This is a genomic window from Enterobacter soli ATCC BAA-2102 (genome assembly GCF_001654845.1).
In the GTDB taxonomy this organism is placed as follows: Bacteria; Pseudomonadota; Gammaproteobacteria; order Enterobacterales; family Enterobacteriaceae; genus Enterobacter; species Enterobacter soli.
This window is the reverse complement of sequence record NZ_LXES01000018.1, coordinates 57672-102246: the sequence shown is the minus strand read 5'-3', so window position 1 is coordinate 102246 and position 44575 is coordinate 57672. Positions and strand designations below refer to the sequence as shown.

General features: G+C 53.7%; 45 protein-coding genes and 1 tRNA gene (1 of these 46 running past the window's edge). 25 read left to right on the top strand and 21 right to left on the bottom strand.

Features of this window, described 5'->3' with window-relative positions; genetic code table 11:
- Positions 1 to 86: 86 nt before the first annotated feature.
- Positions 87 to 2405, bottom strand: a complete 2319-nt coding sequence (yicI, locus tag M987_RS06340; RefSeq protein WP_014068331.1) for an alpha-xylosidase — start codon at positions 2403 to 2405, stop codon at positions 87 to 89.
- Positions 2406 to 2417: 12 nt separating this feature from the next.
- Complete coding sequence (locus tag M987_RS06335) at positions 2418 to 3809, bottom strand: glycoside-pentoside-hexuronide family transporter (RefSeq protein ID WP_014068330.1); 1392 nt, start codon at positions 3807 to 3809, stop codon at positions 2418 to 2420.
- Between the two features lie 290 nt (positions 3810 to 4099).
- Between M987_RS06335 and M987_RS06330 the strand changes: the two genes are divergently transcribed.
- The 4 genes from M987_RS06330 to drt3b all read left to right on the top strand — a co-directional run bounded on the left by M987_RS06330 (position 4100) and on the right by drt3b (position 8130).
- Positions 4100 to 4194 (top strand) — tRNA-Sec (locus M987_RS06330).
- Positions 4195 to 4302: 108 nt separating this feature from the next.
- Positions 4303 to 4917 (top strand): SLATT domain-containing protein, encoded by a 615-nt coding sequence (locus M987_RS24620; RefSeq protein ID WP_014068329.1) that lies wholly within the window; start codon positions 4303 to 4305, stop codon positions 4915 to 4917.
- Positions 4918 to 4939: 22 nt separating this feature from the next.
- Complete coding sequence (drt3a, locus tag M987_RS06320; RefSeq protein ID WP_014068328.1) at positions 4940 to 6172, top strand: antiviral reverse transcriptase Drt3a; 1233 nt, start codon at positions 4940 to 4942, stop codon at positions 6170 to 6172.
- A 2-nt stretch (positions 6173 to 6174) separates the two neighbouring features.
- Complete coding sequence (gene drt3b, locus M987_RS06315; RefSeq protein ID WP_014068327.1) at positions 6175 to 8130, top strand: antiviral reverse transcriptase Drt3b; 1956 nt, start codon at positions 6175 to 6177, stop codon at positions 8128 to 8130.
- Between the two features lie 111 nt (positions 8131 to 8241).
- Here the strand turns inward: drt3b and M987_RS06310 are convergent, their stop codons facing one another.
- Positions 8242 to 8433, bottom strand: coding sequence for a toxin-antitoxin system HicB family antitoxin (locus tag M987_RS06310; protein ID WP_014068326.1), 192 nt, complete (start codon positions 8431 to 8433; stop codon positions 8242 to 8244).
- Between the two features lie 125 nt (positions 8434 to 8558).
- Between M987_RS06310 and M987_RS06305 the strand changes: the two genes are divergently transcribed.
- Complete coding sequence (locus tag M987_RS06305) at positions 8559 to 8843, top strand: SymE family type I addiction module toxin (protein WP_014068325.1); 285 nt, start codon at positions 8559 to 8561, stop codon at positions 8841 to 8843.
- Positions 8844 to 9184: 341 nt separating this feature from the next.
- Here M987_RS06305 and M987_RS06300 read toward each other — a convergent pair whose 3' ends face one another.
- The 3 genes from M987_RS06300 to M987_RS06290 form a co-directional block, all read right to left on the bottom strand.
- Positions 9185 to 9622: an acetyltransferase gene (locus tag M987_RS06300; RefSeq protein ID WP_014068324.1), complete on the bottom strand. Its 438-nt coding sequence runs from the start codon at positions 9620 to 9622 to the stop codon at positions 9185 to 9187.
- 101 nt (positions 9623 to 9723) lie between these two features.
- Complete coding sequence (locus M987_RS06295; protein WP_014068323.1) at positions 9724 to 10722, bottom strand: class I SAM-dependent methyltransferase; 999 nt, start codon at positions 10720 to 10722, stop codon at positions 9724 to 9726.
- A gap of 77 nt (positions 10723 to 10799) precedes the next feature.
- Positions 10800 to 11324, bottom strand: a complete 525-nt coding sequence (locus M987_RS06290; protein WP_014068322.1) for a lipocalin family protein — start codon at positions 11322 to 11324, stop codon at positions 10800 to 10802.
- 117 nt (positions 11325 to 11441) lie between these two features.
- Here M987_RS06290 and M987_RS06285 point away from each other — a divergent pair, with 117 nt between their 5' ends.
- From M987_RS06285 to M987_RS06275, 3 genes are all read left to right on the top strand, one after another.
- Entirely contained in the window at positions 11442 to 12167 is a 726-nt protein-coding gene (locus M987_RS06285; protein ID WP_014068321.1) for a MerR family transcriptional regulator, read from the top strand.
- A 135-nt stretch (positions 12168 to 12302) separates the two neighbouring features.
- Positions 12303 to 12677, top strand: coding sequence for a hydroxyisourate hydrolase (gene uraH, locus M987_RS06280; protein ID WP_425359152.1), 375 nt, complete (start codon positions 12303 to 12305; stop codon positions 12675 to 12677).
- Between the two features lie 101 nt (positions 12678 to 12778).
- Positions 12779 to 13738 carry a YbgA family protein gene (locus tag M987_RS06275; protein WP_014068319.1) on the top strand — a complete coding sequence of 320 codons (960 nt, stop codon included), beginning with the start codon at positions 12779 to 12781 and terminating at the stop codon, positions 13736 to 13738.
- An 84-nt stretch (positions 13739 to 13822) separates the two neighbouring features.
- On the opposite strand, the gene M987_RS06270 is transcribed toward M987_RS06275, so the two are convergent.
- Both M987_RS06270 and M987_RS06265 read right to left on the bottom strand, forming a co-directional pair.
- Positions 13823 to 14350 carry an NAD(P)H-dependent oxidoreductase gene (locus M987_RS06270; protein WP_014068318.1) on the bottom strand — a complete coding sequence of 176 codons (528 nt, stop codon included), beginning with the start codon at positions 14348 to 14350 and terminating at the stop codon, positions 13823 to 13825.
- Positions 14351 to 14361: 11 nt separating this feature from the next.
- Positions 14362 to 14676 carry a DUF1330 domain-containing protein gene (locus M987_RS06265; RefSeq protein ID WP_014068317.1) on the bottom strand — a complete coding sequence of 105 codons (315 nt, stop codon included), beginning with the start codon at positions 14674 to 14676 and terminating at the stop codon, positions 14362 to 14364.
- Positions 14677 to 14790: 114 nt separating this feature from the next.
- Here M987_RS06265 and M987_RS06260 point away from each other — a divergent pair, with 114 nt between their 5' ends.
- Positions 14791 to 15747: a LysR family transcriptional regulator gene (locus M987_RS06260; RefSeq protein WP_014068316.1), complete on the top strand. Its 957-nt coding sequence runs from the start codon at positions 14791 to 14793 to the stop codon at positions 15745 to 15747.
- Positions 15748 to 15807: 60 nt separating this feature from the next.
- Positions 15808 to 16896, top strand: a complete 1089-nt coding sequence (locus M987_RS06255) for an AAA family ATPase (RefSeq protein WP_041161975.1) — start codon at positions 15808 to 15810, stop codon at positions 16894 to 16896.
- A gap of 28 nt (positions 16897 to 16924) precedes the next feature.
- On the opposite strand, the gene M987_RS06250 is transcribed toward M987_RS06255, so the two are convergent.
- The 6 genes from M987_RS06250 to M987_RS06225 form a co-directional block, all read right to left on the bottom strand.
- Positions 16925 to 17878 carry a GlxA family transcriptional regulator gene (locus tag M987_RS06250; RefSeq protein WP_014068314.1) on the bottom strand — a complete coding sequence of 318 codons (954 nt, stop codon included), beginning with the start codon at positions 17876 to 17878 and terminating at the stop codon, positions 16925 to 16927.
- A 26-nt stretch (positions 17879 to 17904) separates the two neighbouring features.
- Complete coding sequence (locus M987_RS06245; RefSeq protein ID WP_014068313.1) at positions 17905 to 18684, bottom strand: MBL fold metallo-hydrolase; 780 nt, start codon at positions 18682 to 18684, stop codon at positions 17905 to 17907.
- Between the two features lie 124 nt (positions 18685 to 18808).
- Complete coding sequence (gene nlpA, locus M987_RS06240; RefSeq protein ID WP_014068312.1) at positions 18809 to 19609, bottom strand: lipoprotein NlpA; 801 nt, start codon at positions 19607 to 19609, stop codon at positions 18809 to 18811.
- 186 nt (positions 19610 to 19795) lie between these two features.
- On the bottom strand, positions 19796 to 20194 hold the full coding sequence (locus M987_RS06235; protein ID WP_014068311.1) for a type II toxin-antitoxin system VapC family toxin: 399 nt from the start codon (positions 20192 to 20194) through the stop codon (positions 19796 to 19798).
- Complete coding sequence (locus M987_RS06230) at positions 20195 to 20458, bottom strand: antitoxin (protein ID WP_014068310.1); 264 nt, start codon at positions 20456 to 20458, stop codon at positions 20195 to 20197.
- 117 nt (positions 20459 to 20575) lie between these two features.
- A complete protein-coding gene (locus tag M987_RS06225; protein ID WP_014068309.1) occupies positions 20576 to 22063 on the bottom strand; it encodes an MDR family MFS transporter in 1488 nt (495 codons plus the stop codon).
- A 93-nt stretch (positions 22064 to 22156) separates the two neighbouring features.
- On the opposite strand from M987_RS06225, the gene M987_RS06220 reads away from it, so the two are divergent.
- A complete protein-coding gene (locus M987_RS06220; protein WP_014068308.1) occupies positions 22157 to 22804 on the top strand; it encodes a TetR/AcrR family transcriptional regulator in 648 nt (215 codons plus the stop codon).
- Here the strand turns inward: M987_RS06220 and M987_RS06215 are convergent.
- Positions 22801 to 23220: a GNAT family N-acetyltransferase gene (locus tag M987_RS06215; protein ID WP_014068307.1), complete on the bottom strand. Its 420-nt coding sequence runs from the start codon at positions 23218 to 23220 to the stop codon at positions 22801 to 22803. The genes M987_RS06220 and M987_RS06215 overlap by 4 nt on opposite strands.
- 186 nt (positions 23221 to 23406) lie before the next feature.
- Between M987_RS06215 and M987_RS06210 the strand changes: the two genes are divergently transcribed.
- The 6 genes from M987_RS06210 (at position 23407) to M987_RS06185 (ending at position 31299) form a co-directional block, all read left to right on the top strand.
- Positions 23407 to 23976 (top strand): TetR/AcrR family transcriptional regulator, encoded by a 570-nt coding sequence (locus M987_RS06210; RefSeq protein WP_014068306.1) that lies wholly within the window; start codon positions 23407 to 23409, stop codon positions 23974 to 23976.
- A 148-nt stretch (positions 23977 to 24124) separates the two neighbouring features.
- Complete coding sequence (locus tag M987_RS06205; protein WP_014068305.1) at positions 24125 to 25246, top strand: efflux RND transporter periplasmic adaptor subunit; 1122 nt, start codon at positions 24125 to 24127, stop codon at positions 25244 to 25246.
- Complete coding sequence (locus tag M987_RS06200; protein WP_014068304.1) at positions 25246 to 28356, top strand: efflux RND transporter permease subunit; 3111 nt, start codon at positions 25246 to 25248, stop codon at positions 28354 to 28356. Before M987_RS06205 ends, M987_RS06200 begins: the two co-directional genes overlap by 1 nt.
- Positions 28356 to 29717, top strand: coding sequence for an efflux transporter outer membrane subunit (locus M987_RS06195; protein WP_014068303.1), 1362 nt, complete (start codon positions 28356 to 28358; stop codon positions 29715 to 29717). Before M987_RS06200 ends, M987_RS06195 begins: the two co-directional genes overlap by 1 nt.
- 43 nt (positions 29718 to 29760) lie before the next feature.
- The gene (locus tag M987_RS06190) at positions 29761 to 30915 is read left to right on the top strand and encodes a multidrug effflux MFS transporter (RefSeq protein ID WP_014068302.1); all 1155 of its coding nucleotides are present in this window, start codon (positions 29761 to 29763) and stop codon (positions 30913 to 30915) included.
- Between the two features lie 87 nt (positions 30916 to 31002).
- Entirely contained in the window at positions 31003 to 31299 is a 297-nt protein-coding gene (locus tag M987_RS06185) for a YicS family protein (protein WP_014068301.1), read from the top strand.
- Positions 31300 to 31358: 59 nt separating this feature from the next.
- On the opposite strand, the gene M987_RS06180 is transcribed toward M987_RS06185, so the two are convergent.
- Complete coding sequence (locus M987_RS06180; RefSeq protein ID WP_014068300.1) at positions 31359 to 32309, bottom strand: LacI family DNA-binding transcriptional regulator; 951 nt, start codon at positions 32307 to 32309, stop codon at positions 31359 to 31361.
- A gap of 294 nt (positions 32310 to 32603) precedes the next feature.
- Between M987_RS06180 and M987_RS06175 the strand changes: the two genes are divergently transcribed.
- From M987_RS06175 to M987_RS06150, 6 genes are all read left to right on the top strand, one after another.
- Complete coding sequence (locus tag M987_RS06175; RefSeq protein WP_014068299.1) at positions 32604 to 32918, top strand: PTS sugar transporter subunit IIB; 315 nt, start codon at positions 32604 to 32606, stop codon at positions 32916 to 32918.
- A gap of 11 nt (positions 32919 to 32929) precedes the next feature.
- A complete protein-coding gene (locus M987_RS06170) occupies positions 32930 to 34255 on the top strand; it encodes a PTS cellobiose transporter subunit IIC (protein WP_014068298.1) in 1326 nt (441 codons plus the stop codon).
- Between the two features lie 17 nt (positions 34256 to 34272).
- Positions 34273 to 35646, top strand: coding sequence for a glycoside hydrolase family 1 protein (locus M987_RS06165; protein WP_014068297.1), 1374 nt, complete (start codon positions 34273 to 34275; stop codon positions 35644 to 35646).
- Positions 35647 to 35657: 11 nt separating this feature from the next.
- The gene (locus tag M987_RS06160; protein ID WP_014068296.1) at positions 35658 to 35960 is read left to right on the top strand and encodes a PTS lactose/cellobiose transporter subunit IIA; all 303 of its coding nucleotides are present in this window, start codon (positions 35658 to 35660) and stop codon (positions 35958 to 35960) included.
- Between the two features lie 140 nt (positions 35961 to 36100).
- A complete protein-coding gene (locus M987_RS06155; protein WP_014068295.1) occupies positions 36101 to 37480 on the top strand; it encodes a carbohydrate porin in 1380 nt (459 codons plus the stop codon).
- A 150-nt stretch (positions 37481 to 37630) separates the two neighbouring features.
- Positions 37631 to 38536, top strand: a complete 906-nt coding sequence (locus M987_RS06150; RefSeq protein ID WP_014068294.1) for a DMT family transporter — start codon at positions 37631 to 37633, stop codon at positions 38534 to 38536.
- 39 nt (positions 38537 to 38575) lie between these two features.
- On the opposite strand, the gene phnV is transcribed toward M987_RS06150, so the two are convergent.
- The 5 genes from phnV to phnR form a co-directional block, all read right to left on the bottom strand.
- On the bottom strand, positions 38576 to 39373 hold the full coding sequence (phnV, locus tag M987_RS06145; protein ID WP_014068293.1) for a 2-aminoethylphosphonate ABC transport system, membrane component PhnV: 798 nt from the start codon (positions 39371 to 39373) through the stop codon (positions 38576 to 38578).
- A 2-nt stretch (positions 39374 to 39375) separates the two neighbouring features.
- Positions 39376 to 40236 carry a 2-aminoethylphosphonate ABC transporter permease subunit gene (gene phnU, locus M987_RS06140; RefSeq protein WP_014068292.1) on the bottom strand — a complete coding sequence of 287 codons (861 nt, stop codon included), beginning with the start codon at positions 40234 to 40236 and terminating at the stop codon, positions 39376 to 39378.
- A 2-nt stretch (positions 40237 to 40238) separates the two neighbouring features.
- Positions 40239 to 41348, bottom strand: a complete 1110-nt coding sequence (gene phnT, locus M987_RS06135) for a 2-aminoethylphosphonate ABC transport system ATP-binding subunit PhnT (RefSeq protein ID WP_014068291.1) — start codon at positions 41346 to 41348, stop codon at positions 40239 to 40241.
- 5 nt (positions 41349 to 41353) lie between these two features.
- Positions 41354 to 42367 carry a 2-aminoethylphosphonate ABC transporter substrate-binding protein gene (phnS, locus tag M987_RS06130; protein ID WP_014068290.1) on the bottom strand — a complete coding sequence of 338 codons (1014 nt, stop codon included), beginning with the start codon at positions 42365 to 42367 and terminating at the stop codon, positions 41354 to 41356.
- 96 nt (positions 42368 to 42463) lie between these two features.
- Complete coding sequence (gene phnR / locus M987_RS06125; protein WP_014068289.1) at positions 42464 to 43183, bottom strand: phosphonate utilization transcriptional regulator PhnR; 720 nt, start codon at positions 43181 to 43183, stop codon at positions 42464 to 42466.
- 142 nt (positions 43184 to 43325) lie between these two features.
- Here phnR and phnW point away from each other — a divergent pair, with 142 nt between their 5' ends.
- Both phnW and phnX read left to right on the top strand, forming a co-directional pair.
- A complete protein-coding gene (gene phnW, locus M987_RS06120; protein ID WP_014068288.1) occupies positions 43326 to 44429 on the top strand; it encodes a 2-aminoethylphosphonate--pyruvate transaminase in 1104 nt (367 codons plus the stop codon).
- Between the two features lie 9 nt (positions 44430 to 44438).
- Positions 44439 to 44575, top strand: the 5' end (the start) of a protein-coding gene (gene phnX / locus M987_RS06115) for a phosphonoacetaldehyde hydrolase (protein WP_014068287.1). Its footprint extends 673 nt past the window's final position; only the first 137 of its 810 coding nucleotides appear in the window; its start codon is at positions 44439 to 44441; its stop codon lies off the right edge, out of view.

Here is a 44575-nt window from a genome sequence, read left to right as displayed (position 1 = left end):
CACCCTCACCCCAGCCCTCTCCCTGAAAGGGAGAGGGTGCAAACCCTTCCCTCGCCCCTTTGGGGAGAGGGTCAGGGTGAGGGGAATTAAAGGTTAACCACCACCTCATTCCCCTCGGCTTTTACCACCACGCCCCACTCGCTACCCGCATGTGAACCGCCCTTCACGCCGCTCACCTGCTGCACGTTACGCAGGCAGACGGACCAGTTTCGCGCCTCACCTTCACCTTTGATGGTCACCGTGCCGCCGCTGCGTGTGGCCTTCAGCGTAAACACCACCGAGCCATTTGCCGCAGGCACTTCGCTGACAGCCGTTGCGCCATCGCCCAGGTTAAACAGCTGGAAGGCAGTGCCCTCGTTCCACGCGTAGTCTGGCTTCTGGTTGTTGTTACCCAGCGCCAGCAGGGTGTTATCGCGCACATACACCGGCAGGCTGCGGAAGTCGTGCTGCTGTTTATGCCAGCGGCTGCCCTGGATTTCATCGTTGTGCCACAGGTGTGTCCAGCGTCCTTCCGGCAGATAAAACTGCACATCACCCGCTTCGGAGAACACCGGCGCAACCATCATGGAATCACCGAGCATGTACTGGCGGTCGAGATAATCACACGCCGGATCGTCCGGGAATTCCAGCATCATCGCCCGCAGCATCGGGGTGCCCAGCTCACGCGCCAGCGCAGCCTGACGATACAAATACGGCATCAACTGGCATTTCAGCTGGGTGAAGTGGCGCACCACGTCGCAGGACTCGTCATCGTACGCCCACGGCACACGGTAGGATTTGCTGCCATGCAGGCGGCTATGGCTGGAGAACAGCCCGAACGCGCACCAGCGTTTGTAGACATGCGCCGGGGCCGTATTTTCGAACCCGCCAATATCGTGGCTCCAGAAGCCAAAGCCAGACAGGCCAATCGACAACCCACCGCGCAGGCTTTCTGCCATCGATTCATAGTTGGCGTAGCAATCGCCGCCCCAGTGCACCGGGAACTGTTGCGCCCCTACAGAAGCGGAACGGGCAAACAGCACTGCCTCTTCTTCGCCAACGGTTTCTTTCAGTACGTTCCACACCAGTTCGTTATAGATATAGGCGTAATGGTTGTGCATTTTCTGCGGATCCGAGCCATCGAACCACTGCACATCGGTCGGGATACGTTCGCCGAAATCGGTTTTGAAGCAATCCACGCCAATATCCACCAGGCCTTTCAGCTTGTCGGCGTACCATTTGCAGGCTTCCGGGTTGGTGAAGTCATAAATCGCCAGGCCTGGCTGCCATTTGTCCCACTGCCATACAGAGCCATCCGGGCGCTTAAGCAGATAACCTTTCTCTTTCAGTTCGTTAAACACCGGCGATTTCTGGCCAATGTACGGGTTGATCCACACGCAGACTTTTAGCCCTTTTTCTTTCAGGCGGCGGATCATCCCTTTCGGGTCCGGGAAGGTTACCGGATCCCACTCGAAATCACACCACTGGAAGGCTTTCATCCAGAAGCAGTCGAAGTGGAAAACGTGCAGCGGCAGGTCGCGCTCAGCCATACCGTCGATAAAGCTGTTTACCGTGGCTTCGTCATAGTTGGTGGTGAACGAGGTGGTCAGCCACAGGCCGAAAGACCATGCCGGCGGCAGCGCCGGACGCCCGGTGAACTGCGTATAGCGGTTTAATACCGCTTTCGGCGTCGGGCCGTCGATCACGAAATATTCCAGATGCTCGCCTTCAACGCTGAACTGCACTTTGGAGACTTTCTCAGAGCCGATTTCAAACGAGACGTTCTCCGGGTGATTCACCAGCACGCCGTAGCCGCGGTTAGTGAGATAGAACGGGATATTTTTATACGATTGTTCAGTACTGGTGCCGCCGTCGCGGTTCCAGGTTTCGACCGTCTGGCCGTTGCGCACCAGCGCGGTAAAGCGCTCGCCCAGCCCGTAGACCGTTTCGCCCACGCCCAGATCCAGACGTTCGAAGAGATAGTTGCGATCGGTGTTGCTGTCCTGCACGTAGCCGTTGTTTTTCAGCTGGCTGCCGGTAATACGCTGGCCATTGCGCAGGAAATCCAGCGCCCAGAACTCCCCCTTAGTGACACGCACGCTGAGGTTACCGCTTTTCAGCTCGGCAAATTCCGCATTGTTTTCAATCTCTACCTTTACGTCTTTCAGTACGTTCAGCGGATAATGCGGGCCGTTATCCAGCGCCCCCTGGAAGTGCTCAATGCGCACCCCGACAATCCCTTCCTGCGGTGCGAACAGACGAACCGTAAACATCAGGGTATCGAGCTGCCAGGTGCGCTCGCGCACATCGCGCGGCGCAACGTAGACCACCAGGTCGTTGCCCTGCTGTTCCACATCGAATACCTGCACCGGGTAAGTGACATTCAGGCCCGGTTGAATGAGCCAGTTTCCATCACTGATTTTCATCTTATCGTCCTCTTAGTTCTGTAATTCTTTGCTGACCGGCAGGTTCTCAAACTCCTGCTGGTTGCGGCGCGCGCCCTGCGCCAGCTCGCCCATGATTTTGGTCAGGAATGGCGTTTTCAGCGTGTAATAGCGTTTGGCGATGATGGCGCTCAGCACATAGCACACCGCCGGTGCCAGCGTGAACAGGCCAACAATAATGCTGATGGTCGCGCTGTTTTGCGTTTTGGCTGCGGCATCGTAGCCACCGCCTGCCAGCATCCAGCCAATCATTGCCCCGCCCAGCGCCAGGCCGAGTTTCAGCACGAACAGCGTGCCCGCAAAGCTGATGCCGGTAAGGCGTTTGCCGTTAGTCCATTCGCCGTAGTCGACGGTGTCGGACATCATCACCCACTGGATTGGCGTGACCAGCTGGTGCAGCACGCCGATCACAAAGATGAAGGCGAACATCAAAATCGTGGCGTGGAACGGCACGAAGAACATCGCCACGCTGACCACCGCCAGGGCGGCGTTGGTCCACCAGAAGATGCTGACTTTGCATTTCCAGTCAGTGAGCGGTTTGGCAAGCGCGGAGCCAATCAGGTTGCCGACGCAATAGGTAGTGAGGAACGCGACGAAAATTTCCGGCGAGCCCATGATCCAGGTGCAGTAGTACATCATCGCCCCGCCGCGCACGCACACGGCAAGGATGTTGAGGATGGTGAGCACACCAACGATACGCCACTGGTCGTTGTTCCAGATATCGCGCAGGTCTTCACGCATGGAGGTGGTGCTTGGCGGCACCTGGATGCGCTCTTTGGTGGTGAAGAAGCAGAACGCCAGCATCAGGAACGCGACCACCGACAGCACGGCAATCCCGCCCTGGAATCCAAAAGCTTTGTCTTCGCCGCCAATCAGGTTCACCAGCGGCATCATCAGCACGGTGGAGAGCATTCCGCCCGCCGTTGCCAGGACAAAGCGCCAGGATTGCAGGGAGATACGTTGTGTTGGGTCGTTGGTGATAACCCCGCCCAGCGCGCAGTAAGGGATGTTGACCACGGTGTAGAGCAGGGTCAGCAAGGTGTACGTGACGGCAGCGTAAATCAGTTTCCCGTTATGGCTGAGATCCGGCGTGGTGTACGCCAGCACGCAGACGATGCCAAACGGGATAGCACCAAACAGTATCCACGGCCGGAACTTACCCCAGCGGCTGCAGGTGCGGTCGGCAATCAGGCCCATGCACGGATCGGAGATCGCATCTAGCGCACGCGCCAGCAGGAACATCGTCCCGACAAACCCGGCGGGGATGCCGAAGATATCGGTGTAGAAAAACATCATGTACAGCATCACGTTATCAAAAATGATGTGGCTGGCGGCGTCACCCATGCCGTACCCAATCTTCTCTTTTACTGACAGAACTTCACTCATTTTTTTTTATCCTTCACGCTGTAAGAGGCGCTGAGACCGGTTTCACATGTTGTAAACCATTGGTGAAGGGGCGGGTATTGTGATTTCTGGTTAGCAGGTTATGTTTCTTCTTTTTTGTGATCGCGATAAAAGTTGATGAGCACAAAGTGCTAACGTGAGGATTTTCTTAGGAATTAACTGAAATGGCTTAATGCAGGTCAAAAGAGACGTGAAAAAAGTGTGTCGGGGTATGTGGTAAATGCCTGAAAGTAGCTATAATGCGCCCCGCCTCCATGTAGCAATGCAGGCGCGGAAGATCGTCATCTCCGGTGAGGTGGCTGGACTTCAAATCCAGTTGGGGGCGCCAGCGTTCCCGGGCAGGTTCGACTCCTGTGATCTTCCGCCAAAAATGACTATATTTTCCCAAATTTTTATTAACTATCATTTTATCAATTTGATGAATTCATACTTCATTTGCTATAGTAAATAGCTTAGATAACAATGGATAATTCAAATGCACTCGAGTTTAATGTTACTTAGAAAAAGAATGAAATCCACTGCTTACGCACGTTTTTTTTCTGCTCGCCGCTACGATCGATTAAATAATTACTCCTTATTTTCATTATCGTTATCTTCCTTTATTTTAATTTTTATCACCCTAATACAAAAATATTCGGATGGAAAAACTTTTGATCCTAACGTTCTAGAATTGGTCCAACTATTATCATCTATTACAATTGCAACACTATCAATTGTTGTTGCATTTTCATCATATTCAATTAAGTCCGAAAAAATGAGAGTTAGCGGTGAAGAAATTAATGAACTAATATCTAAGATCGATCATATATCTGATCTCCCCTGGGATCTAGAGAACATCAAGAAGACAAAGAAAATCAGAATAAAATATGAAATTTTAAAATCAAAATCACTGAACCACAAAAATTTCGAATTTATATATGGCAAAACTGAGAGAAAAAGAGAAGAGTCACAAAGCAATACTCCCATTGAAAATGAAATAAAACTCAGCACGTGGCTTGATAATTACCTATCATTCATACCTTATATTATTATATCATTATTCTCGGCAATACTTTTCTTTTATGGTTTTTTGAAATATATTTCTCAGTAAAGTATTATAAGGATATATTAAAATGCTGAATCAATCGTTTGACGATAAAACACTTTTAAAATTAACCACAAAAAAAGAGATAATTGATTATAAACTAGGGAGAAATGTATCGGAATATATTACGTCACTTTCAACAATTGCTAGTAAGATCACAAATAAAACCTTCACATTTCATACCCTTAATACGTTCACTTATAATCATAAAACAGTATACAGAGTAAGTTCACCGGAAGAATATTATGCCCTGCGAAAAATATCGGATAACATAAAAAGATTATACAGAATAAAGTATTCACATAAAGAAGACATAATCTCTCAAGTAGCCAATATTCTTTCGGATACATCATCGTATAATTTAATAAGGCTGGATGTTAAGGATTTTTTTGAAACAATTAACTTTGAATACTTAATAAAGAAACTAGAATCAGATAATATATTATCTCATTTAAGTTTAAAAATATTAAAATCCCTTAATCTAAGTATAGCGCCTACTACACAGGGATTACCTCGCGGGCTTTCAATAAGCTCAGTTCTTTCAGAGATTTACATGGAAGAAATTGATGCGCATATTCGCTCGCAAGCTGGAGTTTACTTTTATGCTCGCTATGTAGATGATATTATCATAGTAACTCATGATGAAAAAATCGACATGAACTGTTTGATCAATATATTTTCCGAAAAAGATTTATCGCTGAACAGCAAGTCAAACACTTATAAAATAGCATCAGTAGATGCTATCGATAAAACCATTAAATTCAATTTCCTTGGTTATGACTATTGCATACATCGAATTAATAACGATGATAAACTGCGAAAGTTAACCATTGATATGTCTGAAAAAAAAATAAAGAAAATAAAAACAAGAATTATACATGCGATTCTTTCATATTATAAAGATTGTGATGAAAACTTACTTATTAAAAGAATACAATTCCTCACTGGCAATTACACTGTAAAAATAGACACGAATTATAAAAAAGAATATTCTGAAGAAGATACGCATGCATTGAAAGGTGGGATTTATTATAACAATAAATTTATAAATACATATGATAATTTATCAGTCCTAAATGATTATCTTAAGAAATTACTATTTTGTAAGAAAGCGAATTCTATTGGAAAAGCAGTTCAAAAAATCCCTTTATCAACTAGAAGAAAACTGATCGCCCATTGCTTTATAAAAGGTCATAGTCAAGCTATTTTTCATAGGTTCTCGCAAAATGACATTCAGAAAATCAAACAGTGTTGGAGTTGAACGTGTCTAGATATATTAAACTAACTAAAAGTGACTTTAATAGAGTTCTACTAACTGATGTCTTGCCTTATGAACTCCCATTTATTTTTACCAATGAAGGGTTTTATAAATCATTAAAAAACAAGACAATAAAAAATTCACCCTTCCTTTCTGAGATACTACTACATTATACAGATAAAAAACCATATGAATATTATATTAAAAAAGACAAAAATTCTGACAGAAAATTATATCTCATACACCCATCAAGCCAAATCAAGTTCACTGAGTTATATAAAAAATACTCAACACTGATGACACACTTGTGCTCAAGAAGCTCTTATAGCTTAAGAGCAGCTAATAGTGTAGCTAGCTTATATTACGAAAAATCTAATTTTAGAGCTCATGAGAAATATAAAGATGAAGGCGTAGAAGGTGATATCGAAAATGTCCCACCTAAATATGCCAGCTCTTTTTTCAAATATAAAAGATATGATTTTTTATATAAATTTTATGATAGTTATGAATTTCATAAGATAGAAAAAAAATTCCATTCACTATTGAAATTAGACATTTCAAAATGCTTTGATTCAATTACAACCTCAATGCTAATGACTAGTTTAAGAAGTGAAGAGATAGCAAAAGAAGCAAGGAAACACAATAATTTTGAAAATGCTTTCTCTTCTGCTTTAGAGCAAGCGAATTATGGAAGAACTCATGGTATTGTTATTGGCCCTGAATTTTCTAGAATTTTTGCAGAGATTATACTTCAATCAATTGACATACAGATTAAAAAATCATTATCCATAGATGAATTACATGAAGGAAATGATTATGTAATAAAAAGATATGTTGATGACTATTTTTTATTTTTTAACAAAGAAAGCATACGAGATAGCGTTTTAAAAACCATTAAGAAAGAACTAGAAAAATATAAACTTTATTGCAATGAATCCAAATACTTAGAATATAAAACCCCCATAATAACATCAGTAACATCTGCTAAAATTAAAATTCAGGAAAGACTAGAAGCACTTTTCGATATCCAAGAATCAGAAACAACAGCTAATTTTAATGATGAAGAATCAACTCCTCATCATAACATTTCGATAATTAAAAATCTAAATCGCTATGACCTTCTAGCCAATAGAACAATTAGAGATATCAAGTGCTTAATTAAAGATTCAAATGTTGAGTTCAACAGCATTACTGGATATTTATTTACATTAATAAAAATCAAAGTATCTGCTTTAGATCGTGACTTGAAAAATATAGAAAATGAAATACAAGAAGAAAGATTGTGTCGCTTTATTTTAATTTTACTTGAACTAACATTTTTCATTTACTCGATGGATTTACGCGTCCGAAGCACATATTTAGTTAGCCAAATAGTCATCATCTTAAAGAGGTTATCAGATAATATACGAGAAGAAAAAAAAGAGCGCATTTTAAAAAAAATAAGTGATGAATCAACATCAATACTTAATTTCTTCATCAAGAACAAACCAGTTTACAGTTTAGAGATTTTAAATTTAATAATCACACTAGGATCTTTTTCTGAAAACACAAAGATATCTAGTGATAAATTGCTTGATATACTCGGCATAAATGACAATACATGCCATTACTTCGAAATGATGGTCGGTCTTTTTTATATCAAGAGTGATAAGAAATACCGCACAATTAAAAACAAAATCGTTTCCAGGATTAAAGTAATGATGAGCGAAAACAGCTCACTAATTCACTCAGAGCAATCACACATTTTCTTTGACTCCATTTCATGCCCATACATAACAAAAAAAGATAAACTTAAAATCATATCTATCACTTTAGAAAAAAACAATTACCCACTTGATGAAACACTTCATATATACGAAACACTCTCATCTCGTTCTTGGTTTGTAGAATGGGATAATGAGGCATCTATTATTGAAAAACTGCTCCAAAAAAAGGAATTGAGAACCCCTTATGGAAACTGATATAATCAAAGAGGTCGCATGAATACTGAGTTTGTTAACTCTGTCTACACACACTAAATTGCTTGTGACCAATGGCATAACTTGCAAAAAGTTATGCCATTTTTTTCCGATTTAACCTTTTGGGTTAATTCCTCGAACAAGTAATGCTTCTCTGGCCAACCCCTTTAACCAACTAGCCAAACTCACCCCTTCCTCAGCAGCAACAGCATCCAATTGCTCCTTCAATGCCGGATCAATACGCATCTTAAACTGCGGAGACTGCCCGCCGCCTTTTGGTTTTTTTTCGCGCGAAATGATTGACATGAGGCCACCTATCCATCTACTCTGACACACATAGGAGGCCACCTAAACCTCCTGTACTAGCAACGCCCCGATGTGCGGGAACACAACCGGAGCGTCTAACCTCACCAACTATCAAGGAGTTGATTATGGCTGATTTGCATTCTACCCCAGACACCGACGAAACCGGAACCGAGCGTTCGTTAATTGTGGGATATCGCCCGAAGGTTCACGACAAATCTACACCCAATATTATTCTTTCCGGCAAATGGCTGCGCGCAGCGGGGTTTGAAACCGGACATCAGGTTACGGTGAAGGTCATGAAAGGCTGCATCGTGTTGATGGCGTATAACGAGAACGAACAGAAGTTGCTGGACGATTACAAACAAGCGCAAGCGAAGTTGACCGAAATACAGGGTGCATTGGCTCATTAGTTTTTCCGGAAACCTGGATAACAAAACAGACGGGTAAGCCTGGAGGCAACAAAATGAAAACGTTAAATGAAGCGATTGCATCCCGTCCACCGGAAAGCTAGCTGCGAGTTAAAGATATGGCAGAGGAAATGAGCCTCGCAATCGATCAGCAACTGGATCAGGAAGAGGAAAAGCTGTCGCAAGCAACTTGTAAGCCGGACTTACAAGTTCCACCAAGGGTTAAGAACTCATAATAAGCATCATTATTCATGTTCGGTGACGTTGTCCTCTCTCCCAAAGGGAGAGAGGACAACCGTGCAGACATTTTTGAGGGGAATTCCCGAGCCCCAGCGGGGTAAATACTATTCCCCCAACCGCATATGCAGCAGCGGAAACGGATTCCCTTGCCCGTCCAGCGCTGAGCGGCCAACCTGCTCAAACCCCATATGGCGATAAAACGCGACGCCCTGCGGGTTTTGCTCGTTAACATCCACTTCGTTCGCACCAAAATGCTCAATGGCGTATTTCAGCAGTAATTTGCCCACACCTTTCCCACGGCTTACGTCATCGACAAATAACATTTCAATACGGTTTTCATCGACGCCTAAAAAGCCGTGAATCGCTCCCGTTTCATCACGAGCAATCACGACCCGGAGGTTGGGTAAATACGCGTTAAGCAATAACGGGCGCAGCGCTGCAATATCGCTTTCCTGCAAAAAATGGTGAGTGGCACGAACAGAAGATTCCCAGATCGCGACAAGACGTTCGAATTGTGAGGGGATGGCGGTTTCTATTTTCATCGGGGGATCATGTTCGGACAAGCACCGTATTTCAAGTCAATCTGTGCGGCCTGTCCCCCCTCACCCTAACCCTCTCCCAAAGGGAGAGGGGATCCGCTGAACTACGCCCGCACCTCCATCACCGCATACACCCCATCCTTCGGCACAATCACGGTGACATTTTCCACCGGCACACCCGCCGCGAGGTGAATATCCTGCAACTGCTGCAACGAGCGCGGGAAGATGTGTTCCCAGCCAATGCAGCGCAGGGTAAAGTCGATTTGCGGGCTACTGGTCAGCATGTTCGACACAATCACCGCGCCGCCAGGCCTCACCAGCCGCAGCGCGCGTTGCAAAAAAATCGCCGCATCGGCGTCATTGAAATACTCGAAAATCCCCAGCGCGTCGACCAGTTCGGCCTGATGATCACCCAGCTCAAGCAGGAGATCCTCATTACGCACCAGGGTATGCACCAGATCGCGTCTGAGCAAAGTCAGCTGTTCACCCACGGTCAGCCCTTCCTGCGCGGCCATGGTTTCCGCCCAGCGCAGAGCAACCGGGTCTTTATCCACCAGCGTCAGATACACCTGCTGACCGTCGAGCTTCGCATTACGCAGCGCCTCCAGTACCGGGATGGCGGCACCGCTCGCCAGGCTCACCCAGTTGTTCTCACTCTCGTTGTGGATGTACTTATCTACCAGTGCGGACAGCACCTTTGCGCGGGAACGTACGCCGATGGCATCGTTGGCATGGATAAACCACTGGCGGCTGTCGCTGTCCATTTTTGTGCCTTCTGGGAGGCGGTCTTCCAGCGGATTTTGTACCACAAACAGCGCCAGCGCAGTGGGGACAAGCCGGGTGCGCCAGGCTTCCAGCGCCGGGCGATTGCGGTAAGCCTGCTCAGAATAACGGTTTTGAGGGACAAGCACCGCCTGCCCTCCTTCTTCGAATTCAATCAGCGGCGGTCGCAGTGCCGGATCGGCTTTCAGCGCCCGATCAAGCGCAGCGATCTCCCGCGCAGTGTCGTCTTTCATCGGCCACTGGTCGCTAACGTCGGGAAATGAGGCGCTAAAAATGGTCATATTCGCCGGCGCATTGCCGCGAAAAGGCTGCCAGTTCATCTCGTCGTCTCCCGTTGCGCTTTTAACGGAAGTCTATCCAGGCAGGCCAGTAATACCCTACGAAGAAAGCACGATCTTCACTGCTTAACCCACACGAGTTCATCCACCTGGAACCCCAAACTACGTGCAGTCTTCAGGTAATCCTGCTTCACCGCATCCGGGATGGTTGGCGTGCGCGACAGGATCCACAGGTAGTCGCGGTTCGGGCCGCTCACCAGCGCGTACTGGTACTTATCATCCAGCCTGATCACGTTATACCCGCCGTAGAACGGGCCGAAGAACGACACCTTCAGCGCGGCCGTAGTCGGCGCACCGGTAAAGTACGCTTTACCCTCACTCTCGTTCCACTCGTTCTTCTCCGGATCGTAACCCCGGTTAAGGACGCTAATGCCACCGTCGCTGCGCTCGCCATAGGTTGCCGTCACCTGCTCCAGCCCGCGCTCAAAGCGGTTTTCCAGGCGGGCGATTTCATACCATTTGCCGAGATAGCGGCTGGCATCAAAGCCGGTAATAGGCTGCACGCCTTTCGGCGGCGTGGGTGATTTACAGGCCACCAGAGTCAGGGCAATGGCGACACCGGTGACAACAGGCCATAGCTTCATGAGAATTCCTTTCATTTACGCGGTTGGATGTTAAGTGTAGTGCAGCGTTCTGCCGCTTCATCCCGTTGGGGAAAATTCGTAGTATATTGAGATTTTTCCACCTCTTCGGATACAGACATGGCCTACTCCATCGGCGAATTTGCCAGACTCAGCGGCATCACTGCTACCACGCTGCGCGCGTGGCAGCGCCGCTATGGTTTGCTCAAGCCGCAGCGCACCGAGGGGGGCCACCGGCTTTACAGCGAAGAAGATGTGCAGCAGGCGCTGAAAATCCTCGACTGGGTGAAAAAAGGCGTGCCGATTGGCCAGGTCAAACCGCTGCTGGAACGCCCGGTGCCGCGTCGCACCAACAACTGGCAGACGCTGCAACAGACCATGCTTGAACGTCTCAAAGAGGGCAAAATCGAGTCCCTGCGCCAGATGATCTACGACGCTGGCCGGGAATATCCGAGGGCAGAACTGGTGGCAAACGTCCTGCGTCCGCTACGCAGCCAGGTTTCAGCCAACGTTCCCGCCGCCATGACGCTGCGTGAAATCCTCGACGGCATCCTCATCGCCTATACCTCGTTTTGCCTGGAGGGCGATAAAAAAGCCCCGGGCGACAACCTCCTGCTCACCGGCTGGTACCTGAACGACCCGTGCGAAGTCTGGCTCGAAGCCTTAACGCGTACCGGCCAGGGTCACCGTATCGACATTTTGCCCACGCCTCCTGCCATGCTGGCACCGGAGATTTTTCCGGACAGGAAATGGCTGTTGGTGACCCGCGGCAAACTCACCGCGGTGCGGAAAAAACAGGTGGCGCAGTGGCAGCAGCAGGTATCGCTGGACGTCATTATCCTCTGATTATTTTCCTCTGCGGGAAACTTCACGAAAAGTTGAATATTTTCCCGCGCCACAGATGCTAACGTTTTCCTGTGACTGATAACTCCACAGGAAAAGACCGTGAAAAAGACAACTCCCCTGCTGATCCTGGCCGCCATGGCCTTTGCCCCCGCCGCGTTTAGCGCCCCTGTCGGTACGCTGAGCGTTCACGTTCTTGACCAGCAAACCGGGACACCACCTCCGGGCGTTACCGTCACGCTGGAAAAGCAGCAGCAGGATAAATGGACCCCGCTTGCCAGCGGCAAAACCGACCAGGACGGACGCATCAAATCCCTCTATCCGGAGGATCAGGATATGCAGCCAGGCATCTACAAAGTAACGTTCAAAACGGCTAATTACTTCCACGCGAAGAAGCTGGACACGTTCTTCCCGGAGATCCCGGTGCTGTTCACCGTGACCCGCACCAACGAAAAGCTGCACATCCCGGTTCTGCTTAGCCAGTACGGTTACTCGACTTACAAGGGTAGTTAATTCCCATTGATTTTAAACGGAAAGAAAAAATAACCCCGCTAATACTTGGACAAATTACGCATGTTGTGTAAGTTTTAAGTATGACTCTGGAGGTACATACCATGACAACGAAACCTGTGCTGGGTATTAGCGGATGCTTGACCGGTTCCGCCGTTCGCTTTGACGGCGGACACAAGCGTATGGGCTTTGTCATGGATGAACTGGCCCAGTGGGTCAGCTTCAGGCCGGTCTGCCCTGAAATGGCGATTGGCCTGCCTACGCCGCGCCCTGCCATTCGTTTAACGCTGACAGATAGCGGCGACACGCAACTGCGTTTCAGCAAGCCTCCTCACGAAAATCTCACGCAGAAAATGGCGGATTTTACGGCGGATTACCTGCCTAAAATCGACGATCTGGCGGGATTTATAGTCTGTGCGAAATCGCCAAGCTGCGGCATGGAGCGCGTACGTCTGTATGATGAAAACGGCAACCGGGGCCGCAAGGAGGGTGTCGGGCTGTTCACCGCCGCCCTCCTTGAAACCAGGCCGTGGCTGCCCGTGGAGGAAGATGGTCGTTTGCACGACCCGGTGCTACGGGAAAACTTCATCGAGCGCGTATTTGCCCTGCATGAGCTGAATACCCTGCGAGCCAACGGCCTGACGCGCCGCACGCTGCTGGATTTCCACAGCCGCTACAAACTACAGCTGCTGGCGCACCATCAGGCGGGCTACCGCGAGATCGGCCCGTTCGTCGCTTCGTTGCACGAGTGGGAAGATCTGGACGCTTTCTTTGTGGCGTACCGGGATAAACTGATGGCGATCCTGAAGCAACCTGCCTCGCGGAAAAATCACACCAACGTGCTGATGCATATTCAGGGCTACTTCCGAAATCAGCTCAACAGCCGCCAGCGTGGCGAACTGCGCGATGTGATCCTGCACTATCGCGACGGGCTGCTGCCAATTCTCGCGCCGCTGACTCTGCTCAAACACTACATGGCCGAATATCCTGACCGGTATCTGATGACGCAAAACTATTTTGATCCCTATCCGGACGATTTAGGTCTGCGCCTGGCTATCACCTGAAAGAAAGTATGCGAAGGGTCCATGGAACGAAAGAGGCCCCAGGCAGTACCCCGTTTAGACGACACCCTCACTGTCGTCTTTTTTTTACGCTGCGCTCAGCGCCTGAGCCAACGCCTGGCTGAACTGCGGTAACTTGTCGCGATTCGCCGCCGCCACTTCATAAAACGCCAGCGGTGGCAGCCAGTTCATGCCCACATACAGCGCGCTGGCTTTCATGGGGCTGAGTACCTCATCCATCGAACTTTGGATCAGCCCTTCGTGGGAGTACGTAAACGGACTGGCGCCTGCGGAAGTGACCACCATCAGGCTTTTCCCTTTCAGGGCATCGCCACCCGCACCAAACGCCCAGCCGTACTGCCACACTTCATTCAGATAGCCTTTCAGCATCGGCGTCAGATTGAACCAGTGAGTCGGGTAGATAAACACCACGCGGTCAACGCCGTCATAAGCCGCTTGCTCTGCCGCCACATCAATCGCGTTTACGTCGTTGCCGTACATCGCTTCCAGGTTGCGGACGATGACGTTATCTACACCTTCCGCTGTCTGCTGTAATGCCTTGATAATACGAGACTGAGATGCATAAGGGTGGGATACAATCGCTAAGGTTTTCATGGGTGTCTCCTTTATTGTTGTTCCGGCATTACGCCTTTTACCAGCCAGGCGTTCGTACTGGCGGCGGCCTGACGGTAGTGAATGATCTCCTGATAAGCAGGGGAATCGTGCCAGGCGTGCGCCTGTTCCGCGCTGTCGAACTGCAACATCACCAGCATCCCCTGCGGGCCGTTGCCTTCCACGGTGTCGCACTGGCCGCCCATCACCAGGCGTTTACCACCAAAGGCTTTATAGCTGGCCTCGACTTTTTCCCGGTACGACTGCATCGCCGCAGGGTCATGAATAACCACATCAAAAATGAAATAAGCAGGCTCGGACACGTTCATACAAGTTCCTCACTGTGGGTTGATGGCGAGAGTATGTGCCCGTTTACTCGTAACGAGAATTAGGGTTATGGTTGATAGATAATCAACTTCAGGTTGTGAATACGGGAGTGAAAGATGGAGTTATCACAGCGCGTTCGCGCAATTGTCTCGTTCGTAGAAGCCGCCAGCGCGGGCAGTTTTGCCGCCGCCGCACGCAGCCAGGGGATCAGCCCTGCCGCAGTCAGTAAAAACATTGCCGGGCTGGAGCAGGCGCTGGGCGTCAGGCTGATGAACCGCACCACGCGTACGCTGAGTCTGACCGAAGAAGGAACCGCCTTTTTGCAGCAGGCGCGGATTGCTATCGGCGCGCTGGACACGGCGATGGACGCCGTGGTGGCACGCAAAATGGAAACCCGCGGCCATGTGCGCATCTCCACCAGCGCCGCCTTCGGGCGCGAACAGTTGCTCCCGGTGCTGCCGGGGCTGCGGGTGCGTTATCCGGGTATCTCTGTGGAAGTGGATTTTGACGACCGGGTGACAGACCTGATTGCCGACGGCTACGACCTGACCATTCGCGGCGGGCGCATTGTCGATTCGTCGCTGATTTCACGGCCCGTCTGCCAGCTCAAAACCGCGCTGGTTGCTTCGCCTGAGTATCTGGCGCGTTGCGGCGTACCCAAAACACCTGCCGACCTGGCGAATCATCATCTTATCGCCCGGCGTTTTTTGGGGGGGCGTGTCTCGCCGTGGGGGTTCAGGGGAAGCGATGGTAGCCTGACCACGCTTGAGCCAGACGCCGCGGCAGTGACGCTCTCCGCACCGGAAGCCCAGACGCAGGCGGCACTGCTGGGGCTGGGTATTGCTCAGGTGGGCGTACATCACGCGCTGGCGCATTTGCAGGCCGGGGCGCTTAAAGCCGTGCTGGTCGGTCAGCACGACCCCGGTAATTACGAGATGGTTATCCAGTATCCCCACCGTGCGCTGGTCGCGCCGCGCGTGAAAGCCACGGTTGAGTATTTACTGGATGCCTTTCGCCAGGATGCATCGCTGCATTTCCCGCTCGAAAGGCTGGCAGATTACGCTGCTGGTTAACCCAATGTCCCTCAGGCTGGGGAAGCCAAAAAGACGACTATTTATCAAAGGCATAAAATGATGATAAACACCCTGCACATTCAGAATTACCGCTCAATCCGTGATATGTCGCTGGAGCTGGAACAGCTCAACATCGTCTTCGGTCCAAACGGCACCGGGAAATCGAATATCTATAAGGCGATTTACCTGATGCACAGCGCGGCGCAGGGGCAGTTTTCTCAGGCGCTGGCGAATGAGGGCGGGATTTTGAAAGTGTTCTGGGCAGGTAAAACGCGCAGCGACCAGCTGCGGCGCATGAACCTGGCGGTGGAAACCGAAACCTACGAATACGAATTACAGGTGGGCTTTGTCGAAAAGCTGCCCTATCCGTCGCAGTTTCAGCTCGACCCGGTGATTAAAGAGGAGTCGATCTGGCTGAGCGGCCAGCATCGCCGCCCCTCGTCACAGCTGATGAAGCGCAAGAACCAGGCCGTGTTTCTGAATAACGTGCATCACGAAAAAGTGACCCACAGCGGCACGCTGTACGAGAACGAATCGGTGTTCGGGCAGCTCGGCGAACCGCATCTCTACCCGGAAGTGTCGCAGATGCGCGAATCCCTGCGTAACTGGCGCTTTTATCACGAATTTTCAGTCTCATCCGGCTCGGCGATCCGTGCCCCACAGGTTGGCTTCCGCTCGCCAGTGCTGGCCAGCGACGGTTCCAACCTGGCCGCGGCGTTTCAGACGATTGTCGAGATTGGCGACGAGCTGCTGCTGATGCGCATCCTCGATCAGGCATTCCCCGGCTGCGTGTTTTACAGCGACAATTCGGGCGGACGTTTTCGCATGATGATGCAGCGCGAAGGATTAAGCAGACCGCTGGAGCCAGCTGAGTTCTCCGATGGCACGCTGCGTTTCCTGTGCCTGGCGGTGGCGTTGCTAAGCCCGCGCCCTCCGGCCTTTATCGCCCTCAACGAGCCGGAAAACAGCCTGCATCCGCAGATGCTGCCCGCGCTGGCGAGCCTGATTGCCGAGGCCAGCCGCTACTCGCAGATCTGGCTCACCAGCCACTCGCCGGAGCTGGCTAAGCTGATTGAAAAACACCGTTCGTTTTCACTGTATCAGCTGTCGATGGCGGAAGGAGAAACGAAGATGGAGCGGCTGGGATAAACGCCGGATGGTGCTGCGCTTACCCGGCCTACAAATGAGTCCGGAACGTCTTGCGCCATTCCGCCGGGCTGACCCCAAAACGCGCCTTAAACTGCTGGCGATAGGTCACCGCCGACACAAACCCCACCTGTTCGGCCACGTTTTCGATCGGCAGATTGCCGGCTTCAAGGAGGATCTGGCTGCGCCGCAGGCGCTCGGCGGTCAGCCAGTCGGCGACGCTCATGCCAGTGGCTTTCATAAAATGGCGGGTCAGGGTGCGACGGCTCATGGAAACAATCTCCGCCAGAGAGTCCAGATTATGCGGTTCGGTAATATGCTGCTGGAGATAATCGATCAGGCAGTTAATCTGCGCATCACGGGTGTCTTTTGGCACAGGCTGGGCAATAAACTGCGCCTGCCCGCCTTCACGGTGAGGCGGCACAATCATTCGCCGGGCAATCTGGTTCGCCACCACGCTGCCAAAGCGCTGGCGAATAATATACAAACAGCAATCCAGTGCGGCAGCGGTGCCCGCGGACGTGATGATGTTGTCGTCATCAACATAGAGCGCGTTGATATCCAGCTGCACATCGGGGAACTGTGACGCAAACTGGCGTTCGAACTCCCAATGCGTTGCCGCACGTTTGCCGTCGAGAATGCCCGCATAGCCCAGCACAAACGAGCCCAGGCACAACCCGACGATCTCCGCGCCGTTGTCCCTTGCCTGGTTCAGACCATCAAGCAGTCTCTGCGGCGGGCGTTCCAGAACGTGCTGCCAGTAAGGCACCACCACGATATCGGCCTGCACAATCGCGGAATAATCCTGCGTGGCATTGAGCGCAAAACCGTCTCTGGAGGTCAGTAATCCCGGCTTTTCGGCGCAGATCGTGACATTAAATCGCTTTTCACCCGATACCGTATCGCCAAACAGAATGCAGGGAACGGAGTAGTGGAACGGGCTAAACCCGTCCACCGCGACAATCGCAACGTTTACTGGCGGCATCGGTCTCTCCTTTCCCCTGGTGATGTTCAGAATATAACGCTTTCGCCGTCCTTTGGAATGCTCAGCACTTCACTGAACTGATTGGCTTCGGCGTACTCACGCAGTGCGTGGCGCGTTAACAGGCAATGATTGATCGCCTCCATATGGGCCGCCACAATCTGCGCCTGCGGCAACAGGAAATGGACGTTCAGCACATCCTGCTCGCCCATGATAATCGGCCCGAAACCCAGCACATGCGCGTAACCGGCATTCAGTACGACTACATCCGGCTGGTGTTTTTGCAGATCTGCCGCCACCTCTTCACGCCAGATGGTATCGCCTGCGATGTACAGCGTCTTTTCGTCAGGATGGCGGAAGACCACGCCGCAGGCTTCACCCAGGCGTTCTGCCAGCTCCGGCACGGCGTAAGCGCGATCGGTACCGTGCTGGCCGCCGTGGGTTTTCGTGATGCGGATATCGCCAAAGGTTGTCTCTTCAGTCATCACCGTCAGGTGAGTGAACCCCTGCCTGCGCAGCAGCGCGGCATCGCTGTCGTTTTGCACGTAGACAGGTTTGTCTTTGGCGATCAGCTCAATGGCCGCTTGATCCCAGTGATCGTCATGAGTGTGGGTGACGATCACCGCATCGGCATCCAGCAGCGTTTTTACGTCAACAGGCAGTTCGACCATCGGGTTGCGAATGTCTGCGCGCGCCGTGCCAGGAAAACCGGGATACGCGCCTTTTGGTGCAAGCATCGGGTCAATTAAAAAACGTTTTCCGGCGTAGGTCATCAGCTGGGTAGCATTACGAATGTGGGTGATGTTCATGGGTTATCCTCCGGTTGATGTGATAAGGAGAATAGCCAGAGGAGCCGTTTTGCGATGTGGGCTAAAGGGCGATGATCGATGGAATCGGGTCAATATGAAAAGGCGGGTTTCCCCGCCGGAATGCTTACCAGCCAGGCACCGCGCCGCCGTTAAAGATAGTCTCTGCCGCTTTCGCCACCTCAGGTGACTGATACGACTGAATAAACTCCTTCACGTTCTCGGCGTCTTTGTTGTCTTCACGCGTCACCACAATGTTCACGTACGGTGAATTTTTGTCTTCGATAAATACCCCGTCATGCACCGGTGACAGTCCGGTTTGCTGGAGATAGGTGGTGCTGATAATGGCGACATCGACTTTCGGGTCATCCAGCACGCGCGGCAGTTGCGCCCCTTCCAGCTCCATGATTTTCAGGTTTTTGGGATTTGCGGTGATATCCAGCGCCGTCGGCAACAGGCCCACGTCTGGTTTGAGGGTAATCAGCTTCTCTTTTTGCAGCAGCAACAGCGCACGGCCGAGGTTGGTCGGGTCGTTCGGAATGGCAATGGTCGCGCCATCCTTCAGGTCGGCCACGGATTTAATCTTGCGGGAATAACCGGCCATCGGGAAGACGAAGGTATTGGCTACCGCCACCAGCTTGTAGCCGTGCGCCTTGTTATCTTCTGCCAGGAACGGGCGGTGCTGGAAGACGTTGGCATCCAGTTCACCGTGGTTGGTGGCATCGTTTGGCAGCAGCGAGCCGCTAAAGCCCACCAGCTCGACATCCAGGCCATATTTCTCTCTTGCGACCTTTTTGGCGACTTCCGCCACATCCTGCTCCGCGCCGTTAATCACGCCGACTTTAATGTGTTTGGCATCGCTGCCACCTTGATCACAGCCCACCAGCAGCAGGCCCGCGAGAACCAGAGCACCCAATCGAAATTTCACCAGACAGTTCCTTTTGATAAACGTTTTGATGACTATATCGACAACGCGGCGGCGGGCTAAAAACCGAAAAGGAATCAATAAGAAGGATAAGTTATATACGGTTTTTTGCCGGGTGGCGCTGCGCTTTCCCGGCCTACGTGAGTGGTCGTTGTAGGCCCGGTAAGCGTAGCGCCACCGGACGTGGGGTCAGGCAACGGTAGTCCAGTCCTCTACCGTAAGATCCTGCACCATCGCGAAAGCGTGATCGTTAGTGACCACCGTGGTTCCCCTGCTGATCGCGTGTGCGGCAATCAGCTGGTCGAGATCGCCCATCACTTTTCCACGCTTTTCCATGTCTGCACGCAGTTTGCCGTAAATGGCTGCGGCGTCACTGTCCCAGTGACAAATGGTGATGGTTTTAAGAAATTCCAGGATGGTTTCTTGTAATGTAATGCTCTGCTTTTTGGCAATGCCATAAAGCAACTCGGCCTCCGTTACGCTTGAAATACACATTTCTTCGGGCGCTATTCGGGAATATTGATTGACCACCGCAGGATGTTGCTTTACCAGGTGGCTCACCATGTTTGTATCCAGCATATGCCGCATTCACTCTAGCCCTGCAAAAGGATCTCTTGTCGTATAGCTTTGATTGCGTTCCTCTTTACTCAGAAACGAATCAGGCACATGCGTCTGTTTTAGTAAACGCAAAAAGATTTCCCTGTGCCGCGCTTTCTCTGACATTGCCGTCAGAACAACATTCCCCTGCTCATCCCGACGGATATAAACATTCTCTGTATCAAATGCGAATTCCGCAGGCAGAACAACGGCCTGATTTCGCCCCTTTTTAAATAGCTTTGCTTTGCGTTCCATTGCAACCTCTGCCGATTTATTGACCAGACCAAATCATGCGCCTGCGCCAGAGGAGAAGACAAGCGTGACCTTTCAAATTAGGAAAGCGACTCGCAACAAATAGACGAACCGCTAACCTCACGCCTCACGGCGTCGCAGCGGCGCTTCACGTAAAAACCACGACAGCACAAATGCCAGCACCATAATGCTTGCGGCCAGCAGGAACACGGCGTGGATAGCCGAGCCGAAGGCATCAAGATAATCCAGCCTCAGGGCCTCCGGCAGGTGATGAATGGCGGTCGGATCCAGTGAGCGCGGCAGGTTAGCCCCTTCCGGTAAACGGTCCGTCAGCCCGGATTGCAGCATGTGCGTGAACACCGCGCCAAACAGCGCGACGCCAATCGCCCCGCCGATGGAACGAAACAGCGTGACACCCGAGGTCGCCACACCGTACTGATCTGCCGACACGCTATTTTGCACCGCCAGCACCAGCACCTGCATCACCAGCCCAAGCCCCATCCCCAGAACGCCGGTGAACAGGTACAGCTGCCAGGTCGGAGAGTGAATCGAAATTCGCGTCAGCAACACCATCCCGACCACACCCAACAGCGTGCCGAGGATCGGAAACAGGCGGTACTTCCCGGTATGGCTGATGATCCGCCCGCTGATAATCGAGGTCAGCAGCAAGCCGCCCATTAGCGGGATCAGCTGCAAACCGGCCTGCGTTGGGGTGGCGTCTTTCACCACCTGCAAATAGAGCGGCAGGAAAGTCACCGAACCAAACAGCGACATCCCGATAATAAAACCAATCAGACTACAGAGCAGGAAGCTACGGTCGCGGAACAGCGACAGCGGGATAATCGGCTCCCAGGCCAGGCGTTCCTCGTAGATAAACCCGATGATCCCCGTCAGGCCAAAAGCCAGAATGCACCACAGCTGCGGGTCGTTCCACGGGCGAATAGTCCCGCCTTCCGTGGTGAACAGAATGATGCACAGCAGCGCCATACTGAGGTAAATCGCCCCCAGGTAGTCAATCTCGTGCTTGCTGCGCCGGGCACTGCCATGAAAGACCGCACCAATCACCAGCAGAGCAAACAGTCCCAGCGGCAGGTTGATGTAGAAAATCCAGCGCCAGGAGGCGTGCTGCACGATGAAACCGCCAATCAGCGGCCCGATGACGGTCGCCAGGCCGAACACGCCGCCAAACAGCCCCTGATAACGTCCACGCTCGGCAGGCGGAATAACGTCCGCCACGGCGGCCATACTGATGACCATCAGCCCGCCGCCACCCAGCCCTTGCAGGGCGCGCATCAGCACCAGCTGGGTCATGTTTTGCGCCAGCCCGCACAGCACGGAGCCTGCCAGGAACAGCACAATCGCAATTTGCAGGACGATTTTCCGGCCAAACAGATCGCCAAATTTGCCGTACAGCGGCACCACGATGGTAGAGCTGAGAATGTAGGCCGTGACCACCCAGGAGAGCTTATCCAGCCCGCCCAGTTCACCCACAATGGTTGGCAGCGCCGTGGAGACAATCGTCTGATCCAGCGCGGAAAGCAGCATCACCAGCAGCAGCGCGCTGAACAGCAGCTTTATCGACGGCGCTTTTTGCGCAGTTTGAGCCATTACGTCGGACTCCATAAGACATCACTTGAAATTAATTAATTGGATAATTAATATTTGTGTAAGTGATGAATAAGATCAAGAGATACTGTGACCATGTCAGCACAAAAGGACAATTCTGAACCCCGCCGCCCTGGCCGTCCGCGCGGTGGCAAACGTGTTACCGCCAGCCGCGAGCAGTTGCTGGATATCGCGCTGCATCTCTTTTCCCGGCAGGGAATTGCCAATACGTCGCTGAACGCGATTGCGAAAGAAGCGGGCGTGACGCCTGCGATGCTGCACTACTACTTTAACTCCCGGGAACAGCTGCTTGATGCGATGATTGAGGAACGTTTCCTGCCATTACGCAGCAAAATCAGTGCTATTTTCGCCGAAAACCCGGACACCCCGGTAAATGCCCTGACACAGATGGTGCAGGCTCTGGCTGATTTGGCCGGGCAACACCACTGGTTTGCGCCGCTGTGGATGCAGGAAGTGATCGGCGAGATGCCGGTTCTGCGCACGCATCTGCACGCGCGATTTGGCGATGAAAAATATCAGACAACGCTGACCGCTATCACACGCTGGCAGCAGGAAGGAAAACTGAATCGTGAGCTTGCACCGGAGCTGCTATTCACCACGCTACTGAGCCTGGTACTGGTGCCCTTCTCGCGGATGCGCAATGACGAGAGGCTACAAGCCCTCTCGCCGGACATCATTGTGCGTCATGCCTTAGCAGTGATCGGCCACGGGATAGGTGGCTAGAGGGATTTGGTCAGGTAGTGCCGCTGCATTCCCGGATACGGGTAGTCTGGCAGGGACATCTGTAGCTGGTATCCCTGCTTTTCATAGAACGGGCGCGCCTGGAAACTGGCTGTATCCACCAGCGCGTGCTTGCAGCCTTTGCGTCGGGCTTCATTTTCTGCCGTTTTGATAATCTGGCTACCCACGCCGGAACCCCGCACGCTATCGCTGACCCACAGAAAATCGATGTTTAACCAGTCGCCTTTACGTACACCGATTAACCCGCCCAACATTGCGCCTTTATCATCTCGCACGTAAACGCCAATATCGCCGCTAAAGGTCGTCAGATCCAAAAATTGCCCGTTGTAGGCTCTTAATCCCGTTAATAACTCGTCTTTCTCTTGCTGCGTGACATTATCGGTCGTGCTCAGGTGCATATTGTTCTCCTTATTTTCTGTGCATTCTTAATATCGCACAGCCTCTCCTTCACAGAAACTCCTTAATTCCTTCATTCTTTTTAGCTGGAAATATTCATTCAATATGTAAATAAAAAAACTCTTTCCAATACGCTCTTAAAACGTATAATGAGAACGATCATTCTCACTTTTTCACGGTAACCGACGATGAGCCCAACGCTTGCAGAACGCCAAAAAATACGCCAGGACGAGATCATCACTGCGGCACGACGCTGCTTTCGCGCCAGCGGATTCCACGCGGCCAGCATGTCGCAAATCGCCAGCGAGGCGAAGCTCAGCGTCGGGCAAATCTATCGTTATTTCAGTAACAAAGACGCGATTATCGAAGAGATGATCCGCCGCATCATCGACTCGCGCATTGAAGAGATGCAGGGTAAAACGCTGGTTGAAGGGATGCCGGAAGCCCTCGCCTCACGCATGACGCTTAACGAAGATGACGATGCGCTGATGCTCGAAATGTCCGCCGAAGCAACACGCAACCCACAGGTGGCGACCATGCTTATCGAGGCAGAAGCCCGCATGTTTGCCAACGCCTGTACGCACCTGAAAAAGCAATTTCCCCACCTCAGTGACGAACATATCCGCTGCTGCGTGGAGATCACCGCCGTGATGATCGAGGGCACCATATACCGTCGATTAACACCTTTAAAAGTACCATCAGAACAGTTACAGCCCATTTATCAGGATATTTTAAATATGCTTTTCACTGCGAAGTAGTCGTATGTGAATAATTAAAAGAGATAAGTAATTTCTCGCTTTTACATTTCCGGTGCTACCGGAGATGCGGTATCGCTGTGCCTTTAAATAGCCCTCCTCCTTGTTAAGCCATTAACAGGGCAGGCATCGTTCACCCTGGAAAAACATTATGAAAGCCATAACAACCTCCATCGCGGCATTATTCCTCCTGACGGGGTGCGATAATGCGCAAACATCTGCTCCCCAGCGCCCCCTCCCGGAAGTGGGCATTGTCACCCTGATGAGCCAGCCGGTGTCGGTGGTCAGCGAGCTGACCGGCCGCACCACCGCCGCCATGAGCGCCGAAGTGCGCCCGCAGGTCGGCGGCATTATCCAGAAGCGGCTATTTACCGAGGGCGATACCGTTAAAGCCGGGCAAGCCCTGTATCAGATTGATCCCTCAAGCTATCGCGCCGCTTACGATGAAGCCGCCGCAGCACTGAAACAGGCGCAGGCGCTGGTAACGGCCGACTGCCAGAAAGCCCAGCGCTATGCGCAGCTGGTGAAAGACGACGGCGTATCGCGCCAGGATGCAGAAGACGCAAAATCCACCTGTGCGCAGGACAAAGCCAGCGTGGAGTCGAAAAAAGCCGCCCAGGAGAGTGCACGCATTAACCTCAACTGGACGACCGTCACCGCGCCGATTGCCGGGCGTATCGGCATCTCTTCCGTCACGCCAGGCGCGCTGGTCACCGCTCAGCAGGATACTGCACTGGCCACCGTTCGGGGTCTGGACAGCATGTACGTTGATTTAACGCGCTCCAGCGCCGACCTGCTGCGCTTACGCAAACAGACTCTCGCCAGCAACAGCGACACCCTGAGCGTATCCCTGTTGCTGGAAGACGGTAGCACCTACAGCGAAAAAGGCCGCCTGGCGCTGACCGAAGTCGCGGTGGATGAATCCACCGGCTCGGTGACGCTGCGCGCCGTCTTCCCGAACCCGCAGCATCAACTGCTGCCGGGGATGTTTGTACGCGCCAGAGTAGATGAAGGCATCATGAACGATGCGATCCTCGCGCCGCAGCAGGGCATTACCCGCGATGCCAAAGGCAACGCCACCGCGCTGGTAGTGGATGCCAGCAACAAAGTGGAACAGCGTCAGCTGGAAACGGGCGACACCTACGGTGACAAATGGCTGGTACTGAGCGGCCTGAAAGCCGGCGATAAGCTGATTGTTGAAGGTACTGACAAAGTCACTGCCGGTCAGGAAGTGAAAGCCGAAGAGATGAAAGACAACGGAGGAAACGCCTGATGTTTTCCCGTTTCTTTGTGCGCCGCCCAGTGTTTGCGTGGGTGATCGCCATTCTGATTATGCTCGCGGGGATGCTGGCGATCCGCACGCTGCCCGTCGCGCAGTACCCGGACGTTGCGCCGCCGTCGGTCAAAATCTCTGCCACCTATACCGGTGCATCGGCGCAGACGCTGGAAAACAGCGTCACCCAGGTCATTGAACAACAGCTGACCGGGCTGGATAACCTGCTCTATTTCACCTCCACCAGCAGCTCAGACGGTTCGGTCAGCATTAACGTGACTTTCGAACAGGGGACCGACCCGGATACCGCGCAGGTTCAGGTGCAAAACAAAGTCCAGCAGGCAGAGTCACGCCTGCCGACCGAAGTGCAGCAGTCCGGGATCACGGTCGAAAAATCGCAGAGTAACTTCCTGCTGATCATGGGCGTCTACGATAAGACCGACAAATCCAGCAGCTCCGATATCGCCGACTGGATGGTCAGTAACGTGCAGGACCCGCTGGCGCGCGTTGAAGGTGTGGGGAGCCTGCAGGTGTTTGGTGCTGAATACGCCATGCGCATCTGGCTCGACCCGGCGAAACTGGCCTCTTACTCGCTGATGCCGTCCGACGTGCAAAGCGCGATTGAAGCGCAGAACGTGCAGGTCTCTGCCGGTAAAATTGGTGCGCTGCCGTCTTCAAACGCCCAACAGCTGACCGCCACCGTGCGCGCCCAGTCGCGTCTGCAAACGGTCGATCAGTTTAAAAACATCATCGTGAAGAGCCAGTCCAACGGCGCGGTCGTGCACATGAGCGACGTTGCCCGCGTGGAGATGGGCAGTGAAGATTACACCGCAACCGCGAAACTGAACGGCCACCCGGCAGCGGGTATGGCGGTGATGCTCTCCCCGGGTGCCAACGCGCTGGATACCGCCACGGCGGTGAAGAACAAAATCGCTGAATTTAAACGCGCGATGCCGGAAGGCTACGATGTTGCCTACCCGAAAGACAGCACCGAGTTCATCAAAATCTCGGTTGAGGACGTGATCCAGACGCTGTTCGAAGCCATCATCCTTGTGGTGGTGGTGATGTACCTGTTCCTGCAAAACATCCGCGCCACGCTTATCCCAGCGCTGGCCGTGCCGGTAGTGCTGCTGGGTACATTTGGCGTCCTGGCGCTGTTCGGTTATTCCATCAATACCCTGACGCTGTTTGCGATGGTGCTGGCGATAGGGCTTCTGGTGGATGACGCCATCGTGGTGGTGGAAAACGTCGAGCGTATTATGCGCGACGAAGGGCTGCCCGCCCGTGAAGCGACCGAAAAATCGATGGGTGAAATCTCCGGCGCACTGGTCGCCATTGCCCTGGTGCTGTCCGCCGTGTTCCTGCCGATGGCGTTTTTCGGCGGCTCTACCGGGGTTATCTATCGTCAGTTCTCGGTCACCATTATTTCGGCGATGATCCTCTCGGTCGTGGTGGCGCTGACCCTGACGCCAGCGCTCTGCGGCTCGGTACTGAGCCACACCCCACCGCACAAAAAAGGGTTCTTCGGCGCGTTTAACCGATTCTACAGCAAAACCGAACACGGCTATCAGAACAAGGTGCTGCGCGCACTGCGCCGCTCCGGCGGGATGCTGGCCATCTACGCCCTGCTCTGCGGCGCGATGGGGCTGGCGATGCTGAAACTGCCGGGCAGCTTCCTGCCAACGGAAGACCAGGGTGAAATCATGGTGCAGTATACCCTGCCAGCAGGCGCCACGGCAGTACGCACCGCAGAGGTGAGCCGCCAGGTCCGCGAATGGTTCCTCAACAAAGAGAAAGCCAATACCGACGTTATCTTTACCGTTGAGGGCTTTAGCTTTAGCGGCAGCGGCCAGAATGCCGGGATGGCGTTTGTCTCGCTGAAAAACTGGTCTGAGCGTAAAGGCGCAGAGAACACCGCCCAGGCGATTGCCCTGCGTGCCACGCAGGATCTGAGCACCATTCGTGACGCCACCATCTTTGCCATGACGCCGCCTGCGGTCGACGGCCTGGGGCAGAGTAACGGCTTTACCTTCGAGCTGATGGCGGCCGGCAATACTGACCGTGAAACCCTGCTCAAAATGCGTAACCAGCTGATTGGTGAGGCCAATCAGGATAGCGACCTGCACGCCGTGCGTGCCAACGATCTGCCGCAGATGCCGCAGTTGCAGGTGGATATTGATAACAACAAAGCCGTGTCTCTGGGGCTTTCCCTCAGTGATGTGACCGACACACTCTCAAGCGCCTGGGGTGGGACCTACGTGAACGACTTTATCGACCGGGGTCGCGTGAAAAAGGTCTATATCCAGGGCGATAGCGATTACCGCGCCGTGCCGTCCGATCTTAACAAATGGTATGTCCGCGGCAGCGACAGCACCATGACGCCGTTCTCTGCGTTCGCCTCCACCCGCTGGGAATACGGCCCGGAAAGTCTGGTGCGCTACAACGGCTCGGCCGCCTATGAGATCCAGGGCGAAAACGCCAGCGGCTCCAGTTCCGGTACGGCGATGAGCAAAATGGAACAGCTGGCCAACAACCTGCCATCCGGCACGACATGGGCGTGGAGCGGGCTGTCGCTGCAAGAGAAACTGGCGAGCGGTCAGGCGATGAGCCTGTATGCCCTCTCCATTCTGGTGGTGTTCCTGTGCCTGGCCGCGCTGTATGAAAGCTGGTCGGTGCCGATTTCCGTCATCCTGGTGATCCCGCTTGGTGTACTGGGGGCAGCCGTGGCCGCCACCCTGCGCGGCCTGAACAACGACGTTTACTTCCAGGTGGCGCTGTTGACCACCATCGGTTTGTCGTCGAAAAACGCCATTCTGATTGTTGAATTTGCCGAGGCGAAAGTGGCTGAAGGGTATTCCCTGACCCGCGCCGCCATACGCGCCGCCCAGACACGTCTGCGCCCTATCATCATGACCTCGCTGGCGTTTATTGCAGGCGTGACGCCGCTGGCGGTGGCTACCGGTGCCGGAGCCAACAGCCGCGTGGCAATCGGTACCGGCATCATCGGCGGTACGCTCGCCGCCACGCTGCTGGCTATCTTCTTCGTCCCCTTATTCTTTGTACTGGTGAAACGTCTGTTCTCCGGTAAACACGCAAACCGGAGGTCATAATGTTTCGTGTCTCTGTTTTAGTCTTAGCCCTGCTGAGCGCAGGCTGTGTCTCGCTCGATCCAACTTATCAGCGCCCTGACGCACCCGTCCCGGCGACGTTGCCGGGCGCACACGGTGAAGCCAATACCGTGGTCAGCCAGTGGCAGCAGGTGATGAACGATGCGCGGCTGAAAAGCGTGGTGACGATGGCGCTCAACAGTAACCGTGATGTGCAAAAAGCGATTGCGGATATCGACGCCGCCCGCGCTCAGTACGGTGAAACCCGTTCGTCACTGTTCCCGACGGTGGACGCGGAACTGAGCCACACCCGCAGCCGCACGCTGGCAAGCGGTGTGACCACCAGCGACGAAGCCAACGGCGCGGTATCCAGCTTCGAGCTGGATCTGTTCGGCCGTAACCAGAGCCTGTCCCGGGCGGCGCGTGAAACCTGGCTTGCCAGCGAATTCACCGCCCAGAATACCCGCCTGACGATGGTCAGCGAGCTGACGACGGCCTGGGTTACTCTCGCCGCCGATAACAGCAACCTGGCGCTGGCGAAATCGACGATGGAGAGTGCCGCGAATTCTCTCAACATCGTGAAACGCCAGCAGCAAGTCGGCGTTGCGGCGGCCACGGATGTCAGCTCAGCGATGGCCGTTTACCAGCAGGCGCGGGCCAGCGTGGCGAGTTATCAAACCCAGGTGATGCAGGACAAAAACGCCCTGAATCTGCTGGCGGGCGCGACCGTACCGGATAACCTGCTGCCCGGCACGCTGGAGAGCCTGAGCGATAACGCCATCACCCTGATCCCGGCAGGCGTCAGCTCGAGCACACTGCTGCGCCGCCCGGATATTCAGGAGGCAGAACATAACCTGCTGAGTGCGAATGCCAATATCGGCGCTGCGCGCGCCAACTTCTTCCCGACGATTTCGCTCACTGCCAGCGCAGGTATGGGCAGCGATTCGCTGTCGTCCCTGTTCAGCCACGGCTTGAAGGTCTGGTCGTTCGCGCCATCCATCACCCTGCCGCTGTTTAGCGGCGGCAACAACATGACGCAGCTGCGCTACGCTGAAGCAGAGAAAAAAGGGCTGATTGCCACCTACGAAAAAACCATCCAGAGCGCGTTCAGGGATGTGGCCGATGCGTTGGCACGGCGCGAAACGCTGAGCGAGCAGCTGGATGCTCAGCGTGAATACGTGGCCGCCGAGCAAAAAACGCTGGATGTAGCAACGCGCAGCTATCAGGCCGGCGCGGGGGATTATCTGACGGTCCTGACCGCGCAGAGGTCGCTGTGGTCGGCGCAGGCATCACTGATTTCATTACAACAAACCGACCTGGAAAACCGCATCACCTTGTGGCAGTCACTGGGCGGCGGTCTTTAGCATGGTTAGCCGGGCGCTTGCCCGGCCTACGGGACAGATCAATATGGCAAAACTCTCTTTCTCATTTGCAGCGATTCTTGGCCTGCTGACGGCCATCGGGCCATTGTGCTCTGATTTTTATCTTCCGGCGCTGCCGGAGATCGCCACGCATCTGAACACCTCCACCACGCTGACCCAGCTTTCGCTGACCTCGGCGCTGATTGGCCTCGGGCTTGGGCAGCTCTTTTTCGGCCCGCTGAGCGATCGCATGGGGCGAAAAATGCCGCTCCTGATTTCGCTGCTGCTGTTTGTGGTAGCTTCTGTGCTATGTGCCACCACGCAGAATATCTACGCGCTGATTGTCTGGCGGTTTTTACAGGGCGTTGCCGGAGCGGGTGGCTCGGTTCTGGCGCGCTCTATCGCCCGCGATAATTATCACGGCACGATGCTGACGCAGTTCTTCGCCCTGCTGATGACAGTTAACGGCATTGCGCCGGTGGTTTCTCCGGTACTGGGCGGTTATATCTCATCACACTTCGACTGGCGGATGCTGTTCTGGGTGATGGCCGGTGCGGGTCTGGCGTTGCTGATCGCCAGCCAGCTGTTTATCCGTGAATCACTCAGTGAAAAATCCAGCGCGGGATCGCTGCTGGGCACGGCTAAAACGGTACTGAAAAATCGCCGTTTTATGCGCTTCTGTCTGATTCAGGCCTTTATGCTGGCGGGACTTTTTTCCTATATCGGTGCCTCCTCGTTTGTATTGCAAAACGAATATGGCCTGAGCGCCATGCAATTTAGTCTGTTGTTCGGCATAAACGGTATCGGGCTGATTATTTCCGCGCTGATCTTTTCTCGTCTGGCCCGTCGCCATCCCTCGGAAGGGTTGATGCAAATAGGTCTGGTGCTGGCCGTTGCCGCGGGCGCATTAACGCTGCTCTTCGCCTGGATGCACCTCTCAGCGCTTGCGCTGATCGCGCTATTTTTCACCGTCGCGTTTAACAGTGGGATCAGCACCATTGCGGGCTCAGAGGCCATGAGCGCGGTCGAGGCTCGCGAGTCGGGTACGGCGTCGGCCATTCTGGGAATGCTGATGTTTTTGTTCGGCGGGATTGCGGCACCACTTGCCGGGATTGGCGGAGAAACTATGCTGAAAATGAGTTTCGCCGTGGTCGTCAGCTATAGCATTGCACTGGTAATCGGTACTCATACGCGCGAATGAGCAAATTCATACTTTCGGCTTGAGTCGGAACGGTGAATGTAACTATATATTTCAGGTGAAACATGTGACTCAATACCGGAGGTTTCAATGAAATCTGCACACCTTTTTTGCCTGATTGTTTGCCTGCTGTTCGCCGCGTTCGTTCATGCCCAGGAGGAAGAAAGCCCGGCTAAGGACGCGCAGATTAAGCAGCAGGTGCTAAAAGACATCAAGAAAACCTGCACGCCGCAGCGAAAACAGAGTGATAAAGAGTGGCAGGCGATGATTTTGTCATCCGAGGCAAATCAACTGCTGGTGAAAAACGCCATCACGGCGGTGAAGCGCGACAATCTGGATGGCTACTGGGCGGCGATCGGGCAGATTGATTGTATGGAAGATTATTGAGGGTTGGGCACGTGCTTCTCGCCGGGTGGCGCTGCGCTTACCCGGCCTACACACCATTTTTAACGCTTACGTATATCAGGAATGATCAAATCTCCGCGTAAGACGTACGACCCGAGCATCTGCGTTTTCTCGTTCAGCCAGGCCACAATTCTCGCTGCCATCGCATCCATCGAATACTCAATGGCCGGGATCACCGGGATACCCGGCAGATGCAGCGAACCGGCAAGGCTGAAGACCATAATGTCGTCCGGTACGGATTTATTAAACGCCTGCAACTGCGGAATAACACGCTGGGCTTCCTGTTCGTCAGCCACCAGCAGCGCGTTAAAGTTCAGCGTGGTGGCGTTATTGAGAAGCTCCTGGAGTGCAACGGAAGAAGACGTTGCCTCCATAAAGACCAGATTACGGTTAAAGGGCAGGAAATTTTTCTCCAGCGCGTGCTTATAGCCCAGCAGCACCTGGTCGGCAAAACCGCTACCCTGTGGCTGGATCAGCGCAATCTGGCGACGCCCCTGGCTGGTGAGGTAGTTACAGGCGGTTTCGGCGGCGAAGGCATGATCAAACTGAATGCTGTTGGCGTTATCAGCTTCCATGCAGTCGACCAGAATGACGTTTTCCATCTCGATATCCAGCGGGAAACGCGCGCCGATCACCAGGATGTCATCACATAAGCCGCAGGAGAGCTCTTCAAGCGCGTGCATCACTTCCGCTTTGGTATGCGCAAAACGCAACAGCAGGTGTTTTTGATGCTGACTGAGGTGTTTTTCCAGCGCGTAAAGATAACCGGTAGTCTGGTTAATATTTTCCTGCGCGCAAATCACGCCAATACAGCCCGTGGACTGGCTCAGCAGCGACTGTGCAATCACATTAGGCCGGTAGTTCAGCTCATCCACCGCTTTCAGAACGGCCAGACGGCTGGCTTCCTTTACGCCACGCGACCCACTCAACACCCGTGATACCGTGGCTTTGGACACCCCGGCCAGACGTGATACATCGTTGATTGTAGACATCTCTCTCCCCTGACAGGCAACCACCCGCACCTGTAAATTCCATAACCGCTACGGCTCACATTATAGCCAGAATGGAGTATATCCGTTTCCGTTTTTCATGGAAACCGATTTTCCGTTTCCACTCAAAATGAGGTCTTAATCGCCAAATTCTGTGACACAGATCGTGGTAACAAGCCCCATAAGCAACGCTTCTTGATGGCTGTCACATTTCTTTCTTTTATAAATGGAAACCGGTTTCCGTATGATGTCCAATCATCCTCGCAATAACTTTTTACATTTAGAGGATGGTTGTCGATGTTCAAGATTATGCTGTGCTGCTCTGCCGGGATGTCCACCAGCCTGCTGGTCAGCAAAATGGTCGATGTCGCGAAAGAACGTGGTTTGCCGGTCAAGATTGATGCGTACGGTGTTTCCGAATTTGATACGCAGTTTCCGCAATACCAGGTTGTACTTCTCGGACCGCAAGTGAAATACATGTTACAGACACTCTCAGACAAGGCGGCTACGCAAGGTATTCCGGTACAAGCCATCGACATGATGGACTACGGGATGCAACGTGGCGATAAAGTACTGGACTATGCACTGTCGCTCATCGAAGCGGCACACTAAAAGGTGTTCACATGAGTTCGTTATATCAATCAATGGTCGCGGTTATTGAGCAATCTATTACCCCGCTGGCGGCAAAGCTCGGACAGCAGAAGTATGTGATTGCGATCCGCGACGGCTTTACCGCCGCCCTGCCGTTTATGATCATCGGCTCGTTTATGCTGGTGTTCATCTTCCCGCCGTTCTCAGCGGATACCACCAACAGCTTCGCCCGCGGCTGGCTGGATTTCTCCCAGACCTATCGCGAACAGCTGATGCTGCCGTTTAACCTCAGCATGGGCGTGATGACTTTCTTCATTTCAGTGGGGATTGGTGCGAGCCTGGGGCGTCAGTTTAACCTCGACCCGGTGATGTCCGGCCTGCTGGCCTTTATGGCGTTTCTGCTGGTTGCCGCACCCTATGCCGACGGCAAAATCTCTACCCAGTATCTGTCTGGCCAGGGGATTTTCACTGCGCTTATCACCGCGATTTACTCTACCCGTGTGTACGCGTGGTTGAAACAGAACAACGTGACCATTCGCCTGCCGAAAGAAGTGCCAACCGGCGTGGCGCGTTCGTTTGAAATTCTGATCCCGGTGATGGTGGTGATCGGCACGCTGCACCCGCTGAACCTGTTTATTGAAGCACAAACCGGGATGATTATTCCGCAGGCAATTATGCACCTGCTGGAGCCGCTGGTCTCTGCGTCTGACTCCCTGCCAGCCATTCTGCTTTCTGTGCTGCTGTGCCAGATCTTCTGGTTCGCCGGCATCCACGGCTCGCTGATTGTCACCGGCATCATGAACCCGTTCTGGATGGCAAACCTGTCGGCAAACCAGGCGGCACTGGCTGCTGGCGCGGCGCTGCCACACGTTTACCTGCAAGGTTTCTGGGATCACTATCTGCTGATTGGCGGCGTGGGCTCGACTCTGCCGCTGGCGTTCCTGCTGCTGCGTAGCCGCGTAACGCACTTGCGCACCATCGGCAAAATGGGCGTTGTGCCAAGCTTCTTTAACATCAACGAACCGATCCTGTTCGGTGCGCCAATTATCATGAACCCGATGCTGTTCATCCCGTTCGTGTGTGTTCCGCTGGTCAACGCCTGCCTGGCGTACGCCGCGACTAAACTGGGTTGGCTGGCGCAGGTTGTGTCGTTAACACCATGGACCACCCCTGCGCCAATTGGTGCCTCATGGGCGGCGAACTGGGCGTTAAGTCCGGTGGTGATGTGCGTCGTCTGTATGGTGATGTCCGCGCTGATGTATTTACCGTTCCTGCGTGCTTATGAGCGTTCACTGCTCAAAAACGAAGAGCAGAAAGCTCAGGCCACGGTCGGTGCCGCTGAAACAGCAAGCAATTAAGTCAAAGAGGAAGCGTCATGAAATATTCATTTCCCGAGCATTTCTGGTGGGGCAGCGCAAGCTCCGCTCTCCAGACCGAAGGGACAAGAGAGGGTCAAACCACATGGGATTACTGGTTTGCCCGCGAGCCAAACCGTTTTCACAATGGCGTGGGGCCGCAGCAGACCTCCACGTTCTATCAGCACTGGAAAACGGACATTCAGCTATTAAAGCAGCTGAACCACAACAGCTTTCGGACCTCGATTAGCTGGGCGCGCCTGATCCCCGACGGTATCGGTGAAGTGAACCCACAGGCAGTCGATTTTTATAACCAGGTCATTGATGAGCTGATTGAACAGGGCATTACGCCGTTTATCACCCTGTTCCATTTCGACATGCCGATGGCAATGCAGGAGATCGGTGGCTGGGAAAATCGTGACGTAGTGGAAGCCTATGCCCGTTACGCGCAAATTTGCTTCGAGCTGTTTGGCGATCGCGTGCTGCACTGGTTTACCTTCAACGAACCGATCGTCCCGGTCGAGGGCGGTTATCTGTACGACTTCCACTACCCAAACGTGGTGGATTTCCGTCGTGCGGCGACGGTGGCGTACCACACTGTGCTGGCTCATGCACTGGCCGTTCGCGCTTACCGCGCCGGTCATTACGCGGGTGAAATTGGCATTGTATTGAACCTGACGCCATCGTACCCGCGTTCACAAAACCCGGCCGATGTGAAGGCGGCGCACATTGCAGACCTGATGTTTAACCGCAGCTTCCTCGACCCGGTGTTGCGCGGCGAGTACCCGGCCGACCTGGTGACTCTGCTGAAGTCCTACGATCAGCTTCCAGCCTGTAAACCGGAAGACAGTGCGTTGATTGCAGAAGGGAAAATCGACCTGCTCGGCGTTAACTATTATCAGCCGCGTCGCGTGAAGTGCCGTGACAGCGCGGTGAATCCACAGGCGCCCTTTATGCCGGAGTGGTTCTTTGATAACTACGAAATGCCAGGCCGCAAGATGAACCCTTATCGTGGCTGGGAAATCTATGAGCCCGGTATTTACGATATTCTGGTTAATCTTCGCGACAACTATGGCAACCCACGCTGCTTTATTTCTGAAAACGGTATGGGTGTCGAAAATGAACAACGCTTTATTGAAAATGGCCAAATAAACGATCAATACCGTATTGATTTTATTTCCGGGCATTTAACCTGGCTGCATAAAGGTATTAGCGAAGGGTGTAATTGTCTTGGTTATCATATGTGGACATTTATTGATAACTGGTCATGGTGTAATGCCTATAAAAATCGCTATGGATTTATCCAGCTCGATTTAGATACGCAGCAACGCACCGTTAAAAAGAGCGGTGAGTGGTTTGCCGCTACCTCGTTAAACAATAGTTTCGATAAATAGAGAAAGAGATGATGGTTGCCTTAGAAGAAGCCGTAATGGAAATCATCGTCAATGCTGGTCAGTCGCGCAGCCTGTGCTTTGAAGCACTGCACGCTGCGCGTCAGGGCAACCTTGACGAAGCAAAAAACCTGCTGCGCGAAGCCGATGGCTACGCGCGTCAGGCGCACAAGATGCAAACCAAACTGATCGAGCAGGATGCGGGTGAAGCCCGTCAGCCGATGACGTTAATTATGGTGCACGCCCAGGATCATTTAATGAATTCTCTGCTGGCGCGTGAATTATCTGAAGAAATTATTCATTTATATCAGAGATAGCTTATGGCGAAATAAAGTTAATGTAATACCTCTGTACCTGAAAATATAAATCACTCTGTTTCTGATGATAGCGACATATTCTGTCAAATCGGAATGGGATGGTTATTGTCTGAATAAAATGTAAATTAATAGAGATGACAATGAAAAATATTAAAAAACTTCCATTAACAATGGCGGTTATCGCCGCGCTTTGCCCAATTTCTGTCCTCGCACAAGAATTCACGCAGGAGCAAATCGACGCCATTGTGGCCAAAGCGGTGGATAAAGCCCTGGCAGACCGTCAGGCTAAAATGGATGCCGCGGTGGCGAAAAAAGTCGACGTGGTGACCGAGCCGCAAAGCGCGGCGCAATCCCCGGATATGGCTATCCCGTTCGGCATCAAATTTACCGGCTACGCCCGCTACGGTGCGCACTTCCAGGCCGCCGATCAGAAATACGTGGCGGTGGATGGCTCCTACAACGGCGCATCCGCGATTGGTCGCCTGGGGAACGAAGGCAACGGCGGTGAATTCCAGCTTTCCAAAGCCTTCAAGGGTGAAAACGGCGCCATCTGGGACATCAACGTGATGATCGACCACTGGGGCGACGAAGTTAACCTGAAAAAAGCCTACGCGGGGGTGACCAACATTATGGCCTCCAACCCGAACGCCTATTTCTGGGCCGGCCGTGACTTCCACCAGCGTCCGCAGCAGGGCATCAACGATTACTTCTGGATGAACCACGATGGCCAGGGCGCCGGGGTGAAGAACTTCGACATCGGCGGCGTCCAGTTTGACGTCGCGACCGTGGCGGCAGTGGAATCCTGTAGCCCGGAAGTGATGGAAGATGAGGCTAACCCATCGCGCATCACCTGTACCGGCGGTTCCGGCACCGGCGACAAAGGCAACTACGCCGCGACCTCAAAAATCCACGGCATGAAACTCGGCCCAATCGATCTGGAGCTGTATGCCAACTACGGCTTTGACTCCAAAGCCATTGAGAGCGACGAGCGTCTTAACGCCTGGCAGGGCGGCGTGGTGCTGAGCCACACCAACGACAGCGGCGTGAACAAGGTAATTGCCCGTTACTCGGATAACTCGGACAACAGCGTATTTAACAAAACCGAGGATCTGACCACGGTGTACGCCAGCTTCGAAGGTCTGCACAAATTCACTCCACAGACCCAGGTGGAGTACATCCTCGCCTTCCACGATTACGACAATAGCCGTGACAAGAGCGATAACCGCAAAAACTACAACGCCATTATTCGCCCGATGCACTGGTGGAACGACGTTCACTCCACCTGGCTGGAAGCGGGCTGGCAGCACGTTGATTACGACAACGGCGGCGATAACAAAGGCTGGAAGCTGACCCTGTCGCAGAACATGTCTATCGCCATGGGGCCAGAGTTCCGCCCAATGCTGCGTTTTTACGTGACCGGCGGCAAAGTGGATAACGAACACACCGCACGCGTGAACGGCACGGATGACACCACGCTCGACGATTTCAACGTCGGCGCGATGTGGGAAGCGTGGTTCTAGTAGGTAAACGCAAAACGGCAACGCAAGTTGCCGTTTCTAGTGTTTTCCCCCTCTCCCTGTGGGAGAGGGCCGGGGTGAGGGCATCAGGCCGCACCACACCCGACAAGACCCATGTTATGCTAGTCAAAAATCGACATAGCAGGGGAGTACATGGGTTCCACACGTAAAGGGATGCTAAACGTCCTGATCGCCGCCGTTTTATGGGGAAGTTCAGGGGTTTGTGCGCAATACATCATGGAGAAAAGCCATATTTCTTCGCCTTATCTGACCATGGTTCGCCTGCTGTTTACCGGTGTTATCCTGCTCACGCTCTCCTTCGTTCACGGCGACAAGATTTTCTCGGTCATCAAAAATCGCAAAGATGCCATCAGCCTGCTGATTTTCTCGCTGGTTGGCGCGCTCACCGTGCAGCTCACCTTCCTGCTGACGATTGAAAAATCCAACGCCGCCACCGCCACCGTGCTGCAATTCCTGTCACCGACCATCATCGTGGCGTGGTTTGCGCTGGCGCGGAAAAAGCGCCCGGGGATATTTGTGTTGTCCGCGATTATGACGTCACTGATCGGCACGTTTCTGCTGGTGACCCATGGCGATCCCACCTCACTCTCTATTTCGCCTGCGGCTCTGTTCTTCGGGATCGCTTCGGCCTTTGCCGCCGCGTTCTACACCACGTATCCGTCGACGCTGATTGCCCGCTACGGCACGCTGCCGATTGTCGGCTGGAGCATGTTGATTGCAGGGTTAATGCTGACCCCGTTCTACGCCGGGCGCGGAACCACTTTCGTGATCGACGGCAGCCTGTTGCTGGCGTTCTTCTACCTGGTGGTGATCGGCACGGCGCTGACGTTCAGTCTGTATCTGAAAGGCGCACAGATGATTGGTGGGCCGAAGGCGAGCATTCTCAGCTGCGCCGAGCCGCTGAGCAGCGCGCTGCTGTCTGTCATCTTGCTGGGCGTGGCATTCACCCTGCCGGACTGGCTGGGGACGCTGCTGATTGTCTCGTCGGTAGTACTGATTTCAATGGACTCGCGCAGACGCGTTCAGACATCAGCCTGACCTGATACCCTCTCCCACTGGAGAGGGTTAAAAGCACGTTCACCGCTGCCCTAAACGCTTCGCGATCCTTTCCAGTTTCAGCATCAACAGCAAGGTTATAGCCACCAGCACAATGGTCAGCGCCGCGCCGTCGGCAATATTCCCGCGATCGGTCAGACTAAAAATCGCGACCGGAAGCGTCGTCCAGCCAGGCGGATAGATCATCATCGTCGCACCCAGTTCGCCCATCGACAGTGACAAACTCAGCGCCAGCGCGGAGACCATCCACGGCATCAGCAGTGGTAAGGTCACGTGACGCAGGCGATACCACGGCGTAGCGCCCAGGCTCGAGGCCACATTTTCGATATCCGCCGACACGCGAGCCAGCCCGGTCGAGACGTTACTGAAGGTGAAAGCCGAGATCAGAACAAAGTGTGCCGCCAGCACAATCCACAGCGTACCATTCATCTGCAACGGTCCCTGGCTGAACGCCACCAGGATCCCCAGCCCCACCGATACCGACGGGATCGCACTCGGCAGGTAAAAGACCATACTCAACCACTTTTGTGTTTTCTTACCGTACTGACGTAACGCCAGCGCCGCCCACACGCCGCACAACAGAGCGAACAGGCTGGCACAAAAACCGATGACCAGACTCGCCGACAGAGCATTCCAGGATGCGCCGCGCAACGCGTTCACAAAATGGATCAACGTGAACCCGCTCGGCAGAATGCCGTTCCATTGCTGGCTCAGGCTGGACATTAAAATCACCGCCAGCGGCAGGAAGAAGAAGACGGTAAATAGCATGGTCGCCAGCGCACCGGCTACAACACGCCCTTTACGAGACCAGATCAGCATCGTTAACTCCTTACGCCAGTACGCGATGCCGCCAGGCGATAGAGCGCAAACAGCCCCAGCGACAGCACAATATTAATCAGGGCAATCATGCACGCCACGCTGTAGTCCGATTCAAGGATCGCTTTGCTATAGACCATCATCGGCAAGGTATTCACCCCTTTCGCACCAATAAACAGCACGATGCCAAACTCATTGGTGGTTAACAGCAGGCACAGGCTGCCGCCCGCCATCAGCGCAGGGAGCGCCGCAGGGAAAATCACCTGTGCAATAACGCGCGCCGGATGGGCACCGAGAATGCTGGCCGCTTCCAGCTGACTGGTATCGATCTGCCGCAGGGCGGCCATCAGCGGGCGCATCACCAGCGGCGTGAAGACGGTGATCTCCGCCAGAATCACCCCCTGCATGGAGTAGAGAAAATCGACGGGCGGAAGGTCAAAATCAAACAGACTCATCAACGTGCCGTTGAGCAGCCCGGCGGAACCGTAAACAAAGGTGAACGCCAGCGTGATCAGAAAGGTTGGCAGGGCGATAAAGGTATCCACCACCCGGCCAATCAGGCCGCTGCCCGGAAAGGGGATAAACACCAGGATCAGGGACATCACGCTGCCCAGAATCAGGCACCCGGCAGTTGCAGACAACGCAATCTGCAGAGTATTCAGCAGCGCGCTGGCAAAACGTTTTGACTCCACCACCTGCCAGAAGGTCTCCAGCCCGATATGCCCACTGGTGTTGCGCAGTGCCTGCTCGGCGATAAGCAGTAAGGGATAGAAAAAGAGCGTACCCAGAACCAGTAATGGCAATGCCAGCCACAGCATCGGGCGCAGGGCGGGGGCGGTTTTTTCCAGCGTCAGAGAGAGCGACATCATTACACCTCAATCAGAACCGCATCGTCAGGCTCAAACCACAGCGCCAGCGGATCACCTGGCTGCGGCAGCGGGTTGACGTGCGTCATCACAATACGCACCGGTTCACCGGCTACGTCACACAGCAAATGGGTTAAATCCCCCTGCCAGTGAACCGATTGCAGCGTTGCGTTCAGACGGTTGCTGTTGGCCGAACGCGGCGTCAGGCTCATATGCTGCGGGCGAATACAGAGCAGTTTGTTATGTCCGTGCTTCACGCCCTGACTCCAGGCACGGATCACCGTTCCACCACAGCTCACTCCCACCAGCCCCGGCGCAGAAACATTGCCCAGCGCCGTCGCCTGAAGGATGTTCGCCCGCCCGAGGAACTCCGCTGCAAAGCGATTCGGCGGATGGTGATAGAGCGCGCGAGTTTCGCCGTGAGCAATCATCGACCCGTCCTTCATGATGCCGATTTTATCTGCCAGAGTAAGCGCCTCGGTCTGATCGTGCGTCACGTAGAGAATGGTCAGTTCAGGCAGCTCACGGTGTAAACGCGCAATCTCTTCCACCATGTTGTGGCGGATCTGCGCATCCAGCGCAGAAAGTGGTTCATCCAACAACAATACGCGCGGGCGTACGGCAATCGCACGGGCAATCGCCACGCGCTGCTGCTGCCCGCCGGAAAGCTGATGGGGGTAGCGCGTCGCGTAGTCGCTCATCCCGACAATTTTGAGCGCCTCGGTCACGCGATCGTTAATCAGGGCTTTCGGCTGCTTTTGCGCCCGCAATCCGAAAGCAACGTTGTCCTCAACCTTCAGATGCGGGAACAACGCGTAGTTCTGCACCACCATCGCCAGCCCGCGCTTGTAGGGCGGCAGATGGGTGACATCCGTATCACCAATCAGAATGCGCCCGCCCGCAGGCTGGACAAAACCCGCCACAGCACGTAGCACTGTCGTTTTGCCGGAGCCTGACGGACCAATCAGCGCCAGCACTTCACCCGGCTCGATGGTTAATGAGAGCGGCTTGAGCACCATATTTCCGTGGTACGCCACGCGCAGAGAGTCGAGGACAATCCCCGATGACCCCGCCAGCGGCGGGGCGTGAAGGGTAGAGGTTTTCATCAGCATCAGGCTTACTCGCTGTCGGTCACTTTATGCCAGCGGGAAATATCGGCGGAAAGCGATGTGGCGACCTCATCCCAGTTCGGTTCCCAGCTTTTCACGCCGTTAAGTGCAGCAGTGGCGGCCTTGTAGTGGTCATCCGTCGGCGTCACGTCGCTGCGAACCGGCATTCCCCAGGAGAGCGCGCTCACAGCCGTTTGTGCCTCTTTACTCAGCAGGAAGTTAATCAGTTTTTTGCCGTTTTCGCTTTCTGGTGCGCCCTGGACTAAACCAATCACATACGGCAGTGCCAGCGCGCTGCGTTCACCTTTCGCATCCGCCGGCCAGAAGATCTTCACATTCGGGTTGCGTTCCATCTGCGCCAGATTCATTTGCAGATCGCCGTTCGCCACGTACAGCTCACCTTTGTTGACCAGCGCGGTCAGCTTGCCGGTAGAGGCCGATGGCCCAACGTTGTTGGCCTGCAGTTTGCCAAGATAGTCAAAGCCTGCGTCTTTGCTGCCCATGCTGTGGAAGGCCTGTAGCATGACCGCCGTGCCGTCTGCCGCCTGGCCCGGCGTCGAGTATTGCAGCTTGTTTTTGAATTTGCCGTCGAGCAGTTCCTGCCAGCTGGCCGGGGCCGCTTTCAGCACGCTGCCGTTGTAGATAAAGCTCAGGTAGTTCTTCACCAGCGGTGAATAGAAGTCGGTCGAACCGGGGATGGCTGCGGCAGAGTCCGTTTTAAAGCTGGCCAGCAGTTTGTCGGCCGCCGCACGCTGAATGAACGGCGGTGCAGTAACCAACACATCCGCCTGCGGATTCGTACGCTCTTTCGCCAGACGCTCTACCACCACGCCACCACCGCCTTCCACGTAACGCACGGTAATGCCGGTGGCTTTGGTAAAGGCATCGAACTGCGCCTGATACCAGCTGTTATCACCATCATGCAGACCGTCAATGGAGTAGACCGTGACAACGGAATCTGCCCACACCGGGGTGCTGGCGAGAGCAAAGGCAGAGATCAGAGCGAGTCGGGAGAGTTTCATCGTTAAAGCCTCATGGAGTCGTTTATGTTTTCTGGCCTATACCAGATTTGCTTTAAACGCTAAACGGCTAATGTGACAAAACGATGAAAGATTTATTTAGTGGGTATCAACTTCAATTCGCAGGCTATCGTGACGCCAGTATTCGATATCGAAATCGAGCACGCGCCCGTGCTGGTCATAGTTGAGGCGCTTCAGCAATAAGGCCGGGCGCCCTTCCATCACCCCCAGAGCCTGCGCAGCCTGAGAAGGCATAGCCGTAGGGTAGAACGACAGATGCATACTGGTATAGACAAGGTTGTATTCGGCTTCGTAGACCTCAGTCAGGCTGCCGTTGAGATCGTGGTGCAGCAGCTCCGGCACGCGGGCAGGCAGACAGTGGTTTTCGCTGTAGCAGATGGCGCGGCCATCGGCATAGCGTAGGCGCGTCAGCAGGTAAATCTGGTCAAAAGGCTGGAGCTGCAACGGCCCCATCACCTCCACCGGCACCGTGGTCAGCACGCCGTTAAGCAGCACCGTTTTCGGCTCGCGTCCCTGCTCGTGGCAGAGCTTATGGAAGTTAGTGTTCTGGGTGGGATCAAGCCACAAGCGTTCTGGCGTCACAAACCAGCCGCGGCGGTCGGCGCGGTAGATGGCGCCGCTGGCTTCCAGCTGCGACAGGCTTTCGCGAATGGTGATACGCGTGGTGTTGAAGATCGCGCACAGTTCACGCTCAGAAGGCAGCTTATCGCCACTTTTCAGCGCACCGCTCTGAATACGTGCCTGCAACTGCGCCTTGATTAACAGGTATTGTGGGATATCACCGGGTATTGATTTCATGCTCACTCGCCGTCGCGTTTTCCTGGCGACATTATACAGACGTTGATGAATTTTTTGTTGCAACACCCTTTTCCCGTTGACCGGTTGGCGGGATTATCGCCATCATAACGCCAAATCTGGTATAGACCAATAGGTGAAAAACATGACTTCGCGTAACTATCTGCTGCTGACCCCCGGCCCACTGACCACCTCCCGCAGCGTGAAAGAGGCAATGCTGTTCGACAGCTGCACCTGGGATGATGACTACAATCTCGGCGTGGTCGAGAAAATCCGTCAACAGCTCACCGCCCTCGCCACCCGAGCGGAGGGTTACACCTCTGTCCTGCTACAGGGCAGCGGCAGCTACGCGGTTGAAGCCGTGCTCGGCAGCGCCATCGGTGCAGACAATAAAGTGCTGATCGTCAGCAACGGTGCATACGGTGCGCGAATGGCGGAAATGGCAGAGCTGATGGGCATAGCCCACCGCGTATACGACTGCGGTGAAGTCGCCCGCCCGGAGGTACAAACCCTGGAAGCGATCCTGAAAGAGGATACCGCCATCAGCCATATTGCGATGGTGCATTGCGAAACGACCACCGGGATCCTGAACCCGATTGCTGAAGTGGGCGTACTGGCGCGCCAGTACGCTAAAACCTATATCGTCGATGCCATGAGCAGCTTCGGCGGCATCCCGCTGGATGTGGCCGAACTCAACATTGATTTCCTGATCAGCTCCGCCAACAAGTGTATTCAGGGCGTGCCGGGGTTTGCTTTTGTGATTGCCCGCACCGCGAAGCTGGAAGCCTGTGCAGGCCATTCCCGCTCACTGTCCCTCGATCTCTACGCCCAGTGGCGCTGCATGGAGGACAATCACGGCAAATGGCGTTTTACCTCTCCGACGCATACGGTGCTGGCGTTTGCCCAGGCGCTGGCGGAGCTGGCCGAAGAAGGCGGCGTGGCGGCACGCTACCGACGCTACCTTCAGAATCAGCAAGCACTGGTTAGCGGGATGCGCGAGCTGGGCTTCAGGACTCTGCTGGACGATGTATTTCACTCCCCGATCATCACCGCATTTTACTCACCGGATGATGCGCAATACCGTTTCAAAGAGTTCTATTCGCGCCTGAAAGAACAAGGTTTTGTCATCTACCCGGGGAAAGTATCCCAAAGCGACTGCTTCCGTATCGGCAACATTGGCGAGGTGTACGAGCGCGATATCATCTCCCTGCTGAACGCCATCAAACACGCGATGTACTGGAAAAAATAAGGAGCCACCATGAAACGTATTAACGCCGTTATTCTCGACTGGGCGGGGACTACCGTCGACTTTGGCTCCTTCGCACCCACGCAGATTTTTGTGGAAGCGTTTCGTCGGGCATTTGATGTGGACGTTACGCTTGCCGAAGCGCGCGT

Excerpts from the sequence above, each read along its gene's own strand:
- M987_RS06310 (WP_014068326.1), bottom strand. The coding sequence starts at position 8,433 with ATGTCAATCATTTCGCGCGAAAAAAAACCAAAAGGCGGCGGGCAGTCT.
- M987_RS06190 (WP_014068302.1), top strand. The coding sequence starts at position 29,761 with ATGGCAAAACTCTCTTTCTCATTTGCAGCGATTCTTGGCCTGCTGACG.
- M987_RS06230 (WP_014068310.1), bottom strand. The coding sequence starts at position 20,458 with ATGGAACGCAAAGCAAAGCTATTTAAAAAGGGGCGAAATCAGGCCGTT.
- M987_RS24620 (WP_014068329.1), top strand. The coding sequence starts at position 4,303 with ATGCACTCGAGTTTAATGTTACTTAGAAAAAGAATGAAATCCACTGCT.
- M987_RS06235 (WP_014068311.1), bottom strand. The coding sequence starts at position 20,194 with ATGCGGCATATGCTGGATACAAACATGGTGAGCCACCTGGTAAAGCAA.
- M987_RS06245 (WP_014068313.1), bottom strand. The coding sequence starts at position 18,684 with ATGAACATCACCCACATTCGTAATGCTACCCAGCTGATGACCTACGCC.
- phnU (WP_014068292.1), bottom strand. The coding sequence starts at position 40,236 with ATGTCGCTCTCTCTGACGCTGGAAAAAACCGCCCCCGCCCTGCGCCCG.
- M987_RS06255 (WP_041161975.1), top strand. The coding sequence starts at position 15,808 with ATGATAAACACCCTGCACATTCAGAATTACCGCTCAATCCGTGATATG.
- phnW (WP_014068288.1), top strand. The coding sequence starts at position 43,326 with ATGACTTCGCGTAACTATCTGCTGCTGACCCCCGGCCCACTGACCACC.
- uraH (WP_425359152.1), top strand. The coding sequence starts at position 12,303 with ATGGCCTTTGCCCCCGCCGCGTTTAGCGCCCCTGTCGGTACGCTGAGC.
- M987_RS06300 (WP_014068324.1), bottom strand. The coding sequence starts at position 9,622 with ATGAAAATAGAAACCGCCATCCCCTCACAATTCGAACGTCTTGTCGCG.
- M987_RS06270 (WP_014068318.1), bottom strand. The coding sequence starts at position 14,350 with ATGAAAACCTTAGCGATTGTATCCCACCCTTATGCATCTCAGTCTCGT.
- M987_RS06205 (WP_014068305.1), top strand. The coding sequence starts at position 24,125 with ATGAAAGCCATAACAACCTCCATCGCGGCATTATTCCTCCTGACGGGG.
- M987_RS06250 (WP_014068314.1), bottom strand. The coding sequence starts at position 17,878 with ATGCCGCCAGTAAACGTTGCGATTGTCGCGGTGGACGGGTTTAGCCCG.
- M987_RS06215 (WP_014068307.1), bottom strand. The coding sequence starts at position 23,220 with ATGCACCTGAGCACGACCGATAATGTCACGCAGCAAGAGAAAGACGAG.
- M987_RS06295 (WP_014068323.1), bottom strand. The coding sequence starts at position 10,722 with ATGAACTGGCAGCCTTTTCGCGGCAATGCGCCGGCGAATATGACCATT.
- drt3a (WP_014068328.1), top strand. The coding sequence starts at position 4,940 with ATGCTGAATCAATCGTTTGACGATAAAACACTTTTAAAATTAACCACA.
- M987_RS06180 (WP_014068300.1), bottom strand. The coding sequence starts at position 32,309 with ATGTCTACAATCAACGATGTATCACGTCTGGCCGGGGTGTCCAAAGCC.
- M987_RS06260 (WP_014068316.1), top strand. The coding sequence starts at position 14,791 with ATGGAGTTATCACAGCGCGTTCGCGCAATTGTCTCGTTCGTAGAAGCC.
- M987_RS06285 (WP_014068321.1), top strand. The coding sequence starts at position 11,442 with ATGGCCTACTCCATCGGCGAATTTGCCAGACTCAGCGGCATCACTGCT.
- M987_RS06150 (WP_014068294.1), top strand. The coding sequence starts at position 37,631 with ATGGGTTCCACACGTAAAGGGATGCTAAACGTCCTGATCGCCGCCGTT.
- M987_RS06290 (WP_014068322.1), bottom strand. The coding sequence starts at position 11,324 with ATGAAGCTATGGCCTGTTGTCACCGGTGTCGCCATTGCCCTGACTCTG.
- M987_RS06265 (WP_014068317.1), bottom strand. The coding sequence starts at position 14,676 with ATGAACGTGTCCGAGCCTGCTTATTTCATTTTTGATGTGGTTATTCAT.
- M987_RS06175 (WP_014068299.1), top strand. The coding sequence starts at position 32,604 with ATGTTCAAGATTATGCTGTGCTGCTCTGCCGGGATGTCCACCAGCCTG.
- M987_RS06165 (WP_014068297.1), top strand. The coding sequence starts at position 34,273 with ATGAAATATTCATTTCCCGAGCATTTCTGGTGGGGCAGCGCAAGCTCC.
- phnS (WP_014068290.1), bottom strand. The coding sequence starts at position 42,367 with ATGAAACTCTCCCGACTCGCTCTGATCTCTGCCTTTGCTCTCGCCAGC.
- M987_RS06220 (WP_014068308.1), top strand. The coding sequence starts at position 22,157 with ATGTCAGCACAAAAGGACAATTCTGAACCCCGCCGCCCTGGCCGTCCG.
- M987_RS06210 (WP_014068306.1), top strand. The coding sequence starts at position 23,407 with ATGAGCCCAACGCTTGCAGAACGCCAAAAAATACGCCAGGACGAGATC.
- M987_RS06160 (WP_014068296.1), top strand. The coding sequence starts at position 35,658 with ATGGTTGCCTTAGAAGAAGCCGTAATGGAAATCATCGTCAATGCTGGT.
- M987_RS06155 (WP_014068295.1), top strand. The coding sequence starts at position 36,101 with ATGAAAAATATTAAAAAACTTCCATTAACAATGGCGGTTATCGCCGCG.
- M987_RS06275 (WP_014068319.1), top strand. The coding sequence starts at position 12,779 with ATGACAACGAAACCTGTGCTGGGTATTAGCGGATGCTTGACCGGTTCC.
- M987_RS06225 (WP_014068309.1), bottom strand. The coding sequence starts at position 22,063 with ATGGCTCAAACTGCGCAAAAAGCGCCGTCGATAAAGCTGCTGTTCAGC.
- M987_RS06335 (WP_014068330.1), bottom strand. The coding sequence starts at position 3,809 with ATGAGTGAAGTTCTGTCAGTAAAAGAGAAGATTGGGTACGGCATGGGT.
- M987_RS06200 (WP_014068304.1), top strand. The coding sequence starts at position 25,246 with ATGTTTTCCCGTTTCTTTGTGCGCCGCCCAGTGTTTGCGTGGGTGATC.
- phnV (WP_014068293.1), bottom strand. The coding sequence starts at position 39,373 with ATGCTGATCTGGTCTCGTAAAGGGCGTGTTGTAGCCGGTGCGCTGGCG.
- M987_RS06185 (WP_014068301.1), top strand. The coding sequence starts at position 31,003 with ATGAAATCTGCACACCTTTTTTGCCTGATTGTTTGCCTGCTGTTCGCC.
- M987_RS06170 (WP_014068298.1), top strand. The coding sequence starts at position 32,930 with ATGAGTTCGTTATATCAATCAATGGTCGCGGTTATTGAGCAATCTATT.
- M987_RS06305 (WP_014068325.1), top strand. The coding sequence starts at position 8,559 with ATGGCTGATTTGCATTCTACCCCAGACACCGACGAAACCGGAACCGAG.
- M987_RS06195 (WP_014068303.1), top strand. The coding sequence starts at position 28,356 with ATGTTTCGTGTCTCTGTTTTAGTCTTAGCCCTGCTGAGCGCAGGCTGT.
- yicI (WP_014068331.1), bottom strand. The coding sequence starts at position 2,405 with ATGAAAATCAGTGATGGAAACTGGCTCATTCAACCGGGCCTGAATGTC.
- phnR (WP_014068289.1), bottom strand. The coding sequence starts at position 43,183 with ATGAAATCAATACCCGGTGATATCCCACAATACCTGTTAATCAAGGCG.
- phnT (WP_014068291.1), bottom strand. The coding sequence starts at position 41,348 with ATGCTGATGAAAACCTCTACCCTTCACGCCCCGCCGCTGGCGGGGTCA.